Origin of the sequence: Labrys miyagiensis, from assembly GCF_030160835.1 — a bacterium.
In the GTDB taxonomy this organism is placed as follows: Bacteria; Pseudomonadota; Alphaproteobacteria; order Rhizobiales; family Labraceae; genus Labrys; species Labrys miyagiensis.
In genome coordinates this window covers 335758-382964 of sequence record NZ_BSPC01000015.1, presented here as the reverse complement: position 1 = coordinate 382964, position 47207 = coordinate 335758, and the positions used below count along the sequence as shown (strand labels likewise).

Annotated in this window: 41 protein-coding genes (1 of these 41 running past the window's edge); 23 read left to right on the top strand and 18 right to left on the bottom strand. The window is 62.9% G+C overall.

Going from position 1 to position 47207, the window contains the following annotated elements:
- A partial coding sequence (locus tag QQL24_RS10285) for a transposase (RefSeq protein ID WP_284311880.1) occupies window positions 1-234 on the bottom strand: 234 nt, incomplete at its 3' end.
- Between the two features lie 106 nt (window positions 235-340).
- Window positions 341-3112 carry a valine--tRNA ligase gene (locus QQL24_RS10280; RefSeq protein WP_284311879.1) on the bottom strand — a complete coding sequence of 924 codons (2772 nt, stop codon included), beginning with the start codon at window positions 3110-3112 and terminating at the stop codon, window positions 341-343.
- Between the two features lie 235 nt (window positions 3113-3347).
- Here QQL24_RS10280 and QQL24_RS10275 point away from each other — a divergent pair, with 235 nt between their 5' ends.
- Complete coding sequence (locus tag QQL24_RS10275) at window positions 3348-3707, top strand: type II toxin-antitoxin system RelE/ParE family toxin (RefSeq protein WP_284311878.1); 360 nt, start codon at window positions 3348-3350, stop codon at window positions 3705-3707.
- Window positions 3694-3981 carry a helix-turn-helix domain-containing protein gene (locus tag QQL24_RS10270; protein WP_284311877.1) on the top strand — a complete coding sequence of 96 codons (288 nt, stop codon included), beginning with the start codon at window positions 3694-3696 and terminating at the stop codon, window positions 3979-3981. Before QQL24_RS10275 ends, QQL24_RS10270 begins: the two co-directional genes overlap by 14 nt.
- 179 nt (window positions 3982-4160) lie before the next feature.
- Here the strand turns inward: QQL24_RS10270 and glmU are convergent, their stop codons facing one another.
- Window positions 4161-5516, bottom strand: a complete 1356-nt coding sequence (glmU, locus tag QQL24_RS10265) for a bifunctional UDP-N-acetylglucosamine diphosphorylase/glucosamine-1-phosphate N-acetyltransferase GlmU (protein WP_284311876.1) — start codon at window positions 5514-5516, stop codon at window positions 4161-4163.
- 389 nt (window positions 5517-5905) lie between these two features.
- Here glmU and QQL24_RS10260 point away from each other — a divergent pair, with 389 nt between their 5' ends.
- Both QQL24_RS10260 and mdoH read left to right on the top strand, forming a co-directional pair.
- Window positions 5906-7435 (top strand): OpgD/OpgG family glucan biosynthesis protein, encoded by a 1530-nt coding sequence (locus tag QQL24_RS10260; protein WP_284311875.1) that lies wholly within the window; start codon window positions 5906-5908, stop codon window positions 7433-7435.
- Window positions 7423-9615: a glucans biosynthesis glucosyltransferase MdoH gene (gene mdoH, locus QQL24_RS10255; protein ID WP_284311874.1), complete on the top strand. Its 2193-nt coding sequence runs from the start codon at window positions 7423-7425 to the stop codon at window positions 9613-9615. Before QQL24_RS10260 ends, mdoH begins: the two co-directional genes overlap by 13 nt.
- 132 nt (window positions 9616-9747) lie before the next feature.
- Here mdoH and ntrX read toward each other — a convergent pair whose 3' ends face one another.
- The 5 genes from ntrX to dusB form a co-directional block, all read right to left on the bottom strand.
- On the bottom strand, window positions 9748-11118 hold the full coding sequence (ntrX, locus tag QQL24_RS10250) for a nitrogen assimilation response regulator NtrX (protein WP_284311873.1): 1371 nt from the start codon (window positions 11116-11118) through the stop codon (window positions 9748-9750).
- A 112-nt stretch (window positions 11119-11230) separates the two neighbouring features.
- Window positions 11231-13537, bottom strand: a complete 2307-nt coding sequence (locus tag QQL24_RS10245) for a sensor histidine kinase NtrY-like (protein ID WP_284311872.1) — start codon at window positions 13535-13537, stop codon at window positions 11231-11233.
- Between the two features lie 241 nt (window positions 13538-13778).
- Complete coding sequence (gene ntrC / locus QQL24_RS10240) at window positions 13779-15218, bottom strand: nitrogen regulation protein NR(I) (protein ID WP_284311871.1); 1440 nt, start codon at window positions 15216-15218, stop codon at window positions 13779-13781.
- An 18-nt stretch (window positions 15219-15236) separates the two neighbouring features.
- Window positions 15237-16337 (bottom strand): two-component system sensor histidine kinase NtrB, encoded by a 1101-nt coding sequence (locus QQL24_RS10235; RefSeq protein ID WP_284311870.1) that lies wholly within the window; start codon window positions 16335-16337, stop codon window positions 15237-15239.
- On the bottom strand, window positions 16334-17374 hold the full coding sequence (gene dusB / locus QQL24_RS10230) for a tRNA dihydrouridine synthase DusB (RefSeq protein ID WP_284311869.1): 1041 nt from the start codon (window positions 17372-17374) through the stop codon (window positions 16334-16336). The genes QQL24_RS10235 and dusB overlap by 4 nt, the downstream gene beginning before the upstream one ends.
- Before the next feature lie 228 nt (window positions 17375-17602).
- Here dusB and QQL24_RS10225 point away from each other — a divergent pair, with 228 nt between their 5' ends.
- Entirely contained in the window at window positions 17603-17980 is a 378-nt protein-coding gene (locus QQL24_RS10225; RefSeq protein ID WP_284311868.1) for a DUF2147 domain-containing protein, read from the top strand.
- A gap of 62 nt (window positions 17981-18042) precedes the next feature.
- Here the strand turns inward: QQL24_RS10225 and gatB are convergent, their stop codons facing one another.
- The 6 genes from gatB to QQL24_RS10195 all read right to left on the bottom strand — a co-directional run bounded on the left by gatB (window position 18043) and on the right by QQL24_RS10195 (window position 24694).
- A complete protein-coding gene (gene gatB / locus QQL24_RS10220; RefSeq protein WP_284311867.1) occupies window positions 18043-19509 on the bottom strand; it encodes an Asp-tRNA(Asn)/Glu-tRNA(Gln) amidotransferase subunit GatB in 1467 nt (488 codons plus the stop codon).
- Between the two features lie 134 nt (window positions 19510-19643).
- Complete coding sequence (locus tag QQL24_RS10215; protein ID WP_284311866.1) at window positions 19644-19958, bottom strand: chorismate mutase; 315 nt, start codon at window positions 19956-19958, stop codon at window positions 19644-19646.
- A gap of 2 nt (window positions 19959-19960) precedes the next feature.
- Entirely contained in the window at window positions 19961-21499 is a 1539-nt protein-coding gene (locus QQL24_RS10210) for an amidase (RefSeq protein WP_284311865.1), read from the bottom strand.
- Window positions 21500-21582: 83 nt separating this feature from the next.
- Complete coding sequence (gene gatC, locus QQL24_RS10205) at window positions 21583-21870, bottom strand: Asp-tRNA(Asn)/Glu-tRNA(Gln) amidotransferase subunit GatC (RefSeq protein WP_284311864.1); 288 nt, start codon at window positions 21868-21870, stop codon at window positions 21583-21585.
- 179 nt (window positions 21871-22049) lie between these two features.
- On the bottom strand, window positions 22050-23564 hold the full coding sequence (locus tag QQL24_RS10200) for a hypothetical protein (RefSeq protein WP_284311863.1): 1515 nt from the start codon (window positions 23562-23564) through the stop codon (window positions 22050-22052).
- Window positions 23565-23995: 431 nt separating this feature from the next.
- Entirely contained in the window at window positions 23996-24694 is a 699-nt protein-coding gene (locus tag QQL24_RS10195) for a metal-dependent hydrolase (RefSeq protein WP_284311862.1), read from the bottom strand.
- A 138-nt stretch (window positions 24695-24832) separates the two neighbouring features.
- Here QQL24_RS10195 and ruvX point away from each other — a divergent pair, with 138 nt between their 5' ends.
- The 4 genes from ruvX to QQL24_RS10175 all read left to right on the top strand — a co-directional run bounded on the left by ruvX (window position 24833) and on the right by QQL24_RS10175 (window position 28919).
- Window positions 24833-25297, top strand: coding sequence for a Holliday junction resolvase RuvX (gene ruvX / locus QQL24_RS10190; protein WP_284311861.1), 465 nt, complete (start codon window positions 24833-24835; stop codon window positions 25295-25297).
- Between the two features lie 6 nt (window positions 25298-25303).
- Complete coding sequence (locus QQL24_RS10185) at window positions 25304-26665, top strand: FAD-dependent oxidoreductase (RefSeq protein WP_284311860.1); 1362 nt, start codon at window positions 25304-25306, stop codon at window positions 26663-26665.
- Window positions 26666-26983: 318 nt separating this feature from the next.
- On the top strand, window positions 26984-27313 hold the full coding sequence (locus QQL24_RS10180) for a hypothetical protein (protein ID WP_284311859.1): 330 nt from the start codon (window positions 26984-26986) through the stop codon (window positions 27311-27313).
- Between the two features lie 82 nt (window positions 27314-27395).
- A complete protein-coding gene (locus QQL24_RS10175; protein WP_284311858.1) occupies window positions 27396-28919 on the top strand; it encodes a D-arabinono-1,4-lactone oxidase in 1524 nt (507 codons plus the stop codon).
- On the opposite strand, the gene QQL24_RS10170 is transcribed toward QQL24_RS10175, so the two are convergent.
- Window positions 28912-29904 (bottom strand): Ldh family oxidoreductase, encoded by a 993-nt coding sequence (locus tag QQL24_RS10170; RefSeq protein ID WP_284311857.1) that lies wholly within the window; start codon window positions 29902-29904, stop codon window positions 28912-28914. The genes QQL24_RS10175 and QQL24_RS10170 overlap by 8 nt on opposite strands.
- Before the next feature lie 198 nt (window positions 29905-30102).
- Window positions 30103-31632 (bottom strand): ABC-F family ATP-binding cassette domain-containing protein, encoded by a 1530-nt coding sequence (locus QQL24_RS10165; protein WP_284311856.1) that lies wholly within the window; start codon window positions 31630-31632, stop codon window positions 30103-30105.
- Between the two features lie 413 nt (window positions 31633-32045).
- On the opposite strand from QQL24_RS10165, the gene QQL24_RS10160 reads away from it, so the two are divergent.
- From QQL24_RS10160 to topA, 5 genes are all read left to right on the top strand, one after another.
- Window positions 32046-32990 carry an aspartate carbamoyltransferase catalytic subunit gene (locus QQL24_RS10160; RefSeq protein ID WP_284311855.1) on the top strand — a complete coding sequence of 315 codons (945 nt, stop codon included), beginning with the start codon at window positions 32046-32048 and terminating at the stop codon, window positions 32988-32990.
- 10 nt (window positions 32991-33000) lie between these two features.
- Entirely contained in the window at window positions 33001-34293 is a 1293-nt protein-coding gene (locus QQL24_RS10155; RefSeq protein WP_284311854.1) for a dihydroorotase, read from the top strand.
- A gap of 43 nt (window positions 34294-34336) precedes the next feature.
- Window positions 34337-34951 carry a glycerol-3-phosphate 1-O-acyltransferase PlsY gene (gene plsY, locus QQL24_RS10150; protein WP_284311853.1) on the top strand — a complete coding sequence of 205 codons (615 nt, stop codon included), beginning with the start codon at window positions 34337-34339 and terminating at the stop codon, window positions 34949-34951.
- Entirely contained in the window at window positions 34948-36099 is a 1152-nt protein-coding gene (gene dprA / locus QQL24_RS10145; RefSeq protein ID WP_284311852.1) for a DNA-processing protein DprA, read from the top strand. The genes plsY and dprA overlap by 4 nt, the downstream gene beginning before the upstream one ends.
- A gap of 251 nt (window positions 36100-36350) precedes the next feature.
- The gene (gene topA / locus QQL24_RS10140; protein ID WP_284311851.1) at window positions 36351-39029 is read left to right on the top strand and encodes a type I DNA topoisomerase; all 2679 of its coding nucleotides are present in this window, start codon (window positions 36351-36353) and stop codon (window positions 39027-39029) included.
- 151 nt (window positions 39030-39180) lie between these two features.
- On the opposite strand, the gene QQL24_RS10135 is transcribed toward topA, so the two are convergent.
- Window positions 39181-39582: a thiol-disulfide oxidoreductase DCC family protein gene (locus QQL24_RS10135; RefSeq protein ID WP_284311850.1), complete on the bottom strand. Its 402-nt coding sequence runs from the start codon at window positions 39580-39582 to the stop codon at window positions 39181-39183.
- A 421-nt stretch (window positions 39583-40003) separates the two neighbouring features.
- On the opposite strand from QQL24_RS10135, the gene rnr reads away from it, so the two are divergent.
- From rnr to QQL24_RS10100, 7 genes are all read left to right on the top strand, one after another.
- Window positions 40004-42307: a ribonuclease R gene (rnr, locus tag QQL24_RS10130; protein WP_284311849.1), complete on the top strand. Its 2304-nt coding sequence runs from the start codon at window positions 40004-40006 to the stop codon at window positions 42305-42307.
- Window positions 42304-42711 carry a DUF983 domain-containing protein gene (locus tag QQL24_RS10125; protein WP_284311848.1) on the top strand — a complete coding sequence of 136 codons (408 nt, stop codon included), beginning with the start codon at window positions 42304-42306 and terminating at the stop codon, window positions 42709-42711. The genes rnr and QQL24_RS10125 overlap by 4 nt, the downstream gene beginning before the upstream one ends.
- 2 nt (window positions 42712-42713) lie before the next feature.
- The gene (locus QQL24_RS10120; protein WP_284311896.1) at window positions 42714-43430 is read left to right on the top strand and encodes an NUDIX hydrolase; all 717 of its coding nucleotides are present in this window, start codon (window positions 42714-42716) and stop codon (window positions 43428-43430) included.
- Entirely contained in the window at window positions 43430-44611 is a 1182-nt protein-coding gene (locus tag QQL24_RS10115; RefSeq protein ID WP_284311847.1) for an MFS transporter, read from the top strand. The genes QQL24_RS10120 and QQL24_RS10115 overlap by 1 nt, the downstream gene beginning before the upstream one ends.
- A 137-nt stretch (window positions 44612-44748) precedes the next feature.
- The gene (rpmG, locus tag QQL24_RS10110; RefSeq protein ID WP_284311846.1) at window positions 44749-44916 is read left to right on the top strand and encodes a 50S ribosomal protein L33; all 168 of its coding nucleotides are present in this window, start codon (window positions 44749-44751) and stop codon (window positions 44914-44916) included.
- Window positions 44917-45002: 86 nt separating this feature from the next.
- Window positions 45003-45671: a GNAT family N-acetyltransferase gene (locus QQL24_RS10105; protein ID WP_284311845.1), complete on the top strand. Its 669-nt coding sequence runs from the start codon at window positions 45003-45005 to the stop codon at window positions 45669-45671.
- Window positions 45672-45689: 18 nt separating this feature from the next.
- Window positions 45690-46088, top strand: coding sequence for a VOC family protein (locus QQL24_RS10100; RefSeq protein ID WP_284311844.1), 399 nt, complete (start codon window positions 45690-45692; stop codon window positions 46086-46088).
- Between the two features lie 3 nt (window positions 46089-46091).
- On the opposite strand, the gene QQL24_RS10095 is transcribed toward QQL24_RS10100, so the two are convergent.
- The gene (locus tag QQL24_RS10095; RefSeq protein WP_284311843.1) at window positions 46092-46460 is read right to left on the bottom strand and encodes a response regulator; all 369 of its coding nucleotides are present in this window, start codon (window positions 46458-46460) and stop codon (window positions 46092-46094) included.
- A 117-nt stretch (window positions 46461-46577) separates the two neighbouring features.
- Here QQL24_RS10095 and QQL24_RS10090 point away from each other — a divergent pair, with 117 nt between their 5' ends.
- Both QQL24_RS10090 and QQL24_RS10085 read left to right on the top strand, forming a co-directional pair.
- The gene (locus QQL24_RS10090) at window positions 46578-46871 is read left to right on the top strand and encodes a DUF3572 domain-containing protein (RefSeq protein WP_284311842.1); all 294 of its coding nucleotides are present in this window, start codon (window positions 46578-46580) and stop codon (window positions 46869-46871) included.
- Window positions 46872-46874: 3 nt separating this feature from the next.
- Window positions 46875-47207, top strand: the start of a protein-coding gene (locus QQL24_RS10085) for a DNA polymerase IV (RefSeq protein WP_284311841.1). The gene runs 936 nt beyond the window's last position; 333 of the gene's 1269 nt are visible here — the first part of the coding sequence; the start codon lies at window positions 46875-46877; its stop codon lies off the right edge, out of view.

Below are 47207 nucleotides of genomic sequence, written 5' to 3'. Positions count from 1 at the left end.
GTCAGACCACTTCGCCTGGCTCACCAGATGCATCAGAGATTGATGCTTGGCCGAGACCTGGGCCGGTGCCACCACCGCTGCCATCGGTTCCACGCTCTTGCGCTCGCCAGGTAGCAGCAGGCCCGTGCAATAGTCCTTGAACGGCACAGCACGATCCGCTCGCCCAAGAGCCAACGTCAACTCATTGACATACTTACTAAAACGATCCTCACCTGCGTCGATGTTCTGGGTCATTCGAGCCGCCAATTCGCTTCTTGAGACGAATCACAACCCTACCAAATCTCACACGCGCGCGAATCTCCTAAAATCGTGACTCAGTAGAATGAGGACCCGCCCCCCTTCACAGTCCCGCCAGCGCGTCCTGCAACTTGGCGCGGCGTGCCAGCGCCTCCTCGAGACGCTCGCGGTTTTCCTCGATCACCTCTTCCTTGGCACGGGAGATGAAGTCGGGATTGCCGAGCTTGGCGTTGATCTTGGCGATCTCGCCATCGATCTTGTCCATCTCCTTCTTGAGACGCGCCTTCTCGGCTTCGATGTCGATCACGCCTTCGAGCGCCAGCGCCGCCACGGCGCCACGGGCGATGATCTGCACCGATCCCTTGGGCGCCGCCGGAGCGTAGGAGATCTCGCTGATACGGGCGAGAAACTTCAGCGTGTCGCCATAGGCAGCCACGCGTGCCTCCACGGCCGGCGAGGCATTCACCATCACCAGTGGGGTCTGCGCGCCGCCAGGCACCCCCACCTCGGTCTTGATCGAGCGGATCTGGGAGACGAGATCGACCAGCCAGCCGATCTCCTCATCCGCCTCTCCATTGAAGAGGCCGCCGAGATCCGGCCAGGGGGTGAGCGCGGCCAGTTGCCCGCGCGGCTCAGGCCCGGCTGTCACCGCCCAGAGTTCCTCCGTCATGAAGGGCATGAAGGGGTGCAGCAGGAGCGTGGCCTGGTCGAGAATGAACGCCACCATCGCCCGCGTTTCGGCCTTGGCCGCCGCATCGCCATTGTCGATCAGCGGCTTGGAAAGCTCGACATACCAGTCGCACACCACGTTCCAGATGAAGCGGTAGACCGCGCCGGCGGCGTCGTTGAAGCGATAGGCCTCGATGGCACGCTGGATCTCGCCCACCGCCTTCTCAGCCTCGCCGGCGATCCAGCGGTTGAGCGCGATCTTGGCGGTCTTCGGGTCGAAGGAAGGATCGCGCGCGCAGCCCTTCATTTCGGCAAAGCGCGTGGCATTCCACAGCTTGGTGCCGAAATTGCGGTAGCCCTTCACACGGTCGATCGACAGCTTCACATCGCGCCCGGGCGCTGCCATCGCGGCCAGGAAGAAGCGCAGCGCGTCGGCGCCATAGCGGTCGATGCCGTTTGGATAGAGCTTGCGCGTCTCGGCGGTCACATGGGCGATGTCGCGCTTGTCCGCCAGCGCGGAGGTGCGCTTGGCGACCAGGGGCTCCAGCTCGACCCCGTCGATGATGTCGAGCGGATCCATGACGTTGCCCTTTGACTTCGACATCTTGGCGCCCTTCTCGTCGCGGACGAGGGCGTGGATGTAGACGTCGCGGAACGGCACTTCGTTCTGGGTGAACAGGCCTGTCATCATCATGCGGGCAACCCAGAAGAAGATGATGTCGAAGCCGGTGACAACCACCGAGGTCGGATAATATTTGGCGAGCTCCGGCGTCTTGTCCGGCCAACCGAAGGTCGAATAGGGCCAGAGCGCCGAGGAAAACCAGGTATCGAGCACGTCCTCGTCTCGCGTGATGACAGCGCCGGCGCCCCACTTCGCATCGGCCTTGGTGCGCGCCTCGGCCTCGTCGCGGGCGATGACATAGTCGCCATCAGGACCATACCAGGCCGGGATCTGATGGCCCCACCAGAGTTGGCGCGACACGCACCAGGGCTGGATGTTCTCCAGCCAGTCGAAGAAGGTCTTCTCCCAGTTTTGCGGCACGAAGCGGGTCTCGCCGCGGCGCACGGCATCGACGGCCTTGTCGGCGAGCGGACGCACGTTGACATACCACTGGTCGGTGAGCCAGGGCTCGATCGGCACGCCCGAGCGGTCACCATGCGGCACCTGGTGCTTGTGCTTCTCGACCTGCACCAGACGACCGGCCGCTTCCATGTCGGCGACGATGCGCTTGCGCGCCTCGAAGCGCTCCAGGTTACGGTAGGCTTCCGGCGCATTCTCGTTGAGATGCGCTTCGGCCGTGAAAATGTTGATCACCTCGAGGTCATGCCTGCGGCCGACCTCGAAGTCGTTGAAGTCATGCGCCGGCGTGATCTTCACCGCGCCCGTGCCCTTCTCGGGATCGGAATAGTCGTCGGCGACGATCGGGATGAGCCGGCCGACCAGCGGCAGCTTCACCGTCCTGCCCACCAGATGGGTGTAGCGCTCGTCGGTGGGATGCACGGCCACCGCGGTATCGCCAAGCATGGTCTCAGGACGGGTGGTCGCCACCGTGATGGTTTCGCCCGTCTCGTTGCCGGCATCATCGACCACCGGATAGGCGAAATGCCAGAGATGCCCGTTGATCTCCTCCTGCACCACTTCGAGATCCGAAATGGCGGTGAGGAGCTTGGGATCCCAGTTGACGAGGCGCTTGTCCTTGTAGATCAGGCCGGCCTCGTTCATGCGCACGAAGATCTCGATAACGGCCTTGGAGAGGCCCTCGTCCATGGTGAAGCGTTCGCGCGACCAGTCGCAGGAGGCACCCAGGCGCTTCAGCTGATTGACGATGGTGCCGCCGGATTCTTCCTTCCACTTCCAGACATAGTCGAGGAACTTCTCGCGGCCGATATCGCGCCGGTGGATCTGGCGCTCCTGCAGCTGGCGCTCTACCACCATCTGCGTGGCGATGCCGGCATGGTCGGTGCCGGGCTGCCAGAGCACGTCCTTGCCGCGCATGCGCTCGAAGCGGCAGAGGATATCCTGCAGCGTGTTGTTGAGGGCATGGCCCATATGCAGCGAACCGGTGACGTTCGGCGGCGGGATCACGATCGAATAGGGAGCAGCGGTCTTGCGGTCCGCGCGGCCTGCACGAAAGGCTCCCGCTTCTTCCCAGGCCGCCGACACGCGCGGCTCGACGCTGGCGGGATCAAAGGTGGTCTCGATCATGATGTTCTTTCAAGGCAATGCTGAGCGCGACCCGACAGGGCGGCGATATTCGCGTGGTTAGTGGCAGAAATATCGCCCGAAAGTCAATGAAACCGGTGGCGTGCGATCGCCATCAGCTTCCGCGCCTGTCAACGGACTATCGAGTGGCGCTGAGCACGATTGCAACGGCTGAACAGGCCACTTCGCCACAGCTTGATCTTGCAAAACAATACGGCATTGCCGTATGATGCCTTAGATGCCGCCTGTTCCCACGCATTCCATTGTCGAGACTACCGCCTTTACCGGTCAAGCCCGAAGGCTTGAGGTCACGGCCGAAGAAATGGCAACCCCCTATGACACATATGCTGCCAACCCGTCCTATGGACAGATCGTTCGCGGTACAGGCGGCCTGCGGAAAGGAAGGATTTCGAAGTCAGACACAGGAAAGAGTGGTGGATATCGCGTCTTCAGCTTTTTTGCAGATGAACGCGACCCTGTATTCCTCCTTTGGATTATCGACAAATCCGAGGACGAGACACTGACTGATGCTCAGGAAAACGCCTTCAAGCGCCTGACATCGCAGTTAAAGAAGGAATTGCGAAATGAAGGACAATGATTTCAAGGGCATTCTAGCTGGGCTCGATGACGCAATTTCCTTCGTGAAGGGAGATGCCTCGCGCGCTCGCGTCATCGCAGAGCTGGATGTGAAGGCGATCCGTGAGAGAACGCGCAAATCCCAGCCTCAGTTTGCCAAGGCGTTCCATATCCCTATAGGAACGCTTAGGGACTGGGAGCAAGGGCGGCGCATGCCGGATGCTCCGGCACGTGTGCTGCTGTCCCTAATCGACCGTGATCCTGAGACTGTCGAGAAGCTCCTGACTGCCGCATAGTACGCCCTACCATGCGGTGCGTCCTTTTCGCCTGCTACCATGAACATTGGGTCGCCGCGCTGAAGAACATACCGGTCTGGAACCATCTCCACCGTGACCTCAAGTGCTCTTGCGCTATTGTTGCTGAACTCAAGTTTCTGCGTTGAGTCGGCAAACGGGCCAAAAGGACGTTCCATGTCTCACCCCTTGGCTTTCGTCGCCTTCTCGGCTTTCTTGACCTGCCGGTAGCGTTTGGCCCAGCCAGCGATCTCGACCTGGCGGCCGCGGGCGACCGCCAGGGCATCCTCGGTAACATTGCGCGTGATCACCGATCCAGCCCCGACATTGGCGTTGTCGCCCACCTTGACCGGCGCCACCAAGGCTGAGTTGGAGCCGATGAAGGCCCCAGCCCCGATATCCGTCTTGTGCTTGAGATAGCCGTCATAATTGCAGGTGATGGTGCCGGCCCCGATGTTGGCCTCGGCCCCGACGCGGGCATCGCCGATATAGCTGAGATGGCTGATCTTGGCGCCCTGTTCGACCTGGGCGGCCTTGATCTCCACGAAATTGCCGACCTTGACGTCCCTGCCGAGATCCGCCCCTGGCCGCAGGCGTGCGAACGGTCCCACCGAGGCCCCACCGGCGACCCTGGCGCCCTCGAGATGCGAGAAGGCATGGATCACCGCGCCGGATTCGATCTTTACGCCTGGTCCGAACCAGCAATTGGGCTCGACGAGCACGTCATTGCCGATCACCGTGTCATAGGAGAAGAACACTGTCTCTGGCGCGATCAGCGTCACACCATCCTTCATGGCCGCGGCACGCAAGCGCGCCTGCATCATGGCCTCGGCCTGCGCCAGTTGCACCCTGTCGTTGACGCCATGCACCTCCTCCTCCGCGATGGGACGCGCCACGGCCTTCAGGCCGCGCTGATGCGCGATCTCAGCGGCATCGGTCAGGTAGTACTCGCCTTTGGCATTGGCATTGCCGATGGCGTCGAGCAGAGCGAGGCTGGTCTCGCCACGCAGCGCCATCAAGCCGCCATTGCAGAAGCCGATAGCCTTCTGGTCGGGCGTAGCGTCCTTCTCCTCGACGATCCGGGTCAGCGCGCCATCCTCGACGATCAAGCGGCCATAGCCGCTGGGGTTGGCGGCGTGGAAACCGAGCACGGCAACATGCGCGCCGTCTTCGAGAGCCGCCTTGAGGGTCTCGATCGATTGCGCGCGCACCAGCGGTGTGTCGGCATAGAGCACGATGACATCCTTGCCACCTAACAAGGCCTGGCGTGCAGCCAGCACGGCATGCCCTGTGCCTTTGCGCTCGGCCTGGGTGAACACGGTGCAGCCCGGAAAGGCCTTCTGCGCCACCTTGGCGACATCCTCGCGCCCGGGCCCGACCACCACGGCCGCATCGTCGATGCCGGCCTCGCGCACGCTTGCGAGCACATGCGCGAGCATGCACCTGCCCGCGACGGCATGCAGCACCTTCGGCAGCGATGACTTCATGCGAGTGCCCTCGCCGGCGGCGAGGATTACAGCGAGGGTCGATCTGGCCATGGAATCATCCGGAAAAGCTCGACAGGTTATCTCTAGACAAAGCGCGTTCTGCGGTTCTTGCCGATTCTGTCAGATCGCAAAACGCTGCAGCCGTTATTGGGAAGGCGGGCCTGTCGCGCAAGCCTACCCACATGCGAAAACGGCGATGACCAAACCTTACGACAAGAAAATGGAAAGTTCCTTGCTTCCATCATGAGGCCGTCACGATTCTTCGGCTGATGGAGGGCCAGCAGGTCCTCGGTCGGCATGGAAGCTGGCGGAACAATTGTGTCCAGCAGTTGTTGCCTGTCACCGTATCACCTATGGTGACCTGCGACCGCACCTCCTTCGAAGGGACGTCCCTGCCCTCTCACCCGCACTGCGCCTTTCGAAAGCGCGTTAAGAAGCCCATGAACAGACGCGACTTTTTGACATTTGCGACCATCGCCGCTGGCGTCCTGGCCTATCCCTGCCGCGCGATGGCTGCAATCGATGTGCCCGGCCTGAAGGAAGGTGAGGTGTTTTCCCGCGACAAGCTGCTGGATTACGCCAAGAACCTCGCCAAGAGCAGCTATCAGCCCCCCGACCCGACTTTGCCTTCCGCGCTGCAGAACCTCGACTACGAGCAGTATGTATCGATCCGCTTCCGCCCCGACCGGGCGATCTGGAGCACGGATCACCGTGGCTTCGTGATCGAGCCCCTGCATCGCGGCTTCATCTATGCCGCCCCTGTCGATCTCTTCACGGTCGAGGATGGCCGCGTGCTCGTGGTCCCCTACGAGCCGGATATGTTCGATTTCGGCAAGATCGCGCCGCCGGCCGCCGATGCAAAGCTCGGCTTCTCGGGCTTCCGTCTGAAATCGCCGATCGACGCGCCGGATCGCTTCGACGATTTCGCCATCTTCCAGGGCGCCAGCTATTTCCGCGCCATCGCCAAGAACCAGGTCTATGGCGCCGTGGCACGCGGCCTTGCCGTCAACACCGGCGAGGCGACAGGTGAGGAATTCCCGTTCTTCCGTTCCTTCTGGATCGAACGCCCCGCGCAGGACGCGCAAGACCTCGTGGTCCATGCCTTGCTCGATTCGGAAGCGGCGACGGGCGCCTTCAAACTGACGCTGCATCCGAACGACCCGACGACGATCGATGTCGAGTGCACGATCTATCCGCGCGTGAAGATCGACCATGTCGGCATCGCGCCGCTGAATTCCATGTATTTGTTCGGCACGAACGACCACAAGGGCGTCGATGACGTGCGTGTGGCCGTGCATGCCTCCTCCGGCCTCCAGATGCTGTCGGGCGGCGGCGAGTGGATCTGGCGCCCGCTGCAGAATCCCGAAACCCTGCAGATTTCCGCTTTCGTCGACAAGACCCCGAAAGGTTTCGGCCTGTTGCAACGGGACCGCAACCCTGCCGATTTCGAGGACAGCCGCCATCGGTACGAGACGCAGCCCAGCGTATGGGTCACCCCCAAAGGCGATTGGGGCGAGGGCTCAATCCAACTGGTGGAAATTCCGAGCGATGCCGAGATCCACGACAACATCATCACCTATTGGCGGCCCAAGAACCCACTGGAAATAGGCCAGGAATATCCCTTCAACTACCGCACCACCTGGTGCTGGACGCCGCCTCAGCAGCCGCAAATGGCGCTGGCCCACGCGACCCGCGTCGGTGCCCTGGGTGAGAAACGCCGCCTTTTCGTAATCGATTTTCAGGGTGATCTTTTTTCGAACCCCGATAATCTCAACGGGGTGACGCCGGATATCACCGCCAATCCTGGCAAACTCAGCGATGTGAGTTTGACTCTCGACACGGACCGGCGCATCGGACGGCTGACCTTCGGGCTTGAACCGGGCAGCGAGACCTATTCGGAAATGCGTGCTGTCCTGATGAAGGATGGCAAGCCAGTGAGTGAGACGTGGCTTTATCGATGGACACCGTAGCGGATCAACCCGGCACAGACACACCGACCCTCTCGCGGGAAAGGCCCGACCTCCGGCCGGCCTTGCCCGAGGAGAATCCGCTGTCGATGCCGATCCAGTCGCTATCGAAATGGTCTCGCGCCGAGGAGCGTTCCTGGATCCACCCCGCGCTGCATCACGGCTCCTGGGCGATTCGGCTGTTCGTTTTCGGCGGCATGGTCCTGCTGACGGCTTTCGGCGCCTGGGAAATGTACAAGGTGGTCGAGGTCGGCGGCGTCACCCTGCTCGAATGGGCGCTGGTCTGCCTCTTCGTCCTGAACTTCTCCTGGATCGCGCTCGCCTTCACTGCGGCAATCGCCGGCTTTGTCTATCTCTTGTTTCACCGGCGCATCACGCAGCCCCTGCCCCCGCAGTTGGCAAGCCGCACCGCGGTGCTGATGCCGATCTACAATGAAGCGCCGAGCCGCGTCTTCGCGGCAATGCAGGCGATCATCGAATCGGTGGAGCAGACCGGCCTCGGCAAGGCCTTCGACTATTTCTTCGTCTCCGATACCACCGACCCTAATGTCTGGATCGCCGAGGAACGTGCCTTCGTCGCCATGCGCGAGCGCCTGGGCCCCAATGTCGCCTTGTGGTATCGCCACCGCCAGCGCAACACCAACCGCAAGGCCGGCAACATCGCCGATTGGGTAACACGCTGGGGCGGTTCCTACGATCATATGCTGGTGCTGGATGCCGACAGCCTGATGACCGGCAGCGCCATCACGCAGCTTGCCGCCGCCATGGAGCGAGATCCCGATGCCGGCATCATTCAGACCCTGCCGCTGATCATCAACCGCAACACGCTGTTCGCACGCATCCAGCAATTCGCTGCCCGGGTCTATGGTCCGGTGATCGCCGAGGGATTGTCGCTCTGGATGGGGCATGACGGCAATTACTGGGGCCACAATGCCATCATCCGCACCAAGGCCTTCGCCGCGCATTGCGGCATGCCCGATCTGTCGGGCAAACCGCCCTTCGGTGGCCACATCCTCAGCCACGACTTCGTGGAAGCCGCGCTGATCCGGCGGGCCGGCTATGCTGTCTACATGCTCAACGATGTCACAGGGTCCTATGAGGAAAGCCCGCCATCGCTGATCGACCTCTCGGCCCGAGACCGGCGCTGGTGCCAGGGCAACCTCCAGCACACCCGCGTGATGGGTGCCAAAGGCTTCCACCCCTGCACGCGCCAGCATTTCGCCAACGGCATCTTCTCCTATCTCGCCAGCCCTCTCTGGCTGCTGCAGTTGCTCGTCGGCCTGACCATCGCCCTGCAGGCGCATTTCATCCGCCGCGAATATTTCACCGACGAGTTTTCGCTGTTCCCTGCCTGGCCGGTGTTCAACGCCGAGCTCGCTCTGGCGCTGTTCGGCGGCACCATGGGCATCCTGCTCGCGCCCAAGTTCTTCGGCATCATCATCATGCTGCTGGACGGGCCGAACCGCAGGGCCAGCGGCGGCGGCATCCGCCTGGTCCTGTCGGGGCTCATCGAGATCTTCCTCTCGGCCCTCCTGGCGCCGGTGATGATGCTGATCCAGTCGGGCTCCGTGTTCGAGATCCTGGTCGGCCGCGATTCCGGCTGGAAGCCGCAGCGCCGCGATGACGGCTCGATCCCCTTCCGTGACATCGTGAAGCGGCACCGCTCGCATACCATCCTCGGTCTGTTCGCCGGCGTTGCCGCCTATGTCATCTCGCCCTATCTGTTCACCTGGATGTCGCCGACCATCATCGGCCTGCTGCTCGCCATTCCGCTGTCCTGGGCTTCCGGCCAGCTCAGCATCGGCCTGTGGCTGCGCCGCCATGGCTTCCTGGCAACGCCCGAGGAAACCCATCCGCCTGAGGTGGCAACCCGCGCCAATGCCCTCAGCGAAGAACTAGCGGCGGCGGGTGAAGATGACAGCGACGCCATTGAAGTGGTCTATCACGACGCCGATTTCCGCGCCTTGCACGAGACCATGCTGCCGACCGCGCCTCTGCGCGAGCGTGGCCGTTTCGAGCAGGACCGTGTGATGGCCCAAGCCAAGATCGCCGAGGCCGTCTCGATCGAGGAAGCGGTGAAGTGGCTGAACCCGAAGGAGCGCTTCGTGGCGCTGCACGACCACAGCCTGATCGAGAGCCTGTCGCGGCTACACGAGCAGACCACGGCGCAGGAGCCCGCTTGAGCATCTGGTAGATAGCCTTTGCTCCCCGTCAGAAACGATTGTTGACATTGCACAGATGAGAAGGCCGGGCCAGCCCCGTACAGGCTGGCCGCGTATTAGCGATGGGGCTTGACTGCTCTGCCTGGCCTGGGATCAGGCTCCCACGCCTAGCGACTTCAGCTTGCGATGCAGTGCCGAGCGCTCCATGCCGACGAACTCGGCGGTGCGCGAGATGTTGCCGCCGAAGCGGTTGATCTGCGCGATCAAATATTCGCGCTCGAACAATTCGCGGGCATCGCGCAATTGCAGGCCCATCAGCTGTTCGCCGCCCTGCCCGTTCGGCCGGGTTGGCATCAGCGCACCGATCTCGGGCGGCAGCATCTCCGCCGTGATGGTCGCGTCGGGCTCGCCACCGACCAGGATCATCAGGCGCTCGATATTGTTGCGCAGCTGGCGGACATTGCCGGGCCATTCATGCGACTGCAGCACCGCCATGGCATCGGGACCCACCACCCGGCGCGGCAGGCCGGTCGCGGCGCCGATCTGGCCCTGGAAATAGTCGACCAGTTCGGGAATGTCCTCACGGCGCTCGGATAGGCCGGGCACGCGGATCGGCACCACCGACAGGCGGTGCAGCAGATCCTCGCGGAAGCGCCCGTCCGAGACTTCCTCGGTGAGATCGCGCGAGGTCGAGGTGATGATGCGCACGTCGACATGCACCTTGGTGGCACCGCCCACGCGTGTGAAGCTCTGGTCGATCAGGACGCGCAGGATCTTGCCCTGGGTCTCGCGCGGCAGGTCGGCGATCTCGTCGAAGAACAGAGTGCCACCATGCGCCTCCTCGAAGGCGCCGATCTTGCGCGTGCGCCCCTCACCGCCCTCGACGCCGAAAAGTTCGGTCTCCATGGTCTCGGGCGTAATGGAGGCCGAGTTCAGCACCACGAAGGGGCCGTTCGCGCGGGCGGAGGCCTGATGGATGCTGCGCGCCGTCAGTTCCTTGCCCGAGCCCGGTGGGCCGGCGATCAGCACACGGCTGTTGGTGGGCGCGGATTTCTCGATGATCTGGCGCAGCTGGTTCATGGCCGAGGAACGGCCGATCATCTTGGAGGAAGAACCGGAGATCTGGCGCAGCTGCGTGACCTCACGGCGCAGGCGCCAGGTCTCGAGTGCCCGGTCGGCGACCAGCACGAGACGGTCCGCCTTGAAGGGCTTCTCGATAAAGTCATAGGCGCCGATCTTGATGGCCGCGACCGCCGTCTCGATGTTGCCATGGCCGGAGATCATCACTACGGGCACTTCCGGATGCTCGGCCTTCAGAACCTCGAGCAATTGCAGGCCGTCCAGGCGCGAGCCCTGCATCCAGATGTCTAGGAAGATCAATTGCGGCCGGCGCTGCGCGATCGACGCCATGGCATCGTCGGAATCCTTGGCCGTGCGCGCACCGTGACCTTCATCTTCGAGAATGCCGGCCACGAGTTCGCGGATATCGGCCTCATCGTCAACGATTAGAATATCGGTCGCCATTCTCTACCCCTGCTCAGATGGATGAGTTCCGGCAAGCCTAGGAAGCTCGCCAGGACGCGTTTCGAAAAACGCAAACGGATGGAACGAAAAGGATTGCGGTCGCGAGGAAGGCTCATTGCGCGGCCTCGCTCTTCGTATCCGGTTCGGCGGGGAACCACAGGCGCATCATGGCGCCATGGCCGCCATCGGCAACGGAGGGCGCGTCCAGGAGCTCGATACCGCCACCATGCTCCTCCATGATCTTGCCGACGATGGCGAGGCCGAGGCCCGTGCCCTTCTCGCGCGTGGTAACATAGGGCTCGAGTAGCTTCTGCCGGTTCTCCTTGGGCAGGCCGATGCCGTTGTCGATGACCTGCACCATGATGTTCGGCCCGTTATGAAACACCGAGACACCCACTTGCCCCGGCTCCCTGTTGCCCTCGGGCATGCCGACGATCGCTTCGGTGGCGTTCTTGACGATGTTCGTCACCGCCTGGGAGAGCAGGCGTCGGTCGAAGCGGCCGATGACAGGCGCTGGTGGCGGATCATAGGTGAAGGTGATGTCGGGATAGCCGATGCGCATCATGAAGACGACCTGCTTCACCATCTCGCCGAAATCCTCGCTTTCGATCGAGGGCTTGGGCATGCGGGCGAAGGAGGAGAACTCGTCGACCATGCGCTTGATGTCGTCGACCTGGCGGACGATCGTGTCGGTGCACTGGTCGAAGACCTCGCGATCCTCGACGATCACCTTGCCATATTTGCGGCGGATGCGTTCGGCCGAAAGCTGGATCGGCGTTAGCGGATTCTTGATCTCGTGGGCGATGCGGCGGGCGACGTCCGCCCAGGCCGAGCTACGCTGGGCCACCACGAGCTCGGTGATGTCGTCGAGCGTCACCACATAGCCGTGCTCGCGCATGGTTGACTGCTCGGAGGTGACGCGCACAGTGACATTGCGCTCGCGCCCCTCCCGATTGATGGTGATCTGGCCCTGCACCAGGCGCGACCGGGTATGCAGCGCATCGGTGAGATAGGTCGACAGTTCCGGCATGAGCTCGGCGAGCGGCCGGCCCACGGGCGACTGGCGCGACTTGATCCACTGGCTCGCCAGCGGGTTCACCACGGTGATCTTGCCTTCGTCGTCGATGCCAATCACGCCGGTCGATACCCCCGACAGCACCGCCTCGATGAAGCGGCGTCGGCTGTCGAGCAGATCATTGGCGCCGAGCAGGTCGTTGCGTTGGGTCTGCAGCGTATCCGTCATGTGGTTGAAGGTGTCGCCCAGCTTGCCGAGATCGCCCGAGCCCGGCGTCACCGGCACATGCACCTTGAGGTTGCCGCCGGCGACCTGATCCGCGGCACCGATGAGACGGCGAATGGGCTCGACCAGGCGATTGGCGAAGGAAAGGCCGATCCAGATCGCCGCCAGCAGCATGTTCAGGGCGATGATGGCGTAGAGCAGCGCGAAATTGACCTGGGTCGGAAAGCGCGTCGCCTTCAGGTCCTCGAAGCGGGCGGAATCCTCGCTCGTCTGGCGAATATATTCGGCGATCTTGGGATCGAAGGGCCTGATGATGAAGAGATAGCGGTCGTTATAGGCCGACAGCTTCAGCACCTGGCCCATGATGTCGCGGGAGCCGGGATCGATGCGCACGCTCGGTACCGTATCTGCCGTATTAAGCGCCGGATAGAGTTTGGGCGGCAGGGGAAAGGGCAGGTTCCCGGGAATATAGGCCTGCTCGGTCACCTTGCCCTCATGGGTCACGATCACGGCGCTCGAAAGCCCATAATTGGCGGCCAAGACATCCATGAGCCGCTGAAACTGGTCGCGATCGCTGTAGAGCGAGGAATATTTGTTGAGGTCCGCGGCCATGGAAAGACCGGCGTAGCGCAGCTGCTGCGCCTGCTCGTCCTGATAGGAATTCGCAACAGCCACAGAGGTTTGGACGATGTTGCTCACGCGGGTCGAGAACAGGTTGTCCAGCCCGCGGTCAAGCGAGATGATGGCAACCGTCGCCAGCAGCAACACAGGCACGGCGGAAACGATGGAGAAAAGCCCGATCACCCGCATATGCAGCGCCGCACCTGCCTGGCCGCGGCGGCGGGCCACGATCAGGTTGCCGGCCTCCACCGCCAGCAGCACGAGCAGAGCCACGATGAAGGAGGCGTTGACGATGAAGAGAGCATCGATGGCATTGCTGTAGGCCGCATCCGTCGTCGATAGCAGGGGCGCGGCGTCGATCCCTAGCCAATAGCGCAGCTGTGACACGAGGTTCTTCAGCAGCGACGCGATCGGTTCGACGTCGACCAGCACGAGGAAGGTGCCGATCGCCGAGGCAACCGAGAGGATCACCAGGCCGAAGCCGAGCAGGCCAAGGCGCCTAGCCGGCATGCCGGTGGTTTCGAGCACCGATGTCTCAGCCTTGTCTACCACTGCCATGCCTGAAGCTGCTCCGCGCCTTGCCTTCGAACGGGGCGCCATGAGCACACGCCTACCCCGCCTCGGCGTGCTGAGTTATTCCTGCAACACTGTTGCCAAATTGTAACAGAATCAAGGCGAGGCTTCGGGGAAAACCCTGCCGCACCACCGACAAACGGCAATTGCACGCCGGTTTGGGGCGATATTTCTGTGGATGAAAAGGGATTCGAAGTCTGACCTAACGGCAAGAGGCTCGATCCGGTTAACGGATCGAGCGAATCACCTGGATGTCGAGGTCGCGAATTTTCTTGCGCAGCGTATTACGGTTCACGCCAAGCAGTTCGGCCGCCTTGATCTGATTCCCGCGCGTAGCTGCCAGCGCCGCGCCGATCAGCGGCTCCTCGATATCGCGCAGGATGCGGTGGTAGAGGCCTGGCGGGGGCAGTTCTTCGCCGAACTTGCCGAAATAGCGGGTCATGTGCCGCTCGACGGACGCCGACAGCGTTTCGTCGCTAGGATTTTCGGATTCGAGCGGCATCGTCTCCGATGTCGCCAGCTCCTGCTCGATGATGGCGGCGGTGAGCGTCTCCTGCGGATAGAGCGCCGAGAGGCGGCGCACCAGGTTCTCGAGCTCGCGCACATTGCCCGGCCAGCGATGGCGTTTGAGGCGCTCGACAGCCGAGACGTCGAGGTGTTTGGGCGGCAGGCCCTCGCGCTCCACCAGCTTGAAGAAGTGGCGGGCGAGATCCGGCACGTCCTCGGCGCGCTCGCGCAGCGGCGGCAGGCGCAGCGGCACCACGTTGAGGCGGAAGAACAAATCCTCGCGGAAAAGGCCCTGCTGGATCAGTACGCGCAGGTCCTTGTTGGTGGCGGCGACGATGCGCACATCCGTCTTGATCGGCGTGCGGCCGCCAACCGTGGTGTATTCGCCCTGCTGCAGCACACGGAGCAGGCGGGTCTGCGCCTCCATCGGCATGTCGCCGATCTCGTCGAGGAAGAGCGTGCCGCCCTCGGCCTGCTCGAAGCGGCCGACCGAGCGGGTGTTGGCCCCGGTGAAGGCGCCCTTCTCATGGCCGAACAGTTCGGATTCGATCAGGTCACGCGGGATCGCCGCCATGTTGATGGCGACGAAGGCCCCGCTACGGCGCTTGCCGTAATCATGCAGAGCGCGGGCCACCAGTTCCTTGCCGGTACCGGACTCGCCCGAGATCATCACCGTGAGGTCCGTCTGCATCAGGCGGGCGAGCACGCGGTAGATTTCCTGCATCGCCGCCGAGCGGCCGACCAGCGGCATGTTCTCGGCTTCGTCGCTGGAGCGCACCGCGGGCTTGCCCTTGGGCTCGCTGAGCGCGCGGCCGACGATGGCGATCAGTTCCTTGAGATCGAAAGGCTTGGGAAGATAGTCATAGGCGCCCTTCTCCGAGGCACGGATGGCGGTCATCAGGGTATTCTGGGCGCTCATCACCACAACCGGGAGTTCCGGCCGGAGCTTCTTGATGCGTGGCAGCATGTCGAAGGCGTTCTCGTCGGGCATCACCACGTCGGTGATGACGAGATCTCCCTCGCCCTGGCTCACCCAGCGCCAGAGCGTGGTGGCATTTCCGGTGGAGCGCACTTCGTAGCCGGCGCGGGACAGGGCCTGGTTGAGCACGGTCCGGATGGCTGCGTCGTCATCGGCTACGAGGATAGAGCCTGCCTGCATACTGGATATTCCTATGCGCTATGCGCTGCGGTCTGAGCGGTACATGGGGAGGAGGATACGGAAGACGGTGCGCTTGTTCTGGCTCTCGCATTCGACGATGCCACCATGGTCGCCCACGATCTTGGCCACCAGGGCAAGGCCAAGCCCGGTGCCGCTGGTCTTGGTGGTGACGAAGGGATCGAAGAGATAGGGCAGAAGGTCCGTCGCGACGCCCGGCCCGTTGTCCTTGATGCACACCTCGATCGGCAAGCTCACGCGCGAGGCCGAGCCCGGCACCGACAGGCGCACGCCCGGCTTGAAACCCGTGGTCAGGATGATCTCGCCTTCGGGACTGCCGTCGATCGCCTCGGCGGCGTTCTTGACCAGGTTGAGAATGACCTGGATCAACTGGTCCTTGTTGGCGTGCACCGGCGGCAACGAGGGGTCGTAGTCCTCGACGAACTTGATCTTCCGGGCAAAGCCGGACTGGGCCAGCTTCTTCACATGCTCCAGCACGACATGGATGTTCACCGGGCTGCGGGCGACCGGGCGCTCGTCCGAGAAGACCTCCATGCGGTCGACGAGCTTGACGATGCGGTCGGCCTCGTCGCAGATCAGCTGGGTCAAGGCGCGATCGGGATCGTCGACCGACTGCTCCAGCAATTGCGCCGCGCCGCGGATGCCGGAGAGCGGGTTCTTGATTTCGTGCGCCAGCATGGCGGCGAGCGCCGTCACCGAACGGGCGGCGCCGCGATGGGTGAGCTGGCGGTCCATCTTGTCGGCGATAGTGCGCTCCTGCAGCATGATCACCACACCGCCGGAATTGTCCTGCATCGGCGCGACCTGGATATCCACAGGCCGCTCGCCTCCGAGCCGGGGCGAGCCGAGATCGACGCGATATTCGTTCACCGGCGCATTGCGCTCGCGCACCTGCCCGATCAGCGCCAACAAGGGCGAACCGAAAGGCAGCAGGTCCTTGAGAAGGTTGCGGCGCATCACCGGCGCGCTGATATCGAAGAAAGCTTCGGCCGCCATGTTGGCGTCCACCACCCTGCCCTGTCCGTCCACGGAAATGATGGCGTGCGGCAAGGCGTTCAGGACGGCCTCATGATTGGGCAAATATCTTGGCAAGGCCGTCATGCTGCCATCCGTTCGAGACTTGCATAAAAAGCGGAGAAGCCGGCTGTCACCTGCGACGGGTCCTCGCCGGTCAGGACCTTCCGGCGCAGCCCGTCGTCGCCACCGCCGAAATACTCCTCGGCGGCGTCCATCGCGGAGGCCAGGTGCTTGCGCGCATGGCGGATGCCCTGCCTGGCGCCATAGAGCGCCAGCAGCCCGTCATAATGCTCCAGCGCCAGTTCCTTCTGGATTTGCGCCGAGGGCACCGGCAACGCATGGCCCGCCTTGAGCTCACGGGCGATATGCCCCGGCAGCCAGGGCCTTCCCTGTGCGGCGCGCCCGACCATCACGGCGTCGGCACCTGACTGGCCGAGTATCGCCAGCGCATCCGAGAGGTTGCGGCAATCGCCATTGGCGACGACCGGGATCGATACGGCCTGCTTGACGGTGCGGATGGCGCGCCAATCGGCGCTGCCCTTGTAGAATTGCATGCGGGTGCGGCCATGCACCGAGATCATCGCCGCCCCGGCCTCCTCGGCTCGCCGGGCAAGCGAGGCTGCGTTGAGGCTGTCATGGTCCCAGCCAAGACGCATCTTTACCGTGACTGGCACCTTCACCGCGGCAACCGTGGCATCGATCAGCCTCAAAGCGTGGTCGAGATCACGCATCAGGGCAGAGCCGGCCCAACCGCCTGTCACCCGCTTGGCGGGACAGCCCATATTGATGTCGATGACATCGGCGCCGGAATCGACGGCCACGCGTGCAGCCTCGCCCATCCAGCGCGGCTCGCATCCGGCAAGCTGTATGACGTGCGGACCGTCCCCAGGGGCTTCGGCGCGCAAGCGCGCCTCCTCGTCGCCGACAGCCAGCCTGTCGCTCGCCACCATTTCGGAAACCACGAGCCCCGCGCCGCAGCGATGGGCAATACGGCGCAGCACGGCGTCCGTCACGCCGGACATGGGCGCGAGGATTACCTGATTGGCCAATTCTACCGCACCCACCCTCAGAGACCGTGTCGTCTCCTTGGCGAGCGGCGCGATCCTCTCACTGCCTACCATAAATGCAGGACTCCTTCATGCCTACAACTTAGCCAGTCGCCGCGTGCTCAGCAAGAGCAAAGCGCCTCGAAAACAAGCATGCCCGCAAAACGGGCAGTGTATAAGCCCTAGGGCACGGCTCTCCGCCCAGCAAGGCGGGATTTGCAGATTTTAGCGCTTTGGAAAATGATGGAGCTAACGCAAGGGCCTATCGCGAATCGCAAGGCATTGTCGCTCGGAGTAACGCGCATGAAACGCTTTCTATATCAGGCTCTTATGGCCACTATCTCCAGTGCCTTCTTCATTGGCGCTGCCTATGCCGGCGACGCTTCCGGCACCTGGCTTCGGGACAATGGCGAATCGAAGGTCAAGATCGGCTCCTGCGGCACGGCTCTCTGCGGTTCGGTGATCTGGGAGAAGGAGGCGGCCAAGCAGGGCAGCGTCGGCAAACGCGTCTTCTACGACATGGTCTCGGAGGGCGACAACAAGTGGAAGGGCAAGGCCTTCAACCCTGAAGACGGCAAGACCTATACGGGGACCATGACGCTCAACGGCGACAAGCTCACGACGGCCGGCTGCGTGCTCGGCGGCCTGATCTGCCGCTCCGTGACCTGGGTGCGGCAGTAGGCCTGGGAGCGCGGACATCTCAGCGACATGCCTTCATGTCGCGATGTCCGCGCTCCCAGCAATCAAATCCCCAGCTTGGCCTTCAAGAGATCGTTCACCGCCTGCGGATTGGCCTTGCCGCCGGTCTGCTTCATGACCTGGCCGACAAACCAGCCGAGCATGGTGGGCTTGGCTTTGACCTGCTCCACCTTGTCCGGATTGGCCGCAATCACGGCATCCACCGCCGCTTCGATGGCGCCGGTATCCGTCACCTGTTTCATGCCGCGGGCTTCCACCACGGCACGAGGATCACCGCCCTCGGTCCAGACGATCTCGAACAGATCCTTGGCGATCTTGCCCGAAATCACATTCTCGCCGATGAGATCGACGATGGCGCCGAGCTGGCTGGCAGAGACCGGCGACGACGAAATGTCGAGACCTTCCTTGTTGAGGCGGCCGAACAGCTCGTTGATCACCCAGTTGGCGGCGCTCTTGCCGTCGCGCCCCTTGGCGACCTCCTCGAAGAAATCGGCGGATTCGCGCTCGGCCGTCAGCACCCCGGCGTCATAGGACGACAGGCCGTACTGGCTGATGAAACGCGTCTTCTTGGGGTCCGGCAGCTCCGGCAGATGCTGGGCGAGATCATCGACATAGGCCTGGTCGAACTCGAGCGGCAGCAAATCGGGATCGGGGAAGTACCGGTAGTCATGCGCCTCTTCCTTCGAACGCATCGACCGGGTCTCACCCTTGTTGGGGTCGTAGAGCCGTGTCTCCTGATCGATCATGCCGCCATCCTCGATGATGCCGATCTGGCGACGGGCTTCGACATCGACGGCCTGGCCGATGAAGCGGATGGAGTTGACGTTCTTGATCTCGCAGCGTGTTCCCAGGGGATCGCCGGGCTTGCGCACGGAAACGTTCACGTCAGCGCGAAGATTGCCCTTGTCCATGTCGCCGTCGCAGGTGCCGAGATAGCGCAGGATGGTGCGCAGCTTCGCCACATAGGCGCGCGCCTCGTCGGCCGAACGCAGGTCCGGACGGGAAACGATTTCCATCAGCGCCACACCCGAGCGATTGAGGTCGACCAGCGAGACGTCGCCCACATGCATGGACTTGCCGGCATCCTGCTCCAAATGCAGACGCTCGATACCCACATGCAGCGTCTCGCCAGTCTCGGGCACCTCGACGATGACGGTGCCTTCGCCCACGATCGGCTGCTTGTACTGTGAGATCTGGTAGCCCTGCGGCAGGTCGGGATAGAAATAGTTCTTGCGGTCGAACACCGACTTCAGGTTGACCTGTGCCTTGAGACCGAGGCCGGTGCGGATCGCCTGGCGCACGCATTCCTCGTTGATGACGGGCAGCATGCCGGGCATGGCGGCATCGACCAGAGAGACGTGGCTGTTGGGATCGCCGCCAAACTTGGTGGAGGCACCCGAGAAAAGCTTGGCTTCCGAGGTGACCTGGGCATGGATTTCCATGCCCACGACCACTTCCCAATCGCCCGTGGCACCCTTGATCAGCTTCTTGGGGTCAAGCGTGGCGTCCATATCTAGGCTCCGATAGTTCGAAATCGAATGGGGCTGTTGTCAGCCCTGCTTGGAGCGCTTTGCAAGCTTGCGTTTTCAGCAAGAATCGCAAAACGCTTCTAGAACAAGTAGTTAAGACAAAACGCTATTTCTGCTTAAACGCGTTTTGCTCTTGTTGCTGCGAGGTGCCGGTCCTCATAGTCGATGGTCCAGGACACCATGTTGCGCCAGATCACTTCGGCGAGTTCCGGTGGCACGCCTTGGGCCTCGGCCATCCGGCGGGCAGAGGTCACCACTTCCTCGACACGTTCGGGAATGTTGGCGGGCAGACCGTCCCGGGTCTTCACCTTGAGGACCCGTTGCACGACTTCGAGGCGGGAAGCGAGGAGATGCACGAGCTTTTCGTCGATCGCATCGATCTCCTTGCGCAGATCCGACAGTTGCTCCTTCGTACGCTCCGCCTCGGTCATGATCAGGCCCACCAGTTCTGCGGCTTGCCGAGCGAACCAGCCGCCTGCTCGATGGCATGGCCGATCGTGAACAGCGTCTCTTCGTCGAAGGCGCGGCCGATGAGCTGCAGGCCGAGGGGCAGGCCCTCGCTCGACAATCCGGCCGGCACGGCGATGCCCGGCAGGCCCGCCATGTTCACGGTGACGGTGAAGACGTCGTTGAGATACATCTCCACCGGATCGGCGCCGGCCTTCTCGCCGATGCCGAAAGCAGGCGATGGCGTCGCCGGCGTAAGGATGGCATCGACGCCGTCGGCATAGGCCAGCTCGAAGTCGCGCTTGATCAGCGTGCGGATCTTCTGCGCACGCACATAATAGGCGTCGTAATAGCCGGCCGAGAGCACATAGGTGCCGATCAGGATGCGGCGCTTCACTTCGGCGCCGAAGCCGGCGGCGCGAGTCTTCTCGTAGAGCTCGGTGATCTCCCGCCCGGCGACACGCTCGCCATAACGGACGCCGTCATAGCGGGCGAGGTTCGAGGAGCACTCCGCCGGCGCCACGATGTAATAGGCCGGCAGGGCATATTTGGTGTGCGGCAGGCTGATCTCGCGGATCTCGGCGCCGGCATCGCGCAGCCAGTCGATGCCCTTCTGCCAAAGCGCATCGATCTCCGCAGACATGCCGTCGACACGGTATTCCTTGGGAATGCCGATGACCTTGCCCTTCACCGATTTGCCGATCGCCGCCTCGTAATCCGGCACGGCGAGATCCATGGACGTGGTGTCCTTGGGATCGTGGCCCGCCATCGACTTCAGCATGATGGCGCAGTCGCGCACCGTTTGACCAAAGGGCCCGGCCTGGTCGAGTGAGGAGGCGAAGGCGACGATGCCCCAGCGCGAGCAGCGGCCATAGGTCGGCTTGATGCCCGCGATGCCGGTGAAGGCGGCGGGCTGGCGGATCGAGCCCCCGGTATCGGTGCCGGTTGCGCCTGGGCACAGGCGCGCGGCAACGGCCGCGGCCGAACCGCCGGAGGAACCGCCGGGCACCAGGAATCCATTCGGCGTCCTACCGTTCGCGCGAGCTGTGGCAAGCTTCTCCCTGCCCTGCTCAGCGCTCCAGTTCGGCGGCAGCCAGGGCGAGACCACCGGGCCGAAGGCTGAAGTCTCGTTCGACGAGCCCATGGCGAACTCGTCATTGTTGATCTTGCCGAGCATCACGGCGCCGTCGCGCCAGAGCTGGCTCGTCACCGTCGACTCATAGGTCGGCACGAAATTGTCGATGATGTGCGAGCAGGCAGTGGTACGCACGCCTTCGGTGGCGAAGAGATCCTTGATGCCGAGCGGTACGCCTTCCAGCGGCCCGCCCTCGCCCTTGGCTAGCCTGGCGTCGGCCTTGGCGGCCATGGCGAGCGCCTGCTCCGGGGTCTCCAGCACATAGGCATTGAGGCCCCGCGCCTTCTCGATGGCGTCGAGATAGGCCTTGGTCGCCTCGGCGGAGGTGAAGGACTTCGCCTTCAGGCCATCGCGGATTTCAGCGAGAGTAAGATCGGTAATATGGCTCACGGAAAGGATCCTGAACGGGAAATCTGGGCATCGGACCGGCGCCAAAGCCGGTCAGGTCGCAAGAAGGCCGCTACGGCCCAGGCTTACTCGACGACCTTCGGCACGAGGAAATAATTGTCCTCGCGCGCCGGGGCATTGGCGACGATCTTCGCGGCGATATTGCCGTCCGTCACCACATCCTGGCGCTTCTTCATCACCATCGGGGTGACCGAAGTCATCGGCTCGATGCCGGCGACGTCGACCTCATCGAGTTGCGCCACGAAGTCCAGGATGGCGTTGAGCTCGCCCTGCAAATGCGGAACATCTTGTTCGGCGACGGCAATGCGCGCAAGACGCGCGATGCGCTTCACCGTGGCGGCATCGACAGACATGAAATCCTCGGATCGTGCACGAAAACGGAACGGCGCGGTCTATCACGCGTGGCTTCGGGCGCGCAACCGATCTCGTCCCCTTTACGTGGAATCCTGCTCAGGGCTCCAAAGTGAACAGCCTCCGGCGTTACCTGAGGCCTTCTCTCAATTTGCAAGAGAGTTTGGATGCTGCAAAGAATTCAGGAATGATCGTTGTCCCAGCTTATGTCTCTGATAATCCTCATAAATTCCGGCTTCACCCAACGCAGCCACGTGATATCCGTGATTTTTCTGATGATATTGCCATCATCCGTGTCGCGAGTGTCCCTGAAAACGTTTCGCGTATATTCGTCGGCCGGCCAGACCATCGCGGCTGTGGTGTTGTAGGGATTGGCGATGGAGTCGAGTTTTACAACCGGGACACCCATGTAAAACGAACCGGTCAGTGCGTTGGTGGTGTCAGCTTCAGTGGAATAATCCAAATCGATCGATTTCGATTTTATCCCGTTCCAGTCCATGTAGGAAACCTTGTCAGGCGGGAACAGATACACAAAACGCAGCGGCGCACCGTCCGGCACATCCAACGCTTCTTTACTGAACATCATATCATCGAAGCCCGCGGCGACCGAAAACTTCACCTTGGTGAGTTTCTCCTTGCCCGGCACGAAAGTCGCCAGCCCAGCGACAGGCCAGGGCGTTGGCAACCGCATTGGATCGATCGGTCGCTTCGGCGGAAACCAGATCTTTTCGCCGGGCGTGCTCTCGCCCGGATTTCCGGCAGTGATATAGCCGTGGCTGGTCGATCTCTGCACCGCATCCATCTGAGTCCAGCCATACATGACTCGAATGTCCTGAAAGACAGTCACCGGTTCGATTGCGCTGTTCTCATCGCCGCGACCGCGCCAATAGGAAATGATGATCAAGGCCCCGAACTCGGGGTCGGCATCAAGTTCCTTCTCAACCGACGGTCGCAATTCTGCCCAGCGATTCAGCATTCGCTGCTTCTGGATCGCATCATTGATAGCCTGGACGGCCAGATTTACGCCTTTCAGGCCGAGGGTCGCCCCGTCGAATTTGGCGACGCCGCTCTGGGAAAGTCCGCCCTCATTCACAGGTTCGATCTTTTCGCCCACCTGAGCCGTGGTGCGGGCGCCGCCCGGTGTGCGCGGTCCATTCGCAGCCTGCCCGGCCCCCTGTGCTGCAATCGCCGACGTTGTCGCAGAGGGGCGAATTCTGCCATTCACGCCAATATTGGCGGCCGGCAATCCGAGGAGCCGCCGGCCTCCGGCATAGTCGAGGTCGCCCGGCGGAAGTGTCACGACGTATTGGACGCTCGCCCGCTCCGGCATGTTTCTGCCCCCGGCCTTGGCGAAGTTCGCCATGAAATTCCTATCGGCCGAAAGCAATTCAGCATCCTTCGCCAGCGCCAATGCCGCCGTCGGGGTGGATTCATGCGGTATCCAATCCGTCGCGTACTTGCCTGGCGTCATCTGCCTCTCATAGCGCTCCGGACTGATGTCCTGCAGCGGCGCGCTCACGTTCAACTCGCCGAGCATGCGCTGTTCAGCATCGCGAAACAGGCGCGAATAATCCGCTCTCGTCATCCATATTTGAGCCTTGGACGTCGCGAGATTGCGGACCACTCTCGCCATGTCCACATTTCCAGCGTTGATCTGATCGATGACCGATTTGTCGATGACAACCACGCGTGGCATTTGTCAGCCTCCTCTATGAGAGCCGCCTGAATACGCGCTGAATTACGTTGTTGCCCGAGTTTTTTGTAAGCGAATTCTACCAAAAATTAGCGTAGTATATTGAAATTGTACGCAATAATACTGCCCATATTCAATTTCAGAAGCAAAATTATAAGGCATTGCCAGCCCGTATTCATCCCTAATTCAGGGGAGTTCAGGCCAACCGGGAAAAGGGTGAAGTAGAATAAATGCACGGGCACCTGCATCGCAGGCGCAATCCGGCTGAAATCTGCGGCCCTTCAGCCAGCTTTTGGTGGCGAGGTGCCAGGGGAAGGGAGGACGTCGGCCGAAGCGTCGGCTTTGCTGGCAATGGCGTGCCAACTTCTAGGTCGGCACGGAACCGAGACATCTCAGGGAGAGTGCCGACCTGCAGGTCGGCACATCGATTTGCCTTACACCTCGACAGCTTCACCGGGCCTGGGCGCCACCACCTTCGTCTTGGCGCCCGCCAGGCCTTCGGTGAAGACCTCGGCATTACTCACCAGTCCAGGGAAAGTCGCATAGTGGCAGGGAATGGCGACGTCGAGGTTGAGATAGCGCTTCACGGCCAATGCCGCCACTTTCGGACCCATGGTGTAGCGGTCGCCGATCGGCACCAGGCCGATCTTCGGCTCGTGCAGTTCGGCGATGAGCGCCATGTCGGAGAAAATGTCGGTATCGCCCAGATGATAGAGCGCGGGCTGCCCCGGCGCCTTGAGGATGAGGCCGTTGGAATTGCCGACGGCGATGCTCACGCCATTGTCGATCAGGCTGGCCGAATGATCGGCCCGGACCATCGTCACGCTGAAGCCGCCGAGATCGATAGTGCCGCCGGTGTTCATCGGCTCGACCTTCTCCACGCCCTTGCTGGCGAGGAAGGTGACGAGATCGGCATTCGAGACGACAGTCGCTCCCGTTTCCTTCGCAAGCTCGATGGAATCGCCGACATGATCGCCATGGCCATGGGTAATCAGAATATGGCTGATGCCCGCGCTGGCGGCGGCACGATTCCCGTTAAAGGAGGGATTGCCGCTCAAAAAGGGATCGAAAAGAACGGCCTTGCCGTCGAACTCGACGCGAAAGGCTGCGTGACCGAGCCAGGTAATACGCATGATGCAATATCCTCAAAATGCAGGAAAGAGTTGAAACCGGACGGTCCCATCGCAAAACCATAACGCCCCTAGACGACAAAATGCTATCGGGATTCGGGATCACCTTTCGGTGTAACGTTCTCATGGATCCAGACCGACTTGATCGTTGACCTCTTCGACCTCGCCGAAAACCTGCCGCAGGAGCAGCGTCTGCTGGGGCTCGATCTCGGCACCAAGACCATCGGCCTCGCCCTTTCGGACGTGATGCTGACCATCGCGACACCGCTGGAAACGATCAGGCGCACCAAGTTCACCGCCGATGCCGAGCAACTCCTCGCCATTGCCGCAAAGCACCAGGTCGGCGGGCTGGTGCTGGGCTATCCGCTCAATATGGATGGCAGCAAGGGCCCACGCGCGCAGGCGTCCGAGAGCTTCGCGCGCAATTTGCAGCGCCTAAGCGACCTGCCCGTCGCCCTGTGGGACGAGCGCCTCTCCACGGCGGCCGTTACGCGCACCTTGCTTGAAGCCGACGCCTCGCGTCGTAGGAGGGCAGAAGTCGTCGATAAAATGGCGGCATCCTTCATCCTGCAAGGCGCACTCGATCGCCTGGGCTACGGGCGATAAGGCATCATGATAACCATCACTGAACCGGCGCGTCAGATCGACGTGATCCTCGAAACCGACGTGCTCGTGGTCGGCAGCGGCCCGGCGGGATTGGCGGCAGCGCTTGCTTCTGCACGGGCCGGGGCCGAGACCACGTTGCTGGAGCGCAATGGCTGCTTCGGCGGCAACATCACGCAGGTCGGCGTCGAAGGGTTTGCCTGGTACCGGCACGAACAGACCGTCGACAGCGAAGGCATCGGCATCGAGTTCGAGCAGCGAGCCAAGGCGATGGGCGCTGCCCAGCCCGAGCCACAGTCCCAGAGCTACGCCCTCGACGCCGAACTCTTCAAATATGTCGCAGACGTGCTGGTGCAGGAAGCCGGTATCAGGCCGATGCTGCATCGTCTCGTCGTCGGCACCATCATAGAGGACGGCGTCATCAAGGGCGTCATCACCGAGAGCAAGGCCGGACGCGAGGCAATCCTCGCAAAACGCGTGGTCGATGCCACGGGTGACGCCGACATCGCCGAGCGCGCCGGGGCTCCAACCTACAAGACGCCGCGCGAGGAGATGCAGGCGGCCTCGGTAATGTTCTCGATGTGCGGCGTCGACAAGCACCGGTTCCTGGAGGCCGTCAAGGCCGACCCGCAGACCTACAAGGATTGGGAAGGCGGCGAGTGGACCATCGAGACCACCGGCAAGGAAGACACCCTGTTCTCGCCCTTCCTGCGCAAGCCGTTCAAGCAGGCGATGGCGGCTGGCGAGATCCCCGCCAATCTCACCACCATCGCCGGTACCTGGGGCGCCGTCTCGGACCAGGGCGATCTCACTTATCTCAACCTCGTACACTTGCCCTCTTGCGACGGCACCGACCCCAATGATCTCACCGCCAACGAGATCGAGGGCCGACGCCAGGCCATCATGGCGGTCGAGGCGCTGCGCCACTACATGCCGGGCTGCGAAGGCGCCAAGCTGCGCAATTTCGGCATGACCATCGGCATCCGCGACACGCGCAAGATCGATGCCCACTACAACATGACCGGCACCGATGTGCGCGAGCAGGGGCGCTTCGAAGATTCGATCGGCATTTTCCCCGAATTCATCGACGGCTACGGCATCCTGATCCTGCCGACTACCGGGCGCTACTTCCAGGTGCCCTACCGGGCCATGTTGCCGAAGAAAATCGGCAACCTCATCGTGGCCGGGCGCAGTATCGGCGGCGACAAGGTCTCGCATGCGGCGGTGCGCAACATGATGTGCTGCGCGGTGGATGGACAGGGTGCCGGCGTTGCGGCAGCCATCTCGCTGAAAAGCGGCCGCTCGTTCCACGATGTGGACATTGGCCTGGTGCAGCGCGAACTGTGCAGGCAAGGCGCCCGGATCGCCTGAACACCCTCTTGGTTCCCTCGTATCGTTGGCATCGGGCGCGTCTGCGCCCGGTACCCATTTGCGCACTCACCGCTACAAAGTCTTTCTGAACATTCAGGTTATTGATTTTTCTGATTTAAATTTTATGCAAGTAATAAAACTAAATTAATTCCGACTGCAAAAATATTTAGCCGACACAATGTTCGCTGAAGTTGGAAGTAATATTATTAGATTCTTACCAGAGACGGATTGTGGATACCACCTTAGTAGTATACGCTCTCTACATGCTAGCAAAAACCGAGACACATCCCTTTCCGCTTGTTTACGGAGCGCATTCACATGGCTATGACACAAATCGGTAAGTTTACATTGCACAATGGCGGCGGCTTTGTTGCCAGAGGCGAGGTCGCCTATCTTGACGATAACGGGGAGAAGCATCTTTCCGGCAATGCCGGAGATATTCTTCTTGGGCAAACCAAGGATGTCGATCCGGGAAAACTCAGCGTTCCGGATGGTAGCATCATATCCCTCTACGTTTTTGTCGTGTGGGGTACGGATAACGAGGCGCGGCAATCCTACATCTACAAGCAGGGAAGCTCCGTGACGGCCAATTACACGATCACCGGCACAACGTTGAGCAACACGCTTGGCTTGATCTCCGTGGGCTGATGCATCTGTTCGGGGCGCCGCAGCGCATCGCCGCGGCGCCCCGGCTGTAGCCTGCAGGACTTGATTTTCGGGGAGATGGATCGTGAGCGATCAAGACAACGGCGGCGACGGCAATGAAAACCGTTGGACCAACTGGGCCGGAAACCTGACAAGCGTCCCGGATGAGATTGCCCATCCCGCCAGCCTGGCCGATGTGCAGGCGCTGGTGAAACAGTCTGCCGGCGCCACCATGCGCACGATAGGCACCGGACATTCCTTCAGCCCCCTGATCGTCAACAACGGCGAAACCCTGGTCGAGATGTCGCATTACGTCGATGGCCCACGAAAGGCCTGGCGCTGGCAGAACAAGGGGATCGATCTGGTCTCGTTCTTGCCGTCAGCGCCATGGGCGGATGTTCGCGATGCCCTCACCGCGCCAGATCCCTCGCTGCCTCAGATGTATTTGTCGTCGACCGGGGCTCTGGCCTCGATCAATGCCACGGGTTTCGTGGCTGCCGGATGCCATGGCACCGGCTGGAACCAGCAGACCGTGTCCGACTTTGTTTACGCAGTAGAGTTCGTTGCCGCCGACGGCCAGTTGCACGTCTTCTCCGAGGATACCACACCCAACGAGATGCCGTCCGTGCGTGTCAATCTCGGCACGCTGGGGATCATCACCAAGCTGACGCTCCGGGTCGAGCCACTCTACAATCTGCATGACGAGGAAATCGTCACGGCGACCGAGAGCGTGATGGGCCCGAACCCGGATGGGACCGGCGGCGAGATCAGGCCGGAGAACCTGCATAAGCTGGTAACCGAGAACGAATATGTGGAGCTCTTCTGGTTCCCGGGCAGCGGCTACAACAACGGGCAAATCTGGATCAAGAAATTCAATCGGACCCAGAACGAACCCCGTGACATCCCGCTGCGGCCGGATGGCTGGATCGACAAGATGGCGACCTCCGTCATGGAGTGGACCTCCACCCATCCCTTGTTCTGGTCGCCGATCCTGTCCCTGGCCTGGAACACCATCCACGACAGGGCGAAAGCCATCGAGGCCAAGGGCGGCTTCGTCGCCCCTGCCCCGCGGGTGATGTTCTATGCCGACCAGGCCTTCCCGATCCTCGACCTCGAAATTGCCATTCCCATCCCAAAAACGGGGCCGGGAACCTGGGATGTCGGCAATATCGTGCGGGCCTGGTACGCGGCCCTCAACTATGCCTACAAGTTCCAGGGCGACTTTCCGCTCACGACCTGCCTGCACGCCCGTTTCACCAAGACGAGCCAGTCCCTGTTGTCCCCGGCCTATTCGACCGCGACAGAAGACCGGGTCTGCTGGATGGAAATCCTGAGCGCCTATCCCAAGTCGGAGCCTGACGCCGGCAAGCGGGCCGCTGCCATGGCGCCCCACCTCGCCATGATCAACGCCGTGATGCCGGACTGGATCGGCACGAGGCACGGCCGGCCGCATTGGGCCAAGAACTGGCAGTACATCACGCCGCATGTGAACGTGAAGTCACTCTATCCGAGTCAAAACCTGCAGACTTTCAACGCTCTGCGGCGGCAGCTCGATCCCCACGGCATGTTCCTCAATCCATTCCTGACCCAGCAGGGGCTTTTCACCTGAGGAGGGGTAAGGCGGATTTGAGATAGGCCTCGAGGGTGGCGACAAGCGCGGCGGGCAGCTCGATGGTCCCATCGGACGCCGCGCTCCGGCCCGGAATGTGAACGCCGTTGGCTGCCAGCCGGTCGAGCTGCAGCGCAAGCCTGGCGGCAAAATCCCACGTCAGCAGGTCCGGTTTGAGAGCGACGACGAACAGGCCAATCCCGGGAGATCGATCGCCCTCGGCAAAGGAAGGGGCATCCAGGGACCAGTTTGCGCCTGTCAGCCCTGCCGCCAGAACCTCCACCATCAGGGCAATATTGGCGCCGCGGCTGCCACCGAAAGCGAGCAGCGCGCCTTTCATGGCTTCGCGCGCATCGGTGGTCGGCTGCCCCTCGGCGTCAACGGCCCAACCGTCCGGTATCGGCAGACCTTGCTCGGCGGCCTGCCTGATGTTGACGAATGCGGTGGCGCTGGATGCCTGGTCGATCACCAGGGGCAAACCGCCCTCGACGGGCGCAGCGAAGGCCAGCGGATTGGTACAGTAGACCAGTGGTGTGCCCGCGCCGGGCGTCATCAACGCGGGACCATTGGTCGCTGCGATCGCCACCAGCTCCTTCAGGGCCAAGCGCCGGGCGTAATAGCCGAGTTCACCGGTGGTATAGCTGCCGCGCTGGGCGAGGATGGCGATGCCATAGGTCGAAGCCCGGGACACCAGTTCATCGAAAGCCATGTCGAAGCCGAGTTGGCCGATGGCGCCCTTGGCATCGACGTGGATCAGCGCCGGGGCGGGATAATCCACCTCAGGCACGACTGTCGCTGCGATACGGCCGCAGGCGAAAGCTGCGAGATAATCCTTCAGATGGGCAAAACCCACGGCGGGCCTCTGCGCCAGCTCCGCCGCGACGGTGGCGTCGGCGAGCGAGCGTGCCGTTGCCTCATTGGCGCCGGCGCGGATGGTGGCTCGATAGGCAAGATCCCAGGCTTCCTGCCTCGTCAGACGTGGCATCGTCTCCCCCGACCCGGCGACAGCGGGTCAGAAGGCTGACACAGGATCCTGCCTTTTCACAAGATGCGTGCGGTAGATGATCAGTGCGGAGACGAGGCCGCAAGCGGCCGCAAAGGACAGCCAGATGCCCGGCGCGGCCTTGTCGTTGAGGAGGCCGATCAGCCAGGTGGAGATGGCGAGCGAGAAGCCACGGGCGCGTCAATCACGCGCCGCACCGATGGAGGCAAAGAAGTCCTCCGGCCCATCAAGTTCCACCAGCTTCTTCCTTTCGATGAGCCAGAACCGGTTTGCCACCGCCCGTACGAAGCTGCGATCATGCGAGACCAGCAGGCAACTGGCGCGTGGATCCAGAAGCTCGCCTTCCAGAGCCTCCTGCCCTTCGATATCGAGATGGTTGGTCGGCTCGTCGAGCAGATAGAAATTCGGTTCGGCAAGCCGCAGCAAGAGCAGACCCAATCGAGCCTTCTGTCCGCTCGAGAGCCGACCGATCGGCCGGCTCTGTTTTTCGATTGTAATGCCAGCGCCAGCAAGCAAGGAGCGCGCACGCTGATCGCCGACATCGAACCGGTGGACGATCGCGTGCATCGGCGTCTCCTCATCGACAAGATCTGCCAACGCCTGATCGCCATAGCCCAGCACGAGAGCAGGCGTTGCCTTGATGCCGCCTTGCGTGGTTTCAGGATTCTCGATGGCCTTGCGCAGCATCATCATGAGCCGGGTCTTGCCGGCGCCATTCCGCCCGAGCAACACGATACGATCGCCCTGACGGATGAAACGCTTGCCAGTCCTGAACAGCAGGGTTCCATCCGGCGTCTCGACGGCGGCATCATCAAGCGTCACAAGCACCTTGGCGTGCGTGCCCTGGTTGGCGAGCTTGATCGCGCCTGCCGACCGTTCGAGATGCGCGGGTTTGGCGGTCTCCTCCAGCTTGTCAGCCCGTTCCTTCAACTGCTTGGTCTTCACGACGAGAAGGTCGCTGCCGGAGTTGATGCCGATATTGTTGAGCTTGGCGGCCTGCTTGCGCAGTTGCTGGGCGACTTTGATGTCGCGCTCGTAGCGCCGCGCATCCGCCGCATCCACCTCGTCCAAGGCCATGCGCGCCCGCGTGTAGGGGAGTGCGAAAATCTGCGACTGTTCGGGCCGCAGGAACAGCGTCCGGTTTGTCGTCGCATCGAGGAAGGCGCGGTCGTGGCTGGAGATAATGACCGGCACGTCGCGTGGCAGGGCGTTGAGCCATTCCTCGAGTTGGCCGATCTTGGCGAGATCGAGATGGTTGGTCGGCTCGTCGAGCAGCAGCACGTCGGGCTCCCTCACCCAGACACGGGCGAGCATGGCAAGCCGCTGCCAGCCGCCGCTCAGGTGTTTCAGGGGCCTTTCACGCATCGCTTCGGAGACTTGCAGCGAGTCCAGCGTCACATCCACCCGCCAGCTTTCGCTCGGCCGCTCCTCGGGTGGCAATGCTTCAAGGACCGCTGCGTAGAAAGGCGTGTCGCCGAGGTCCGAGGGTACATCCTGCTCGACATAGCCGATGGTCAGGCCGCGCGACCTGATGATGTCGCCAGTGTTTGCTTCCATGCCGCCCGCGATGCAACGCAGCAGCGTGGATTTGCCGCGTCCGTTGGCGGCGACGAGGCCGATGCGGTCGCCGGCATTGACGGCGAGGTTCAATTTGGAAAAAAGCGGAGCGCTCAGCGTCACGCCGAGATTGCGGATGTTGACAAGGCTCATGATCGTTCTCTGGTCTTGCCGAGCGATCACGCTATCCGGGGCATACAGCCATCGTCGGATGCGCGAATATCAAACTCGGCGTTGATTATGAACGCTGGCACCTCAGCTGAGGTGCTGCGTTGCCACGAAGGGCAGACCAGGAAGAGTGTTCGAGAAACGTCCTCGGTCAGCCCTGCAAACGCGTCTGCAGGGCATTAACTGGGCCACGCTGGCGATGGTGCTGGAAGTAGACAATCACGCGCAACCCTCCTTTCTCGATATGAAGCGCGGCAGAAATAACATCGCTCGTGATATGAGGCAAGAAATGCCCAATCCCATTTACCTCCCGCTAGCTGATGCAAAAGTGGAAAAGCCACGACTCGCGATCTCAATCCTTGCTGCCGCCGCCGGCACGGCCTATGAACTCGGCTTTGATGACCAAGCCAGCAGCCACCTATCCGCATCGCCACCTCCTCGGCATCGAAGGCCTGACGGAGCGCGATATTCTCAGCCTGCTCGACGAGGCTGACGACCACATTGCCTTCAACCGGCAAATCGAAAAGAAGTCGTCCGCCCTGCGCGGGCGAACCCAGATCAACCTCTTCTTCGAGCCATCCACCCGCACGCAATCCTCCTTCGAACTCGCGGGCAAGCGCCTCGGCGCCGACGTGATGAACATGTCGGTGGGCTCCTCCTCGGTGAAAAAGGGCGAGACGCTGATCGACACGGCGATCACCCTCAACGCCATGCGCCCTGATGTGATCGTGGTGCGCCACAACCAGGCCGGCGCCGTGCATCTCCTCGCCCGCAAAGTCGATTGCGCCGTGGTCAATGCCGGCGATGGCGCGCATGAACACCCGACGCAGGCCCTGCTCGACGCCCTCACCATCCGCCGCCACAAGGGCCGCATCGCCGGGCTGACGGTCGCGATCTGCGGCGACATCCTGCATTCGCGCGTCGCCCGCTCCAACATCCTGCTGCTCGCTACCCTGGGCGCCCGCGTGCGCCTGATCGCGCCCTCGACCCTGCTGCCGGCGGAGATCGAGCGCTTCGGCGTCGAGGTCTACAGGGATATCAGGCAAGGCATCAAGGACGCCGACATCGTGATGATGCTGCGCCTGCAGCGCGAGCGGATGGCGGGTGCCTTCATTCCATCGACCAAGGAATATTTCCGCTATTTCGGCCTCGACGAGGAGAAGCTGAAATATGCCAAGCCCGATGCTCTGGTGATGCATCCCGGGCCGATGAACCGCGGCGTCGAGATCGACACCGCCGTGGCGGATGGCGCCCAGTCGCTGATCCGCGAGCAGGTGGAAGCCGGCGTCGCCGTGCGCATGGCGGTGCTCGAAGCGCTCGCCCGCAACCTGCCGAATGTTTGAGGGAACTGAGATGAGCACTGGTTCCCTTCTCCTCACCAACGCCCTGCTGACCGATCCGGCCGCCCGCACGCAGATGCATGGCGCCCTGCTGATCAAAGACGGCGTCATCGCCGATCTCGGCCCCGGCCTGACGAAGGACAAGGTCGGCTCCGATGTCGAGATCCTCGATTGCGGCGGCGAGGTCTTGGCTCCGGGCCTGGTCGATATGCGCGCCGTCACCGGCGAGCCCGGCGCCGAGCACCGCGAAACGCTGGCCACCGCCTCGCAGGCCGCGGCTGCGGGTGGCGTCACCACGGTGGTCTGCACGCCTGAGACCCATCCGCCGATCGACGATCCCGCTATCGTCGACTTCGTGCTGCGCCGGGCCCGTGACACCTCGATCGTGCATATCCACGCCATGGCCGCCCTCACCAAGGGTCTGGCCGGCCAGGAGATGACCGAGATCGGCCTGCTCGGCGAAGCCGGCGCGCTCGCCTTCACGGACGGCGCCCACAGCGTGATGAATGCCCGTGTTTTGCGCCGTACTCTCACCTATGCCCGCGACTTCGATGCCCTGGTGGTTCACCACACCCAGGATGCCGACCTCGCCGGTGACGGCGTGATGAACGAGGGCGAGTTTGCCAGCCGCCTTGGCCTGCCCGGCATTCCCGCCGAGGCCGAAGCCATGCTGCTGGAACGCGACATGCGCCTCGTCGCGATGACCGGCGCCCGCTATCACGCCGCCACGGTGACCTGCCGCGCCTCGCTCGACGTGCTGCGCAGGGCCAAGGCAGACGGCCTCACAGTCACCGCCTCGACCTCGATCAATCACGTCACGCTGAACGAGAACGACATCGGCGCCTTCCGCACCTTCTGCAAGGTCTCCCCGCCGCTGCGCCATGAGGACGACCGCATCGCTTTGGTGCAGGCGGTGAAGGACGGGCTGGTCGATGCCATCGTTTCCGATCACAACCCGCAGGATGTCGAAACCAAGCGCCAGCCTTTTGCCGAGTGTGCCGATGGTGCGATCGGGCTTGAAACCATGCTCTCGGCCGGCCTGCGGCTGGTACATGACGGCTCGCTCGACCTGCTGACCTTGTTGCGGGCGCTCTCCACCCGCCCGGCCGAAATCCTGCGCTTGCCCGGCGGCACTCTCACCAAGGGTGCGCCGGCGGACCTCGTGGTGTTCGACCCCGATACGCCCTTCGTGCTCGATGCGGCCAAGCTGAAGTCGCGCTGCAAGAACTCGCCCTTCGACGGCGCCCGCCTTCAAGGCCAGGTTTCGCGCACTATCGTGGCGGGCAGACTCGTCTATCAGATCTGATATAGAGACTACCCATCCGGATTGTTTCAGCAGAGCCAGGCCCATGACCGACGGACAGTTCCTTGCCTCGCCGCTTGCCCTGATCGCTGCCGCGGTCCTGGGCTACCTGCTCGGCTCCATCCCCTTCGGGCTGGTGCTGACACGGGCTGCGGGCCTCGGCGACATCCGCGCCATCGGGTCCGGTAATATCGGCACCACCAATGTGCTCCGCACCGGCCGTAAGGACCTGGCGGCGGCAACGCTGCTGCTCGACGCGATCAAAGGTACGATTGCGGTGCTGATCGCCCGCTATTTCTGGGGTGTGGAGGCGGCTATCGTCGCCGGCCTCTTCGCCTTTATCGGCCACATCTTCCCGGTCTGGCTGAAGTTCAAGGGCGGCAAGGGTGTCGCCACCTATCTCGGCCTCCTCGCCGCCTTCGCCTGGCCCGTGGCGATCGTCTTTGCCCTGGTGTGGATCGCCGTCGCTTACACCACGCGATACTCCTCCGCCTCTGCGCTGACGGCGAGCCTGGTCAGCCCGATCGCGCTGCTGCTGTTCGGCTATCCTCGTGAGGCCATCCTCTTCGCCCTGCTTTCCGTCGCGTTGTGGTACATGCACCGCGCCAATATCGGACGCCTGCTCGACGGCACGGAGAGCAAGATCGGGAAGAAGGCGTGAGTGCTTCGCAGCGGCGCGTCCTCACCGATCGCGAGCGGCTGGACTGGCTGCGCCTGATCCGTTGCGAAGGCATTGGCCCGATCAGCTTCAAAGGCTTGGTCGACAGCCATGGCAGCGCCGGCGCTGTCATCGAGGCCCTACCGGACATCATCAGGCGCAGTGGCCGCTCCGTGCGCCTGCCACCGCAGGCGAGCCTGGAGCGCGAGTTCAGGGCTCTGGAGAAGCTGGGTGCTCGCTTCATTGCCATGAGCGAGCCGGATTACCCCGAAGCGCTGGCGGAGATCGATTCTGCCCCGCCCCTCATCGCCGTCCACGGCTCGATCGCGGTTCTGTCCAAACCCATGGTCGCCATTGTTGGTGCCCGCAATGCCTCGGCGAGCGGCCTGGGCCTGGCCGCCGAAATGGCCGCCACTCTCGCCAATGCCGGCTACGCCGTTGTGTCAGGGCTGGCGCGGGGCATCGACAAGGCCGTGCACGAGGCGACGTTGCGGAGCGGCACGGTCGCTGTGGTCGCCGGAGGGCTCGGCAAGCTCTATCCACCACAGCATGAGGATCTGGTACGCAATCTTGTCGGTACAGGCTGTGTCATCACGGAAGCTCCCTTCGACTGGGTGGCGACGGCGCGCGATTTTCCCAAGCGCAACCGCATCGTCTCCGGGCTGTCGCTGGGCGTTGTCGTTGTCGAGGCCGCCATGAAGTCGGGCTCGCTCATCACCGCCCGGCTCGCCGGCGAGCAGGGACGTCCGCTGATGGCCGTACCCGGCTCGCCCCGCGATCCCCGGCATGACGGCTGCAACAACCTCATCCGCGAGGGCGCTACACTGGTCCGGCATGCCAGCGACGTCCTTGAAGTGGTCGCGCCTCTCGTGGAGCGCCACCCGATTCCGACACCGCGCCCGAAGCTGTCCCAGCCTCGTTTCGATTTCGATGCCGTGGACGAACCGACCGCCCCACGCCTCCAACCGATTCTTTCGGGCGATGCCGACCAGGATCGGCTCGTCGGCCTGCTCGGCCCTTCGCCTGTCGCGATGGATGATCTGGTACGTGCCTCCGGTCTCGAACCCCGCCGCGTCCAGCTTATCCTGCTCGAGCTGGATCTTGCCGGACGGATTGAAAGACATGGCAACGGTATGGTTTCGTTGTTGTAATCCTGTTGGTTGAATTGACTTGGGGGAGGCTTTTGCCCATCTTGCCGCCCCACTGATGACGACAGCGTCATCTTGTCCGACGAATGTGCCGGATTGCAATTTTTGGATTTATCCTTATTTGGCAGCGTGTCGCTCGCCCTTTTAAGGCGCTAGGGCGACCAGCCCGATTTCATGCCTTGCCCCGACAGGCCTCGCCAAAGGTCCGTTTAAGCTAAGGATTGCTTCGTTTTCGTATTGTGAACGGCCCGCCCATGCCTGTTGTCATCGTTGAGTCGCCCGCCAAGGCGCAGACGATCAATAAATATCTCGGTTCCGGCTATCAGGTGATCGCCTCCTATGGCCATGTCCGCGATCTGCCGGCCAAGGATGGCTCGGTGGAGCCTGATGCCGATTTCACCATGATCTGGGAAAACGACGCGAAAGCCGGCAAGCGTCTCACCGACATCGCCAACGCGGTGAAGGCGAGCGACAAGCTCATCCTGGCGACCGACCCCGATCGCGAAGGCGAAGCGATCTCCTGGCATGTCCTGGAGATCCTGCGACAGAAGCGCGCCATCAAGGACATCCCGATCGAACGCGTCACCTTCAACGCCATCACCAAGGATGCCGTGCTGAAGGCGATGAAGGCGCCGCGCGATATCGACGAAGGCCTCGTCGATGCCTATCTCGCCCGCCGGGCTCTCGACTATCTGGTCGGCTTCCGCCTCTCGCCGGTGCTGTGGCGCAAACTGCCGGGTGCCCGCTCGGCGGGCCGAGTCCAGTCCGTCGCTCTGCGTCTGGTCTGCGACCGCGAGCTGGAGATCGAGCGCTTTGTGGCGCGGGAATACTGGTCGCTGATCGCGACGCTCGCCACGCCGCGCGGCGACATCTTCGAGGCGCGTCTCGTGGGCGCCGACGGCAAGAAGATCCAGCGCCTCGATGTCGGCACCGAGAAGGAGGCACTCGCCTTCCGGGCTGCGCTCGACCAGGGCCGCTACGTGGTGGCCAGCGTCGAGGCCAAGCCCGCTCGCCGCAATCCCTTTCCGCCCTTCACGACCTCCACCCTTCAGCAGGAAGCCAGCCGCAAGCTCGGCCTGTCGCCCAACCGCACCATGCAGGTCGCGCAGCGCCTGTATGAGGGGGTCAATCTCAATGGCGAACAGGTGGGCCTGATCACCTATATGCGTACGGATGGCGTCGACATGGCGCCCGAAGCGATTGCCGCCGTGCGCAACATGATCGGCAAGAGCTACGCGCCACCCTATCTGCCGGAGACACCGCGCAAATACACGACCAAGGCCAAGAATGCGCAGGAAGCGCATGAGGCCATCCGCCCGACCGATCCCTTCCGCCTGCCCAAGGACGTGGCGAAGTTCCTCGATAGCGAGCAGGCGCGGCTCTATGAGCTGATCTGGAAGCGCACCATCGCCAGCCAGATGGCGCAGGCGGAGCTCGAACGCACCACCGTCGACATCCTGGTCGAAGCGGGTGGACGCAAGCTCGATCTGCGCGCCACCGGCCAGGTGGTGAAATTCGACGGCTTCCTCACGCTCTACAATGAGGATCGCGACGACGATGGCGATGACGAGGATGGCAAGCGCCTGCCGGGCATGTCCGCCGGCGAGAATCTCGAAAAGAAGTCCATCGCCGCGACCCAGCATTTCACCGAGCCACCGCCGCGCTACAGCGAGGCGACGCTGATCAAGCGCATGGAAGAGCTCGGCATCGGCCGCCCCTCGACCTACGCCGCCACGCTCGCCACCCTGCGCGACCGCGACTATGTCTCGATCGAGAAGAAGCGCCTGAAGGCCGAGGACAAGGGCCGGCTCGTCACCGCCTTCCTCGAAAGCTTCTTTGCGCGCTATGTCGAATATGATTTCACGGCGGCGCTGGAAGAAAAGCTCGACCGCATTTCCAATCACGAACTCGATTGGAAGGAAGTCCTGCGCGACTTCTGGAAGGATTTCTCGGCGGCAATCGACGGCACCAAGGAATTGCGCACGACCCAGGTGCTCGATGCCCTCAACGATCTTCTCGCTCCACATATCTTTCCCGACCGCGGCGATGGCTCCAATCCACGCCAGTGCCAGGTTTGTGGCACCGGCACGCTATCCTTGAAGCTTGGCAAGCGCGGGCCCTTCATTGGTTGTTCCAACTATCCAGAATGCCGTTATACGCGTAACTTTTCCGCCAGCGGCGAGCAGGCTAGCGAGGGCGAGAACGGCAATGGCGGCGAGGCCGGCACCAAGAAACTGGGCGCCGATCCGGATACGGGCCTCGACGTCACCCTGCGCGATGGCCGATTCGGTCCGTATGTCCAACTTGGCGAGGGCGACAAGCCCAAGCGCACCAGCCTGCCCAAGGGCATGAATCCTGCCGGCATCGATCTCGAGCGAGCGCTCGCTTTGCTGGCGCTGCCGAGGGAGGTCGCTGTCCATCCCGAGAGCGGCAAGCCCATCCTGGTCGGCATCGGCCGCTATGGCCCCTATGTCCAGCATGAGCGGACCTATGCCAATCTCGACAAGGACGATGACGTGCTCTCGATCGGCGCCAACCGTGCCATCGACCTCATCCATACCAAGGAGAACAACGGCGCCGGCCGACGCTTCGGCGCGGCAGCCCCCGCTGGCCGGGCGCTGGGGGATTTCCCGGGCGGCGGCAAGGTGGAGGTGCGCCCCGGCCGCTATGGTGCCTATGTCACCAACGGCAAGGTCAACGCGACCTTGCCCAAGGGCGTCGCAGCGGATGCCGTGACGCTGGAGCAGGCGATCGAACTGATCGCCGCCAAGGGCGGCAAGGCAGCTCCGGCCAAGAAGGTTGCGGCAGCGGCGAAGAAACCGGCAGCCGCCAAGGCACCGGCTTCGAAGAAGACCGCCGGCACCAAAAAGGTAGCCACCGGCAAGGCAAAGACGATCATCGACTCCGACGAAGTGCCCTTCGACAAGGATTGACGCTGGGAGCGCGGACATCTTGTCCGCCCTTGAACCACGCCAATTCCCAGAAAACACGACCGCCGATCGGGTATCACAGCCGAAAGCGGATGCGCGCCCATTTCGAGAGCTTGGTGGTTCAAGAGCGGACGAGACGTCCGCGCTCCCGGCGCTACCAGCGCCCCTTCCGCTTGTTCCAGGCAAACAGTACATCGGCAAAGCGGTCATAGCCAAAGCGCGTCAGCTGGATCACTCCGGGCGCCCCGAGGAGCGAGGCGATCCATCCCTGCCTTGGCGTGCGCCGCCAGATCGCCAGCGCTACGTCGGCGCCCACCAGCAGCCGTCCGCTCTCATCCGTCGCATGCAGCCGCCGCCGGATGTCGTCGAGGCTGGCGCCGAATCGGGCCAGCGCATCGGGTTGCAGGTTGATGTCGAGAAATTCGATACGGCCGGCCTTCACCGCATCCAGCAGCTTGCTGCGCTGGTGCCGGATGCCGGCGTCGCAGACGGGGCATTTGGTGTTGTACCAGACCGTCAAGGGTCTAACGATTGCCGGCGCCTTGCTGTCCGCCATCCCACTTCTTCCTCAACCTCGGTGCAGGATAGCATCTCTCGTCTATGTTGCAGTGCAACATTGGCATTGACAGCATGTCGCACCACCCTTATATGAGTGTCGTCCGGCCCGATTGGGCCGCTTTTGCAATCCGGCCTGTGCCAGCTGATTGCCCTTAGAAACAAGACTGTCTGTCCCGGGCACTTTGATGTTCCTTGCTCTCCTGCTCTTTGCCTGACTCTGGCTCTGCCGCGCCGAGAGGTCCCCAAGCGCTTTGCTCCAGGGATCGCCGCGCAGATCATCCTCGACAGACATCATCGCCAACTCAGCCGCCGCGCAAAAACGCGCGCCCCGCTCTTTGGCTTCGACAAATACCCTGTGCGTTGGTCTATGATGCCCGCTTTCAAGCCCCGGCTCCCAACGCCAATCCGGAATTCTTTCTGTGGTTCGTAAATATAAGACTACCCAAGCGCTGGAGCCCTCTCTTCCCAGCCGCGAGGATATCCTCGCATTCATCGCCCGCTCCCGCGGCCGTGTCGGCAAGCGCGAGATCGCCCGCGAATTCGGGCTTAGTGGCGCCGACAAAATCGCGCTGAAGCACCTCCTCGACGAATTCTCCGAGGAAGGCGCCGTGCAGCGCACCCGCAAGGGCTTCAATGCCCCCGGCGCCCTGCCCTCCTCGCTGGTCGCCGACATCATCGGCCGCGACCGCGATGGCGAACTCATCGCCGTGCCCTCCGACTGGAACGAGGACAATGGCAAGCCGCCGCGCATCCTCGTCACCGTGCCAAAGCGCCTCGGCGGCGCGGCGCCCGGTGTCGGCTCGCGCGTGCTGCTGCGCCTTGCCGACGGCGGTTCGGACCACCATCCGAGCGGGCGCGTCATCAAGGTGCTGGAGAAGCTGCGCCAGCGCATTCTCGGCGTCTTCCGTCGCCTGCCCAATGGCGAAGGCCAGGTCATGCCGATCGAAAAACGCAGCGCCGGCCGCGACCTCATGGTTCGCCCGGAAGACACTGCCAACACCAAGGACGGCGAACTCGTCGCCATCGAACCCCTGCGCGGCTCGCGTGGTGGTCCGCCCATGGCACGCATCGTCGAACGCGTCGGCGAGGTCGGCAGCGAGAAGGCTATCAGCCTGATCGCCATCTACTCCCACGACATTCCGCATGTATTTCGCAAGGACACGATCGAGGAGGCCGAAGCGGCCAAGCCGGCGACGATGTCCGGCCGGGAGGACTGGCGGCGCCTGCCGCTGATCACCATCGATCCGGCCGACGCCAAGGATCATGACGACGCCGTCCACGCCGAGCCGGACCCCAACCCGGCCAATCCGGGCGGTCATATCCTCACCGTGGCCATCGCCGACGTCGCCGCTTATGTGAGGCCGGACACGCCGCTCGACCGTGAGGCTCTCATCCGCGGCAATTCGGTCTACTTCCCGGACCGCGTCGTACCCATGCTGCCGGAGCGGATCTCGAACGATCTGTGCTCGCTGCGTCCCAATGTCGACCGTCCGGCGCTGGCGGTGCGCATGATCGTGGCCCCCGACGGCCGCAAGCTCAGCCATAGCTTCCATCGCGTGATGATGAAGTCGGCGGCCAAGCTCTCCTACCAGCAGGCCCAGGCCGCCATCAACGGCAACCCGGATGAGACCACAGGTCCGCTCCTCGAGCCGGTCCTGCGTCCGCTCTGGGCTGCCTACACCTCTCTCAGGACCGAGCGTGACGGACGCGGCCCGCTCGATCTCGATCTGCCCGAGCGCAAGATCCTGCTCAAGCCCAACGGCATGGTCGATCGTGTCGTCGTCCCCGAAAGGCTCGACGCGCATCGGCTGATCGAAGAATTCATGATCCTCGCCAATGTCGCGGCGGCCGAGACGCTCGAAGCCAAGAAGACGCCCTTGGTCTACCGCGTGCATGACGAGCCCTCGATGGAGAAGATCATCGCCCTGCGCGAGTTTCTCCACACGCTCGACATCCCGCTTTCCAAGCAGGGGGCGATGCGGCCGAACCAGTTCAACACCATCCTCGAACGCGTGGCGGGCACGGACAATGCCCATCTCGTCAACGACGTGGTGCTGCGCTCCCAGAGCCAGGCCGAGTATTCGGCCGACAATATCGGGCATTTCGGCCTGAATCTGCGCCGCTACGCTCATTTCACCTCGCCGATCCGGCGCTATTCCGACCTCATCGTGCATCGCGCCCTGATCCGTGCCCTGCATCTGGGTGAGGACGGCCTGCCGTCGGAGATGACGCCGGCTTTGCTCAACGAGATTGCCGGCAAGATCTCCGCCACCGAACGCCGCGCCATGACCGCCGAGCGTGAGACCATCGATCGCCTCATCGCCCATTTCCTGGCCGATCATGTCGGCGAGATCTTCCAGGGCCGCGTCTCCGGCGTGATCAAATCGGGCCTGTTCGTGAAACTCCTGGAAACAGGTGCGGACGGTTTCGTGCCAGCCGCGACGATCGGTCACGATTATTATCGTTTCGAAGAAGGCTCACATCAGCTTATCGGTGCGGCGACGGGGGAATCCTTCCAGCTTGGCGACGTGGTATCCGTCAAGCTTGTGGAAGCGGCTCCCTTTGCCGGGGCCCTGCGGTTCGAGATCGTCTCGGACGGCACGCGCCGGCGCCCGCCGGGCCGCAAGGCCGGCGTCATGAGGCGGCCGCGCATCACGGACCGCAAGGGCAATGGCGCCAAGCGCAAGGCGGCCAAGGCCGCAGGGGGCAAGAGACGGCGATGATCGAGTATCGGCCTCAGCAGCGGGACGTGGCGCTTGCCATGCGGCGCGGTGCCTTCGGGCGCTGCCCCAACTGTGGCAAGGGCCGGATCTTCACCGCCTATTTGAAGGTGGCGCCCCGCTGCAGCGTCTGCGGCGAGGATCTCTCGCATCACCGAGCCGACGACGCGCCGCCCTATTTCACCATGCTGATCGTCGGCCACATCGTGGTGGCCGGCATCCTCACCTGCGTGATGACCTCCGACATTCCCCTCTGGATCCTCGGCGTCGTCTTCGGCACGCTCACCGTGGTGCTCTCGCTGGTGCTGCTGCCAATGATCAAGGGCGCCATCATCGGCCTGCAATGGGCCAACCGCATGCATGGCTTTTCGGGCGAAGCCGATCCTGATGCCATCTCGCCCTATTGACCATGCCCGACGCCGAGATCCTCGCTGGTGTCAGAACCAGGCCTGTTGCGCCGCGTGACGCGGCATCGCTGATTCTCGTCGACCGCTCCGGCCGCAAGCCCCGGGTGCTGATGGGCAAGCGCCATCCCGGCCACGTCTTCATGCCCGGCTTCATGGTCTTCCCGGGCGGCCGGGTGGAAGCCGCCGACCGTTCGATGCGGGTCTATGGCTCGCTGGCTGCTCATACCGAGCGCAATCTCCTCGTCCGCATGGCGCGTCCCTCGCCAGGCAAGGCCCGCGCGCTGGCGCTTTGCGCCATCCGCGAGACCTTCGAGGAGACCGGCATCCTCATCGGCGAACGTGGCCTCGGCGCGCCCACGACGAGCAGCGTCCATTGGCGCGCCTTTGCCGAGCGCGAAGTCTATCCGGCCCCGGAGCCGCTCTCCTTCGTCGCCCGCGCCATCACGCCCAGCCGCTTTCCGCGCCGCTTCGACACGCGCTTCTTCGTCGCCGATGTCAGCCACATCGCCGGCCGGACAGAGGGCGTGACCGGCCCTGACTCCGAGTTCGTCGAGACCCGGTGGCTGACGGTCGAGGAGACGAAACAGGAAAATCTTGCCGACATCACCCGCATGATTCTCGCCGAGGTCGAGAGACGGCTCAAGCTCGGGCTCGAGAAGGACCTGCCAGTGCCCTTCTTCCATGAATGGCGTGGGACGTGGCGGTGCGACGAAATCTGATGTCTTTCGAATCCTCCCTCTCTGCGGCCGATCAGACCCTTGATCGGGCCCGCCTCGTTACCATCGCTGCCGCGATCATCTGCATCTCCGTGGCGGGCATCGGCCTGTCGCTGACCGCGCCGCTGATTTCGCTGCTGCTTTCCGCACAGGGCGTGAGCGCCACGGCGATCGGCGCCCAGACTGCCTTTGCCAGCCTTGCCGGCCTCCTCACCAGCCCCTTCGTGCCACGCCTCGCCCGCTCCTTCGGGCTGAGGAACTTCCTGCTGGCGACGCTCGCTTTGGCGGCGTTCACCATGAGCCTCTTCCCGCTGCTGCCGACCTTCTTCGCCTGGTGTGTGCTGCGCTTCCTGTTCGCATGCTCGATCAACGCCTTGTTCGTACTGTCGGAATACTGGATCAATGCCGCCGCGCCCAATGCCCGTCGCGGCTTCATCATGGGCATCTACGCGACCTCCCTGTCGCTCGGCTTTGCAGCCGGCCCCGCGCTGCTGGTGCTGAACGACGGCGCCAGCCTGTCGCTGTTCCCAGTCGGCGGCTGCTTCTTCGCCGTCGCGGCCGTGCCGATTTTCTTTGCCGGCCGCGACGCGCCGCCGCTGGAAGGCCGGGCTGGCCTCTCGATCTGGCGCTTCATCCTGATCGCGCCCGTGGCGACCATGGCCGCCTTCATCTACGGCGCGGTTGAACAGGGAAGCTTCGCCTTCATGGCGCTCTATGGCGAAGCCCTGCAACTCGGCCAGGAGAATGGCGCCTGGCTGCTCACTTTGTTCGGCCTCGGCAATGTCGTCTCGCAGATCCCGCTCGGCCTGCTGTCGGATCGGACGAACCGCCCGCTGCTCCTGCTGAGCTGCGCGCTGATCTCGGCCGTCGGGGCTCTGGCAATGCCGCTCTGCTCCGGCAGCCTGCCGCTCCTCCTGGTGCTCGTCTTCGTCACCGGCGGCATGGCGGGCGGGCTCTACACCATCGGGCTTGCCCATCTCGGCTCCCGCTTCTCGGGAACGGCGCTGGCCACCGCCAATGCCACTTTCATCATGCTCTATGCTCTCGGCATGATGATCTCGACCCCCGTGCTCGGGGTGGTGATCGACGCGGTGCGCCCGCATGGCTTCGCCTTCGGGCTCGCGGCGCTCTTCGGTCTCTACGCCCTGCTGGTGGCCTGCCGGCTCGGCGAGCGCGCGAATTGAGGCTTTCGGCCCGTTTCTATGGTTGACTTCGGCGCGTTCCTGAGTAGTGTGCGCCAAGATTCAAAGGGCCGCGCCGTTGCGCGGCTTTGCTGCCTTAGCCCCTCCGTGGTCCGGTAGCAATATTCGGAGCAATCACCATGGCCAAGGCCGCAACCATCAAGATCAAGCTGATTTCGACAGCTGACACGGGCTACTTCTATGTCACCAAGAAGAACACCCGCACGAAGACTGAAAAGCTCGCAATGAAGAAGTACGATCCCGTTGCGCGCAAGCATGTGGAGTTCAAGGAAACCAAGATCAAGTAAGATCTCCTGGGAGCGCGGACGTCCCGTCCGCTCTTGAACCACGATCACGGGGCGCCTCTTGGCGCCCTTTATTTTTGGCAATCGCGATGGCCCCCCTGCCCCTCGGTAAATCTGTCGACATCCTGCCGCGGCCCATGCCCGAAAGACGCGTGCACGAGGGCGCAAGCGTGAGGCTGGAACCGCTGGCGGAAACCCACGTGCCGTCGCTCTGGCAGGCGGCGCAAGGTGCCGATTTTTCCTTCAGCTATCTGCGCTACGGCCCCTTCGCCTCTGAGGAGGCGATGGCGGGTGGCGTGCTTGAACTGTCGCAGCGCACCAGCCAGCCTTTCTGGGCGGTCTGTCCCACGCCGGAAGGCACAGCGAAGGGCTGGCTATCCCTCTGCGATATCGAGCCCGCCAATGCGGCCATCGAGATCGGCAGCGTCTGGTATTCCCCGGCGCTTCAGCGCAGCCGGGCAGCGACCGAAGCCATCTTCCTCTTGATGCGCCACGCCTTCGACGACCTCGCCTATCAGCGGCTGGTCTGGCGTTGCGCCGCTCTAAACGCCGCCTCGCAGGCAGCAGCCCGGCGCTACGGCTTCCAGCGCGAGGGGATCTGGCGCTCGGCGGTGGTCGTCAAGGGCTGGCAGCGCGATGTCGCTTGGTTCTCGATGCTGGCGACGGAATGGCCGGCGCGCAAGGCGGCCATTGGCGCCTGGCTCGCCGACGGCAATTTCACTGCGGACGGTCATGCGCTAGAACGGCTGGAGAGGTAAAGTCTCCGGGGAGGCCTCATGTCCCTTCGCATCGAGCGCTTCGATCACATCGTCCTGAACTGCAGGGACGTCGAGGCCACTGCATCCTGGTATGAGCGCGTGCTGGGCATGCAACGCGAGGTCTTCGGCCAGGGGCGTACCGCCCTCAAATTCGGCAACCAGAAGATCAATCTGCGGCCGGCCGACTTCGATCCCGGTGAATGGGCAACCGGTGTCAACGACCGGCCTGGTTCCGGTGATATCTGCTTCATCACCCGGGCCGAACCCGATGAAGTCGTTGCTCACTTCCGAAAGGAAGGTATCGAGATCGTCGACGGTCCCGCCACACGCCAAGGCGCTCTCGGCCCGATGACCTCTGTCTATTGCCGCGACCCGGACGGAAATCTCATTGAAGTCGCAAGCTATCCGGCGAAGTAACGCTTACTCCCCCAGGAAGCTGCGCACCGTCTCCAGGAACTTCGCCACCGAGATCGGCTTGGAGAGGTAGGCCTCGCAGCCCCCCTGGCGGATGCGCTCCTCATCGCCCTTCATGGCGAAGGCGGTGATGGCGACAACGGGAATCGACTTCAGCTCGTCGTCATCCTTCAGCCAGCGCGTGACCTCCAGCCCGGATACCTCCGGCAACTGAATATCCATCAGGATGAGGTCGGGGCGATGCGTGCGGGCGAGATTCATCACGTCGACGCCGCTGCGCGTCTCCACGATGTCATAGCCGTGAGCTTCCAACAGATCGTGGAAAAGCTTCATGTTGAGCTCATTATCTTCCACGATCAGGACTTTCTTGGCCATTGAGCCCCTCGTCTGCGGTACAATGCAAGCAAAGCGGGATAGACCCGAATCTCTTGCACCCGTGATCCTGCACGGCATTTTCACTTAGCACTCAGTCCTTACCAAACGGGAAATTCGATGCTCAAGCAAAGAGGCAGCGAAGAGGCGCAAAAGCAACGCGCGGAACAAATCGCCGCGCAGGCACTCGGCTTCATCGCCGGAGACCCGGATCGACTCGCGAATTTCTTTGCGCTGACTGGCCTGGCGCCCGACGAGATTCGATCCGCCGTCACCCAACCCGGTTTTCTTGCTTCCGTGCTGCAGCACGTTCTCTCGGACGAAGACACCGCATCTGCCTTCGCCGCCGAGAACGATCTGACACCGGAAGATCTCCAGCGCGCCGCCGCCCGCCTCGGACTTCATTGGGACTGAACCATGGGCGCGATCTGCCGCGATTGCCTCAGCGATGTCGGCGAAAGAGAGCGCTGTCCCACCTGCCGCTCGCCCCGCATCATCGGGCATCCGGCACTGGAAAAGCTGTCGATCGCCCATGTCGATTGCGATGCCTTCTACGCAACGATCGAAAAGCGCGACGATCCCTCTCTCGCCGACCAGCCGGTGATCGTGGGCGGAGCCAAGCGCGGCGTGGTCTCCACCTGCTGCTATATCGCCCGCACCTATGGCGTGCGCTCGGCCATGCCGATGTTCCAGGCCTTGAAGCTCTGTCCCGAAGCCGTCGTCATCCGGCCCAACATGGAAAAATATGTC

Bases quoted from the DNA above. Each gene is read 5' to 3' on its own strand.
- QQL24_RS10280 (WP_284311879.1), bottom strand. From the start codon at position 3,112: ATGATCGAGACCACCTTTGATCCCGCCAGCGTCGAGCCGCGCGTGTCG.
- QQL24_RS10275 (WP_284311878.1), top strand. From the start codon at position 3,348: ATGCCGCCTGTTCCCACGCATTCCATTGTCGAGACTACCGCCTTTACC.
- QQL24_RS10270 (WP_284311877.1), top strand. From the start codon at position 3,694: ATGAAGGACAATGATTTCAAGGGCATTCTAGCTGGGCTCGATGACGCA.
- glmU (WP_284311876.1), bottom strand. From the start codon at position 5,516: ATGGCCAGATCGACCCTCGCTGTAATCCTCGCCGCCGGCGAGGGCACT.
- QQL24_RS10260 (WP_284311875.1), top strand. From the start codon at position 5,906: ATGAACAGACGCGACTTTTTGACATTTGCGACCATCGCCGCTGGCGTC.
- mdoH (WP_284311874.1), top strand. From the start codon at position 7,423: ATGGACACCGTAGCGGATCAACCCGGCACAGACACACCGACCCTCTCG.
- ntrX (WP_284311873.1), bottom strand. From the start codon at position 11,118: ATGGCGACCGATATTCTAATCGTTGACGATGAGGCCGATATCCGCGAA.
- QQL24_RS10245 (WP_284311872.1), bottom strand. From the start codon at position 13,537: ATGGCAGTGGTAGACAAGGCTGAGACATCGGTGCTCGAAACCACCGGC.
- ntrC (WP_284311871.1), bottom strand. From the start codon at position 15,218: ATGCAGGCAGGCTCTATCCTCGTAGCCGATGACGACGCAGCCATCCGG.
- QQL24_RS10235 (WP_284311870.1), bottom strand. From the start codon at position 16,337: ATGACGGCCTTGCCAAGATATTTGCCCAATCATGAGGCCGTCCTGAAC.
- dusB (WP_284311869.1), bottom strand. From the start codon at position 17,374: ATGGTAGGCAGTGAGAGGATCGCGCCGCTCGCCAAGGAGACGACACGG.
- QQL24_RS10225 (WP_284311868.1), top strand. From the start codon at position 17,603: ATGAAACGCTTTCTATATCAGGCTCTTATGGCCACTATCTCCAGTGCC.
- gatB (WP_284311867.1), bottom strand. From the start codon at position 19,509: ATGGACGCCACGCTTGACCCCAAGAAGCTGATCAAGGGTGCCACGGGC.
- QQL24_RS10215 (WP_284311866.1), bottom strand. From the start codon at position 19,958: ATGACCGAGGCGGAGCGTACGAAGGAGCAACTGTCGGATCTGCGCAAG.
- gatC (WP_284311864.1), bottom strand. From the start codon at position 21,870: ATGTCTGTCGATGCCGCCACGGTGAAGCGCATCGCGCGTCTTGCGCGC.
- QQL24_RS10200 (WP_284311863.1), bottom strand. From the start codon at position 23,564: ATGCCACGCGTGGTTGTCATCGACAAATCGGTCATCGATCAGATCAAC.
- QQL24_RS10195 (WP_284311862.1), bottom strand. From the start codon at position 24,694: ATGCGTATTACCTGGCTCGGTCACGCAGCCTTTCGCGTCGAGTTCGAC.
- QQL24_RS10185 (WP_284311860.1), top strand. From the start codon at position 25,304: ATGATAACCATCACTGAACCGGCGCGTCAGATCGACGTGATCCTCGAA.
- QQL24_RS10180 (WP_284311859.1), top strand. From the start codon at position 26,984: ATGGCTATGACACAAATCGGTAAGTTTACATTGCACAATGGCGGCGGC.
- QQL24_RS10170 (WP_284311857.1), bottom strand. From the start codon at position 29,904: ATGCCACGTCTGACGAGGCAGGAAGCCTGGGATCTTGCCTATCGAGCC.
- QQL24_RS10165 (WP_284311856.1), bottom strand. From the start codon at position 31,632: ATGAGCCTTGTCAACATCCGCAATCTCGGCGTGACGCTGAGCGCTCCG.
- QQL24_RS10160 (WP_284311855.1), top strand. From the start codon at position 32,046: ATGACCAAGCCAGCAGCCACCTATCCGCATCGCCACCTCCTCGGCATC.
- QQL24_RS10155 (WP_284311854.1), top strand. From the start codon at position 33,001: ATGAGCACTGGTTCCCTTCTCCTCACCAACGCCCTGCTGACCGATCCG.
- plsY (WP_284311853.1), top strand. From the start codon at position 34,337: ATGACCGACGGACAGTTCCTTGCCTCGCCGCTTGCCCTGATCGCTGCC.
- topA (WP_284311851.1), top strand. From the start codon at position 36,351: ATGCCTGTTGTCATCGTTGAGTCGCCCGCCAAGGCGCAGACGATCAAT.
- QQL24_RS10135 (WP_284311850.1), bottom strand. From the start codon at position 39,582: ATGGCGGACAGCAAGGCGCCGGCAATCGTTAGACCCTTGACGGTCTGG.
- QQL24_RS10125 (WP_284311848.1), top strand. From the start codon at position 42,304: ATGATCGAGTATCGGCCTCAGCAGCGGGACGTGGCGCTTGCCATGCGG.
- QQL24_RS10120 (WP_284311896.1), top strand. From the start codon at position 42,714: ATGCCCGACGCCGAGATCCTCGCTGGTGTCAGAACCAGGCCTGTTGCG.
- QQL24_RS10115 (WP_284311847.1), top strand. From the start codon at position 43,430: ATGTCTTTCGAATCCTCCCTCTCTGCGGCCGATCAGACCCTTGATCGG.
- rpmG (WP_284311846.1), top strand. From the start codon at position 44,749: ATGGCCAAGGCCGCAACCATCAAGATCAAGCTGATTTCGACAGCTGAC.
- QQL24_RS10105 (WP_284311845.1), top strand. From the start codon at position 45,003: ATGGCCCCCCTGCCCCTCGGTAAATCTGTCGACATCCTGCCGCGGCCC.
- QQL24_RS10100 (WP_284311844.1), top strand. From the start codon at position 45,690: ATGTCCCTTCGCATCGAGCGCTTCGATCACATCGTCCTGAACTGCAGG.
- QQL24_RS10095 (WP_284311843.1), bottom strand. From the start codon at position 46,460: ATGGCCAAGAAAGTCCTGATCGTGGAAGATAATGAGCTCAACATGAAG.
- QQL24_RS10090 (WP_284311842.1), top strand. From the start codon at position 46,578: ATGCTCAAGCAAAGAGGCAGCGAAGAGGCGCAAAAGCAACGCGCGGAA.